General features: G+C 64.9%; 57 protein-coding genes, 1 tRNA gene and 3 pseudogenes (1 of these 61 cut by a window edge). 38 read left to right on the forward strand and 23 right to left on the reverse strand.

Features of this window, described 5'->3' with window-relative positions:
• Positions 1-258: pseudogene (locus ACGFK1_RS20455) on the forward strand (HNH endonuclease); the annotation flags it as partial.
• Between the two features lie 31 nt (positions 259-289).
• Here the strand turns inward: ACGFK1_RS20455 and ACGFK1_RS20460 are convergent.
• Positions 290-772, reverse strand: a complete 483-nt coding sequence (locus ACGFK1_RS20460) for a hypothetical protein (protein WP_393433225.1) — start codon at positions 770-772, stop codon at positions 290-292.
• Positions 773-834: 62 nt separating this feature from the next.
• Here ACGFK1_RS20460 and ACGFK1_RS20465 point away from each other — a divergent pair, with 62 nt between their 5' ends.
• Positions 835-1,506, forward strand: a complete 672-nt coding sequence (locus ACGFK1_RS20465; RefSeq protein ID WP_393433227.1) for a phosphatase PAP2 family protein — start codon at positions 835-837, stop codon at positions 1,504-1,506.
• Here ACGFK1_RS20465 and ACGFK1_RS20470 read toward each other — a convergent pair.
• Positions 1,460-2,953, reverse strand: coding sequence for a bifunctional phosphatase PAP2/diacylglycerol kinase family protein (locus ACGFK1_RS20470; RefSeq protein WP_393433230.1), 1,494 nt, complete (start codon positions 2,951-2,953; stop codon positions 1,460-1,462). The two genes, ACGFK1_RS20465 and ACGFK1_RS20470, sit on opposite strands and share 47 nt — an antisense overlap.
• Before the next feature lie 87 nt (positions 2,954-3,040).
• Here ACGFK1_RS20470 and ACGFK1_RS20475 point away from each other — a divergent pair, with 87 nt between their 5' ends.
• Positions 3,041-3,694 carry a L,D-transpeptidase gene (locus ACGFK1_RS20475; protein ID WP_393433233.1) on the forward strand — a complete coding sequence of 218 codons (654 nt, stop codon included), beginning with the start codon at positions 3,041-3,043 and terminating at the stop codon, positions 3,692-3,694.
• Positions 3,695-3,697: 3 nt separating this feature from the next.
• Here ACGFK1_RS20475 and ACGFK1_RS20480 read toward each other — a convergent pair whose 3' ends face one another.
• From ACGFK1_RS20480 to ACGFK1_RS20490, 3 genes are read right to left on the reverse strand one after another with little or no spacing between them, the layout of a single operon-like run.
• Positions 3,698-4,156, reverse strand: coding sequence for a nuclear transport factor 2 family protein (locus ACGFK1_RS20480; protein WP_393433236.1), 459 nt, complete (start codon positions 4,154-4,156; stop codon positions 3,698-3,700).
• A 9-nt stretch (positions 4,157-4,165) separates the two neighbouring features.
• Positions 4,166-5,680, reverse strand: coding sequence for an FAD-dependent oxidoreductase (locus tag ACGFK1_RS20485; protein ID WP_393433239.1), 1,515 nt, complete (start codon positions 5,678-5,680; stop codon positions 4,166-4,168).
• Between the two features lie 40 nt (positions 5,681-5,720).
• Positions 5,721-6,026, reverse strand: a complete 306-nt coding sequence (locus ACGFK1_RS20490; RefSeq protein WP_393433242.1) for a hypothetical protein — start codon at positions 6,024-6,026, stop codon at positions 5,721-5,723.
• 209 nt (positions 6,027-6,235) lie between these two features.
• Here ACGFK1_RS20490 and ACGFK1_RS20495 point away from each other — a divergent pair, with 209 nt between their 5' ends.
• A complete protein-coding gene (locus tag ACGFK1_RS20495; protein ID WP_393433245.1) occupies positions 6,236-8,029 on the forward strand; it encodes an Hsp70 family protein in 1,794 nt (597 codons plus the stop codon).
• Here ACGFK1_RS20495 and ACGFK1_RS20500 read toward each other — a convergent pair.
• The 5 genes from ACGFK1_RS20500 to ACGFK1_RS20520 are packed head-to-tail and all read right to left on the reverse strand — an operon-like array spanning position 8,026 to position 13,744.
• The gene (locus ACGFK1_RS20500; protein ID WP_393433248.1) at positions 8,026-9,030 is read right to left on the reverse strand and encodes an ABC transporter ATP-binding protein; all 1,005 of its coding nucleotides are present in this window, start codon (positions 9,028-9,030) and stop codon (positions 8,026-8,028) included. The genes ACGFK1_RS20495 and ACGFK1_RS20500 overlap by 4 nt on opposite strands.
• Positions 9,027-10,028, reverse strand: a complete 1,002-nt coding sequence (locus ACGFK1_RS20505; RefSeq protein WP_393433251.1) for an ABC transporter ATP-binding protein — start codon at positions 10,026-10,028, stop codon at positions 9,027-9,029. The genes ACGFK1_RS20500 and ACGFK1_RS20505 overlap by 4 nt, the downstream gene beginning before the upstream one ends.
• 31 nt (positions 10,029-10,059) lie before the next feature.
• Positions 10,060-11,022 (reverse strand): ABC transporter permease, encoded by a 963-nt coding sequence (locus ACGFK1_RS20510; protein ID WP_393433254.1) that lies wholly within the window; start codon positions 11,020-11,022, stop codon positions 10,060-10,062.
• A 24-nt stretch (positions 11,023-11,046) separates the two neighbouring features.
• Entirely contained in the window at positions 11,047-12,084 is a 1,038-nt protein-coding gene (locus ACGFK1_RS20515) for an ABC transporter permease (protein ID WP_393433256.1), read from the reverse strand.
• 7 nt (positions 12,085-12,091) lie between these two features.
• On the reverse strand, positions 12,092-13,744 hold the full coding sequence (locus ACGFK1_RS20520; RefSeq protein ID WP_393433259.1) for an ABC transporter substrate-binding protein: 1,653 nt from the start codon (positions 13,742-13,744) through the stop codon (positions 12,092-12,094).
• Between the two features lie 299 nt (positions 13,745-14,043).
• Here ACGFK1_RS20520 and ACGFK1_RS20525 point away from each other — a divergent pair, with 299 nt between their 5' ends.
• From ACGFK1_RS20525 to ACGFK1_RS20540, 4 genes are all read left to right on the forward strand, one after another.
• Positions 14,044-14,325, forward strand: a complete 282-nt coding sequence (locus tag ACGFK1_RS20525; RefSeq protein WP_393433262.1) for a hypothetical protein — start codon at positions 14,044-14,046, stop codon at positions 14,323-14,325.
• Between the two features lie 9 nt (positions 14,326-14,334).
• Positions 14,335-14,637: a hypothetical protein gene (locus ACGFK1_RS20530; RefSeq protein WP_393433265.1), complete on the forward strand. Its 303-nt coding sequence runs from the start codon at positions 14,335-14,337 to the stop codon at positions 14,635-14,637.
• Entirely contained in the window at positions 14,594-16,225 is a 1,632-nt protein-coding gene (locus tag ACGFK1_RS20535; protein ID WP_393433268.1) for a peptidase S53, read from the forward strand. The genes ACGFK1_RS20530 and ACGFK1_RS20535 overlap by 44 nt, the downstream gene beginning before the upstream one ends.
• Positions 16,226-16,362: 137 nt before the next feature.
• The gene (locus tag ACGFK1_RS20540) at positions 16,363-18,081 is read left to right on the forward strand and encodes a zinc ribbon domain-containing protein (RefSeq protein WP_393433271.1); all 1,719 of its coding nucleotides are present in this window, start codon (positions 16,363-16,365) and stop codon (positions 18,079-18,081) included.
• On the opposite strand, the gene ACGFK1_RS20545 is transcribed toward ACGFK1_RS20540, so the two are convergent.
• A complete protein-coding gene (locus ACGFK1_RS20545) occupies positions 18,078-19,088 on the reverse strand; it encodes a hypothetical protein (protein WP_393433274.1) in 1,011 nt (336 codons plus the stop codon). The genes ACGFK1_RS20540 and ACGFK1_RS20545 overlap by 4 nt on opposite strands.
• 224 nt (positions 19,089-19,312) lie before the next feature.
• Here ACGFK1_RS20545 and ACGFK1_RS20550 point away from each other — a divergent pair, with 224 nt between their 5' ends.
• The gene (locus ACGFK1_RS20550; protein ID WP_393434077.1) at positions 19,313-20,125 is read left to right on the forward strand and encodes a family 16 glycosylhydrolase; all 813 of its coding nucleotides are present in this window, start codon (positions 19,313-19,315) and stop codon (positions 20,123-20,125) included.
• Here ACGFK1_RS20550 and ACGFK1_RS20555 read toward each other — a convergent pair whose 3' ends face one another.
• On the reverse strand, positions 20,126-21,631 hold the full coding sequence (locus ACGFK1_RS20555; RefSeq protein WP_393433277.1) for a glycosyltransferase family 39 protein: 1,506 nt from the start codon (positions 21,629-21,631) through the stop codon (positions 20,126-20,128).
• Positions 21,632-21,673: 42 nt separating this feature from the next.
• Between ACGFK1_RS20555 and ACGFK1_RS20560 the strand changes: the two genes are divergently transcribed.
• Genes ACGFK1_RS20560 through ACGFK1_RS20575 form a run of 4 tightly spaced genes read left to right on the forward strand, consistent with a single transcriptional unit; the run spans position 21,674 to position 24,759 of the window.
• Positions 21,674-22,849, forward strand: coding sequence for an FAD-dependent oxidoreductase (locus tag ACGFK1_RS20560; protein ID WP_393433280.1), 1,176 nt, complete (start codon positions 21,674-21,676; stop codon positions 22,847-22,849).
• Between the two features lie 17 nt (positions 22,850-22,866).
• The gene (locus ACGFK1_RS20565; RefSeq protein WP_393434080.1) at positions 22,867-23,436 is read left to right on the forward strand and encodes a DUF4389 domain-containing protein; all 570 of its coding nucleotides are present in this window, start codon (positions 22,867-22,869) and stop codon (positions 23,434-23,436) included.
• Positions 23,433-24,062 (forward strand): class I SAM-dependent methyltransferase, encoded by a 630-nt coding sequence (locus tag ACGFK1_RS20570; RefSeq protein ID WP_393433282.1) that lies wholly within the window; start codon positions 23,433-23,435, stop codon positions 24,060-24,062. Before ACGFK1_RS20565 ends, ACGFK1_RS20570 begins: the two co-directional genes overlap by 4 nt.
• Positions 24,063-24,111: 49 nt before the next feature.
• Positions 24,112-24,759 carry a hypothetical protein gene (locus ACGFK1_RS20575; protein ID WP_393433285.1) on the forward strand — a complete coding sequence of 216 codons (648 nt, stop codon included), beginning with the start codon at positions 24,112-24,114 and terminating at the stop codon, positions 24,757-24,759.
• A gap of 1 nt (position 24,760) precedes the next feature.
• On the opposite strand, the gene ACGFK1_RS20580 is transcribed toward ACGFK1_RS20575, so the two are convergent.
• Both ACGFK1_RS20580 and ACGFK1_RS20585 read right to left on the reverse strand, forming a co-directional pair.
• Positions 24,761-27,250 (reverse strand): FtsX-like permease family protein, encoded by a 2,490-nt coding sequence (locus ACGFK1_RS20580; RefSeq protein ID WP_393433287.1) that lies wholly within the window; start codon positions 27,248-27,250, stop codon positions 24,761-24,763.
• On the reverse strand, positions 27,247-27,942 hold the full coding sequence (locus ACGFK1_RS20585; RefSeq protein ID WP_393434083.1) for an ABC transporter ATP-binding protein: 696 nt from the start codon (positions 27,940-27,942) through the stop codon (positions 27,247-27,249). Before ACGFK1_RS20585 ends, ACGFK1_RS20580 begins: the two co-directional genes overlap by 4 nt.
• Before the next feature lie 153 nt (positions 27,943-28,095).
• Here ACGFK1_RS20585 and ACGFK1_RS20590 point away from each other — a divergent pair, with 153 nt between their 5' ends.
• Together ACGFK1_RS20590 and ACGFK1_RS20595 are read left to right on the forward strand one after the other, a co-directional pair.
• Positions 28,096-28,407 (forward strand): intersectin-EH binding protein Ibp1, encoded by a 312-nt coding sequence (locus ACGFK1_RS20590; RefSeq protein ID WP_393433290.1) that lies wholly within the window; start codon positions 28,096-28,098, stop codon positions 28,405-28,407.
• Positions 28,408-28,581: 174 nt separating this feature from the next.
• Complete coding sequence (locus tag ACGFK1_RS20595; RefSeq protein WP_393433293.1) at positions 28,582-29,253, forward strand: hypothetical protein; 672 nt, start codon at positions 28,582-28,584, stop codon at positions 29,251-29,253.
• Positions 29,254-29,289: 36 nt separating this feature from the next.
• Here ACGFK1_RS20595 and ACGFK1_RS20600 read toward each other — a convergent pair.
• A pseudogene (locus ACGFK1_RS20600) lies at positions 29,290-30,054 on the reverse strand (SDR family NAD(P)-dependent oxidoreductase); the annotation flags it as partial.
• A 63-nt stretch (positions 30,055-30,117) separates the two neighbouring features.
• Between ACGFK1_RS20600 and ACGFK1_RS20605 the strand changes: the two are divergent.
• Positions 30,118-30,792 (forward strand): DUF899 domain-containing protein, encoded by a 675-nt coding sequence (locus ACGFK1_RS20605; RefSeq protein ID WP_393433296.1) that lies wholly within the window; start codon positions 30,118-30,120, stop codon positions 30,790-30,792.
• Here ACGFK1_RS20605 and ACGFK1_RS20610 read toward each other — a convergent pair.
• Complete coding sequence (locus ACGFK1_RS20610) at positions 30,777-31,148, reverse strand: RNA-binding S4 domain-containing protein (RefSeq protein ID WP_393433299.1); 372 nt, start codon at positions 31,146-31,148, stop codon at positions 30,777-30,779. The two genes, ACGFK1_RS20605 and ACGFK1_RS20610, sit on opposite strands and share 16 nt — an antisense overlap.
• Positions 31,149-31,504: 356 nt before the next feature.
• On the opposite strand from ACGFK1_RS20610, the gene ACGFK1_RS20615 reads away from it, so the two are divergent.
• The 5 genes and pseudogenes from ACGFK1_RS20615 to ACGFK1_RS20635 all read left to right on the forward strand — a co-directional run.
• Positions 31,505-32,686, forward strand: coding sequence for an acyltransferase family protein (locus ACGFK1_RS20615; protein WP_393433302.1), 1,182 nt, complete (start codon positions 31,505-31,507; stop codon positions 32,684-32,686).
• Positions 32,687-32,733: 47 nt separating this feature from the next.
• Positions 32,734-33,729: an SGNH hydrolase domain-containing protein gene (locus ACGFK1_RS20620; RefSeq protein ID WP_393433305.1), complete on the forward strand. Its 996-nt coding sequence runs from the start codon at positions 32,734-32,736 to the stop codon at positions 33,727-33,729.
• A 296-nt stretch (positions 33,730-34,025) separates the two neighbouring features.
• The gene (locus ACGFK1_RS20625) at positions 34,026-34,346 is read left to right on the forward strand and encodes a hypothetical protein (protein WP_393433308.1); all 321 of its coding nucleotides are present in this window, start codon (positions 34,026-34,028) and stop codon (positions 34,344-34,346) included.
• Positions 34,347-34,358: 12 nt separating this feature from the next.
• Entirely contained in the window at positions 34,359-35,174 is an 816-nt protein-coding gene (locus ACGFK1_RS20630; RefSeq protein ID WP_393433311.1) for a TIGR02391 family protein, read from the forward strand.
• A gap of 12 nt (positions 35,175-35,186) precedes the next feature.
• Positions 35,187-35,552 (forward strand): annotated as a pseudogene (locus ACGFK1_RS20635) (hypothetical protein); the annotation flags it as partial.
• A gap of 862 nt (positions 35,553-36,414) precedes the next feature.
• On the opposite strand, the gene ACGFK1_RS20640 reads toward ACGFK1_RS20635, so the two are convergent.
• The gene (locus tag ACGFK1_RS20640; RefSeq protein WP_393433314.1) at positions 36,415-37,557 is read right to left on the reverse strand and encodes a hypothetical protein; all 1,143 of its coding nucleotides are present in this window, start codon (positions 37,555-37,557) and stop codon (positions 36,415-36,417) included.
• A 159-nt stretch (positions 37,558-37,716) separates the two neighbouring features.
• On the opposite strand from ACGFK1_RS20640, the gene ACGFK1_RS20645 reads away from it, so the two are divergent.
• From ACGFK1_RS20645 to ACGFK1_RS20670, 6 genes are all read left to right on the forward strand, one after another.
• Positions 37,717-37,974, forward strand: coding sequence for a hypothetical protein (locus ACGFK1_RS20645; protein ID WP_393433317.1), 258 nt, complete (start codon positions 37,717-37,719; stop codon positions 37,972-37,974).
• A gap of 74 nt (positions 37,975-38,048) precedes the next feature.
• Positions 38,049-38,606 carry a hypothetical protein gene (locus ACGFK1_RS20650; protein ID WP_393433320.1) on the forward strand — a complete coding sequence of 186 codons (558 nt, stop codon included), beginning with the start codon at positions 38,049-38,051 and terminating at the stop codon, positions 38,604-38,606.
• 190 nt (positions 38,607-38,796) lie between these two features.
• On the forward strand, positions 38,797-39,072 hold the full coding sequence (locus tag ACGFK1_RS20655; RefSeq protein WP_393433323.1) for a hypothetical protein: 276 nt from the start codon (positions 38,797-38,799) through the stop codon (positions 39,070-39,072).
• Positions 39,073-39,317: 245 nt separating this feature from the next.
• Positions 39,318-39,605 carry a hypothetical protein gene (locus tag ACGFK1_RS20660; protein WP_393433326.1) on the forward strand — a complete coding sequence of 96 codons (288 nt, stop codon included), beginning with the start codon at positions 39,318-39,320 and terminating at the stop codon, positions 39,603-39,605.
• A 357-nt stretch (positions 39,606-39,962) separates the two neighbouring features.
• Positions 39,963-40,967 (forward strand): hypothetical protein, encoded by a 1,005-nt coding sequence (locus ACGFK1_RS20665; protein WP_393433329.1) that lies wholly within the window; start codon positions 39,963-39,965, stop codon positions 40,965-40,967.
• On the forward strand, positions 40,859-42,166 hold the full coding sequence (locus ACGFK1_RS20670; protein WP_393433332.1) for an AAA family ATPase: 1,308 nt from the start codon (positions 40,859-40,861) through the stop codon (positions 42,164-42,166). The genes ACGFK1_RS20665 and ACGFK1_RS20670 overlap by 109 nt, the downstream gene beginning before the upstream one ends.
• Positions 42,167-42,743: 577 nt before the next feature.
• Here ACGFK1_RS20670 and ACGFK1_RS20675 read toward each other — a convergent pair.
• The gene (locus ACGFK1_RS20675) at positions 42,744-43,061 is read right to left on the reverse strand and encodes a hypothetical protein (protein ID WP_393433335.1); all 318 of its coding nucleotides are present in this window, start codon (positions 43,059-43,061) and stop codon (positions 42,744-42,746) included.
• A 132-nt stretch (positions 43,062-43,193) separates the two neighbouring features.
• Between ACGFK1_RS20675 and ACGFK1_RS20680 the strand changes: the two genes are divergently transcribed.
• From ACGFK1_RS20680 to ACGFK1_RS20690, 3 genes are read left to right on the forward strand one after another with little or no spacing between them, the layout of a single operon-like run.
• Complete coding sequence (locus ACGFK1_RS20680; RefSeq protein ID WP_393433338.1) at positions 43,194-43,400, forward strand: hypothetical protein; 207 nt, start codon at positions 43,194-43,196, stop codon at positions 43,398-43,400.
• On the forward strand, positions 43,397-44,074 hold the full coding sequence (locus tag ACGFK1_RS20685; RefSeq protein ID WP_393433341.1) for a recombinase family protein: 678 nt from the start codon (positions 43,397-43,399) through the stop codon (positions 44,072-44,074). The genes ACGFK1_RS20680 and ACGFK1_RS20685 overlap by 4 nt, the downstream gene beginning before the upstream one ends.
• On the forward strand, positions 44,074-45,465 hold the full coding sequence (locus ACGFK1_RS20690; RefSeq protein WP_393433344.1) for a site-specific integrase: 1,392 nt from the start codon (positions 44,074-44,076) through the stop codon (positions 45,463-45,465). The genes ACGFK1_RS20685 and ACGFK1_RS20690 overlap by 1 nt, the downstream gene beginning before the upstream one ends.
• A gap of 6 nt (positions 45,466-45,471) precedes the next feature.
• Here the strand turns inward: ACGFK1_RS20690 and ACGFK1_RS20695 are convergent, their stop codons facing one another.
• From ACGFK1_RS20695 to ACGFK1_RS20710, 4 genes are all read right to left on the reverse strand, one after another.
• Entirely contained in the window at positions 45,472-45,756 is a 285-nt protein-coding gene (locus ACGFK1_RS20695) for a nucleotidyltransferase domain-containing protein (protein ID WP_393433347.1), read from the reverse strand.
• Positions 45,753-46,358, reverse strand: a complete 606-nt coding sequence (locus tag ACGFK1_RS20700; protein ID WP_393433350.1) for a hypothetical protein — start codon at positions 46,356-46,358, stop codon at positions 45,753-45,755. Before ACGFK1_RS20700 ends, ACGFK1_RS20695 begins: the two co-directional genes overlap by 4 nt.
• A gap of 25 nt (positions 46,359-46,383) precedes the next feature.
• Entirely contained in the window at positions 46,384-46,950 is a 567-nt protein-coding gene (locus tag ACGFK1_RS20705; RefSeq protein ID WP_393433352.1) for a hypothetical protein, read from the reverse strand.
• Positions 46,951-47,263: 313 nt separating this feature from the next.
• A tRNA-Gly gene (locus ACGFK1_RS20710) sits at positions 47,264-47,337 on the reverse strand.
• A gap of 59 nt (positions 47,338-47,396) precedes the next feature.
• On the opposite strand from ACGFK1_RS20710, the gene dcd reads away from it, so the two are divergent.
• The 4 genes from dcd (at position 47,397) to ACGFK1_RS20730 (ending at position 52,599) form a co-directional block, all read left to right on the forward strand.
• Positions 47,397-47,969, forward strand: a complete 573-nt coding sequence (gene dcd / locus ACGFK1_RS20715) for a dCTP deaminase (RefSeq protein ID WP_393433355.1) — start codon at positions 47,397-47,399, stop codon at positions 47,967-47,969.
• A gap of 120 nt (positions 47,970-48,089) precedes the next feature.
• The gene (locus ACGFK1_RS20720; protein ID WP_393433358.1) at positions 48,090-49,403 is read left to right on the forward strand and encodes an ammonium transporter; all 1,314 of its coding nucleotides are present in this window, start codon (positions 48,090-48,092) and stop codon (positions 49,401-49,403) included.
• A gap of 217 nt (positions 49,404-49,620) precedes the next feature.
• A complete protein-coding gene (locus ACGFK1_RS20725) occupies positions 49,621-51,171 on the forward strand; it encodes a hypothetical protein (RefSeq protein WP_393433361.1) in 1,551 nt (516 codons plus the stop codon).
• 87 nt (positions 51,172-51,258) lie between these two features.
• A complete protein-coding gene (locus ACGFK1_RS20730; RefSeq protein WP_393433363.1) occupies positions 51,259-52,599 on the forward strand; it encodes a UDP-glucose dehydrogenase family protein in 1,341 nt (446 codons plus the stop codon).
• On the opposite strand, the gene ACGFK1_RS20735 is transcribed toward ACGFK1_RS20730, so the two are convergent.
• On the reverse strand, positions 52,577-53,197 hold the full coding sequence (locus tag ACGFK1_RS20735; RefSeq protein WP_393433366.1) for a TetR/AcrR family transcriptional regulator: 621 nt from the start codon (positions 53,195-53,197) through the stop codon (positions 52,577-52,579). The genes ACGFK1_RS20730 and ACGFK1_RS20735 overlap by 23 nt on opposite strands.
• A gap of 63 nt (positions 53,198-53,260) precedes the next feature.
• On the opposite strand from ACGFK1_RS20735, the gene ACGFK1_RS20740 reads away from it, so the two are divergent.
• The 4 genes in view from ACGFK1_RS20740 to rfbA are tightly spaced (at most 19 nt apart) and all read left to right on the forward strand, a layout consistent with a single transcriptional unit that may run on beyond the window.
• Positions 53,261-54,586, forward strand: coding sequence for a cytochrome P450 (locus ACGFK1_RS20740; protein WP_393433369.1), 1,326 nt, complete (start codon positions 53,261-53,263; stop codon positions 54,584-54,586).
• 1 nt (position 54,587) lies between these two features.
• Complete coding sequence (locus tag ACGFK1_RS20745) at positions 54,588-55,340, forward strand: maleylpyruvate isomerase family mycothiol-dependent enzyme (protein WP_393433372.1); 753 nt, start codon at positions 54,588-54,590, stop codon at positions 55,338-55,340.
• A gap of 19 nt (positions 55,341-55,359) precedes the next feature.
• On the forward strand, positions 55,360-55,707 hold the full coding sequence (locus ACGFK1_RS20750; RefSeq protein WP_393433374.1) for a nuclear transport factor 2 family protein: 348 nt from the start codon (positions 55,360-55,362) through the stop codon (positions 55,705-55,707).
• Positions 55,707-56,077, forward strand: partial view of a glucose-1-phosphate thymidylyltransferase RfbA gene (gene rfbA / locus ACGFK1_RS20755; RefSeq protein ID WP_393433377.1) — the 5' portion only. The gene runs 493 nt beyond the window's last position; the window shows 371 of its 864 coding nt (coding positions 1-371); the start codon lies at positions 55,707-55,709; its stop codon lies beyond the right edge, outside the window. Before ACGFK1_RS20750 ends, rfbA begins: the two co-directional genes overlap by 1 nt.

Raw genomic sequence — 56,077 nt, forward strand, 5'->3', positions numbered from 1 at the left:
CCGGACGGCACCATCATCTGGACGGCGCCCAGCCGCCGGGTCCACACCACACATCCGGGCAGCCGGGTGCTTTTCCCGCAGCTGTGCACACCGACCACCCCTGTTGCCCAGCCCGACATCACGCCGCGGGCTTCTACCGGCCTGATGATGCCGCGTCGCAAGCACACTCGCGAATACCACCGCCAACGCAGCATCGAAGCCGAACGCCGCCTCAACGACGACCGCATCGCCGAACGCAACAAACCACCACCATTTTGAGCCCGAGCCTGACCAGCACGCGCTGTCCCCGCTACGGGTGGTACGGCACGCCGACCGCGCGGAAGACGTACTCGGGCGGCACGTCGAACGCCAGCAATCGGCGGGGTAGCCGCATCAGCACATCCTCAGACAGCGGCTCCTTGTAATGCAGCGACAGGTGACCGGAGCACCGGGCGTCGACGTCGGCGACGTTGACGTCGAGCACCAGACCGCTGTCGGACAGCTCGGCCTTCACCGTGCCCTGCTGTGGCGCGTCCCAGCGCTGATCTATGGTGCGGCCCGCCAACTTCGGCACCGACGACAGCGTGCCGAGCACCCGCTGATTGGTCAGCACCAGCGAGCCGACGTAGCTCGAGATGCTGCCCTTGGACCGCATGCCCGGCACCCGGCCGGTGAACCGTCGCGTGACGGGAACGAACTCGGCGATGTGAATGAGGCCCTCGGCCTCGACCTCGGCGCGGACATCGCCGGGCAGCTTGCCAATCCCCAGCAACCTCCGCAGAAAGACCGCCATGTTCAGCAACCCTACTGGCAGCTGGCAGCGACGCAGGTCATCCGCGTGGTAGAGCTGGTGAGATGACACCGAGCAAGACCTGGTTGATCGCCTCGGCGGCACTGGCCGTCGCGGTGTTCGCGCTGATGTGGATCGGCTTCGCGCTGAACTGGGCCTGGCTGGCAGCCATCGACTCGTCGACGCTGGACATGGGCTACGACTACGCGGTCGGACACCCCGGCTGGGTGACCGCATGGAACGTGTTCTGCACCGTGCTCGGTCCGACGGCGTTCCGGCTCGTCGCATTGGGCTGGATCGTCTTCGCGCTGATGCGCCGCAATGTCCGCGTCGCAATGTTTCTCGTGATCAGCGTCGAGCTGGCCGGAATCATCACCGAAATCGCGAAGTACGTGGCAAATCGGCCCCGGCCCGCCACCGCGTTGGTGCACGCGCTGTCGACCTCGTTCCCGTCGGGCCACGCGCTCGGCGTGATGGTCGGCGTGCTCGCTCTGCTGACCATCGTGCTCCCCGTCGTCGGCCGCCCAGCGCGGGTGTGTTTGATCACGCTCGGCGCCATCGTCGTCGTCGCGATCGGAATCGGCAGGGTGGTGCTCAATGTTCACCACCTGTCCGACGTGGTCGCCGGATGGGCACTCGGCTATGCCTATTTCGTCGCGTGCCTGCTTCTCGTCCCGCCGTCGCGACCGGTCACGGTAACGGACGAAACACCGGCAGCGATCGGTACTTCACGCTGAACGAAGCCTCGGTGACTTCCGTTCCGACTTCACCGTCGTGCGCCAGCACGGTCGGCCCGCCGACGGTCTTGAACGTGAACTCCGGCACCCGCAGTTCGTGGTAGAGCGGGCTACGTTCGAGCCGGCCCAGCGCGAGCGCGACGAGTATGCGGGTCCTGCTCAACCGTCGACCCGTCTCCAGAATCCGGATGTCCAACAATCCGTCGTCCATCCGGGTGCGCCGCGACGGCGCGAATCCGGATGGCAGATACGTCGAGTTGCCGAGAAAAAAGAGCGAAGTCTGCAATTCCTTGTTGTCATACGCGATGCGCACCGGCTGGTCGTGCCGCAGCGTGTGCAGCATCGCGTACAGCCCCGCCAGCGGCTTTCCGACCTTGTGCTCCAGCTTCTCGCGGGTCCGCACGAATGTCGGGTATGCGCCGATGCTGGCGGTGTTGATCACCATGTGTCCTTCGTTCAGGCACACCAAATCCACACACGCCACGCTGCCCTGCTGCACCGCGTCGACAGTCTTACCGACGGTGTCGCAGCCGATGTCCTTGGCGAAGTGGTTGAATGTGCCGCCGGGAAACACCGCCAGTGGGATACCCGCCTGCAACGCGACCGCTGCCGCGCACGACACCGTGCCGTCGCCGCCGGCGATCGCGAGCACTTCCGCGCGCCCGGCGGCCTTGCGCAGCGCTTCCTCGACATCGTCGTCCTCGCCGAGTTCGACGATCTCGGTGTGTGGCAACGATTCTCGGACCTCGTCGATGACGCGGGCGCCGGTGCCGCCGCCTGACGCCGGGTTCACCACCAACACCACGCCGGCGCCATCCGGTCGCTGCGGTGTGTCGACGCGCAGCGGATCGGCTGCCGGGATCTTGGTCACCACCACCGGCGGCACCACTCGGCCGCCAAGCACCGCGATGCCGGCACCGATGCCGAAACCCGCGAACACGTCGCCCGGGTAATGCGCACCGGTCGCCACCCGGGACAACCCCACCAGGCCGGCCAGCAGCGCCAGCCCGAGACCCAGCGGCGGGCTTTCCAAACCGACTCCCACCGCGAACGCCGCGGCGCTCGCCGAGTGCCCCGACGGCAGCGAGTTCGACGTCGGCGACCGGTGGCCACGGCGGGCCAGTGGCACCGTCAGCTTGTTCGGCCTTTGTCGCACCCACGCTCTCTTGGCGATCTGATTCGTCACCACGCTGGTTATCGCCAACGAGACCACGCCTCGAGTCGCCCCTCGACGCGCGGACGGGCCGCCGAGCGTGCCGAGCAGGGCCGCGATGACTAACCACAACTTCGAATGGTCGGCGGCCCGGGTCAGCCGGGGCATCGTGGCGTCCAGCAGTGGACTCGGTGACTCCGCGATGGCCTCGAAGACCTCGCGGTCCAAGGTGCCAAGACCCTGGCCGATCTGCCGGATGCCCTGTCGGCGCCCCCACAAAGGCAGCAATTGCATGCCTCCTAGTTATCCCCATCTGCAGGTTCTCAATCGTGTCTGAAGCTTGACTTGACCCTAGCGGTGGCACCGCTGACCATGAATGGCGTGCGCCTACTGTTGGCTCTGCTGTGCGCGGGAGTCGTTCATCTGACCATGGCGCCGGTGGCGCATGCGGAATACACACCGTGGTTCGCCCCGCAGGTCGGTTCCGCTACCCAGGTGATTTCCGTTGTGGGAGCGGGGGGTTCGTCGGCGAAGATGGACGTGTTTCAGCGTGGTGCAAGCGGGTGGGAGCCGTTGCGCGCAGGCATCCCCGCGCATGTCGGGGCCAACGGATTCGCGGCCCAGACCCATGACGGCAACATGAAAACCCCGCTCGGCATCTACACGCTCGACTTCGCGTTCGGTACCGCGCCCAATCCCGGCGGCGGTCTGCAATACGTCCAGGTCACGCCCGACCACTGGTGGGACGGCGACATGAAGAGCCCGACGTACAACACCATGCAGGTGTGCAAGAAGGACCAGTGCCCGTTCGACACGGCGCCGGCGAGTGGCACCGAAAACCTCGACATCCCGCAGTACGCGCACGCCGTCGTGATGGGCGTCAACAAGGCCAGGGTGCCCGGCAACGGCGGCGCGTTCTTTCTGCACAGCACCGACGGCGGTCCCACCGCGGGCTGCGTATCCATCGACGACGGCACGCTGGTGGAGATCATGCGGTGGCTGCAGCCCGGCGCACTGATCGCCATCACCGAATAGCTGTCAAATGTTAAGTGCGCGACCGGTTTTCAATGTGAAGTTGAGATTCTCGGTTGACATGGTGGCGTCGTAGGTGCGGTCGTAGCCCGTCTTGCTGATCTTCCAACCGTCCGCGGTCCTGCGATATTCGTCGTGGTAGAACGCAGCGCCGATCAACATGAAGTTGAAATCCGGCACGATCACCCGGTCCTGCAGGTACCACGTTCCCGACGCCAGGTCGCCTTTCACCTTGATCTCGGGATGGGTGACGCGGTGCTCGGTGATGATATTGGCAGGCATCGAGGTCCGCATGAACTCGACGAGCGAGTCCCTGTCCGTGAAGTGGTGTGACTCCCCGATCGACGCATCGTAGTCCCCGATGATGTCCTCGGTCAGCGTGGCGGCGAAGTCGTCCCAGTGCTTGGTGTCCAGCGCCCGAAGGTACCGGTATTTGACTTGCTGGATCTCATCGATGTCGCCCATGGCGACAGGCTACTGAGCAACGGTCAGATTCCGTGTCGCGGGGCCCTCCAGCAGCGTCCCGTCGGGCGCGAAGCGGGAACCGTGCAGCGGGCATTCCCACGACGCGTCGGCGTCGTTCCAGTTGACGATCCCGCCGAGGTGCGGACACACCGGCGACACCCGGTGCACGACGCCGTCGACGACGCTGCGTGCCTCCAGGTCCCACGGCGGGCCGCTGACGATGCCGCCGCTTTCCGGTGTGCGGTTGCCGATTCGGGTCACCGGCGTGATCCAGCCCCTGGCCAGATACAGTCCGACCTCCATGTTGAGTTGCATGGCCTTCGGAATGCCGGACAGTTCATGCGGGCTCCAACTGGCGAACGCTTCGGACCAGTCCATCCGACCGCCCAGGATCCGGCTTGACAATGCAAGCGCGGCGGCTGTGCCGTTGGTCATTCCCCATTTGTCGAAACCCGTTGCAACGAATATCTTTTCGTGCCCCGGCAGGATCGGCCCGACATAAGGAAGTTCGTCGATCGGGGTGTAGTCCTGCGCCGACCAGTAGTGGGTTTGCATGGCCCCCGGATACGTTTTCTTCGCCCATGCGTCCAGTTCCTGCACTGAACAGGCCGGACTCCTCTCGTGGCCGACGGGATGTCCCGCGCCACCGACGATCAACCGATCTCCGTCTGGGGTCGGCGCGTAACGCACCGACCTCGTCGGCGAGTCCGCCGAGATGTACATGCCGCGCGTGATGCTTCCCGGAACCTTGTACGCCATGCAATACGACCTGCTCGGCTTGAGCCGGGCGAAGAACCCGCCCCGATCCAGGATCGGGATCCCTGTCGCCAACACGCATTGGTCTGCGTGCACGTCGAATTCGTCGCCGTCAGTGGTGCGAACACTCAACGCCAGCGTGTCCGAGTTCTTGCTGTCACCCGAAACCTTCTGCACCCGAACGCCTTGCGCAAGTCTGCCGCCTCGCTCCTCGAGCTCGACGATGAGACTGTCCAGCAGCGGCATGGGATCGAATTGCGCTTGATGGGCCAGCCGAACGCCACCTGCAAACGCGAACGGGACGTCGGCATCATCCACCCACTCGGCGTCGAGGCCTGCGGCCTTGCATGCCTCCAACTCCTGGCGTACCGAGGGCAGACCTTTGTTCGACTGGGCATAGGTGTAGGCGTCTTCGCGCTGCAGCGAGATACCGTGCGCCTCGCAATGCGCGATCAGCCACTCCTGGCCCTCGCGGTTGCCCTGCACGTACTGCCCGGCTGTCTTTGGGCCGTGCTTGCCGACGATCTTCGACATCTTGCTGCCTTGAAGCAAGCTGATCTTGGCGGTCGTGTTTCCCGTCGCACCTGCACCCGCGGTGTGCGCCTCGAGTACGAGAACGTCCTTGCCTGCCCGAGCCAGCAGCACCGCGGTGATCAAGCCGGTGATCCCGGCGCCGACCACCGCGACGTCCACTTTCCGACTCTCTTCGACCAACGGATCGGGCGGTTGGGGCCGATCGATCCGGTCGGCAAGCCACAGTGAACTCATGGCAAAGCTGTACCCAGGCCGACAAGGACGAAACCCAGGGTCAGCCCCAGAAGTCGTTGTTGTGGTTATCTCCGTCGCCATCGCGATGGTGGTCGTCGTGGCAGGTGTTCCAGTCGAAATTGAACCCCCATTCCGGATGCCAGAATTCGCCAGGGCACCAGTGGTAGCGCGGTACGTAGAAGCGCACGGGAGCGCCGAAGTCGCGGTGGTGGTCGTTGCCGTCCACATCACGGTGACGGTCGTCGTGGCAGGTCCCCGCATCCCAGTTGTCACCCCATTCGGGATGCCAATCCTCGCCGGGGCACCAGTGGTAGCTCGGGACCTCGCCGATCTGAGCGGACGCCACAGTCGCCGCTCCTACACCGGTCAATCCCAGGCCGGCCGCCACGATGAATGTTGTTGCTGCACAGCGTGCCAATGTATTCACCCGGTATACGACAACATCGAAAACTGTGTCCCAGCTATACGGTTGAGTCCAAACCGCTGGCAAAGCGGCCCAAAATGCGGAGTGTCTAACGAAATTGGTGTTGTCGGCCCGCTATGGTGTGGTCCGTTATGAGCGACCCGTTGGGGTTGTCGATCGGGACGACCAACCTGGTCGCGACACGAGTCGGCAATGAACCAGTGATCCGGCGCTCGGTGCTGACCGTGTTCGGTCACGCCGCGCCGGAAGTCGGCGTGCCGTCAGCGCACACCGGCGGTGTCGTGCTGAGCGGATTCGTGGAACGGGTCGGCGACCCGGTGCCCCTGGTGGCGACGGACGGATCGTCGCATTCGGCCGATTCGCTACTGGTCGACGCACTGCAGGCGATGGTGGTGGCCATCGGCGGCCAACCGTCGCCGCAGACCGCGATCGCCGTTCCCGCGCACTGGGGCACCTCGACGCTGTGGGCGTTGCGCAACGCGTTGCGGGCCAATCCCAGCCTTTCGGTCAACGGTGTACCGCCCCGCTTGGTGTCCGATGCCGTCGCGTCGTTGACCGCGCTGCACACCAACCCGGGGCTGAGCCCGAACGGTGTGGTGGCACTGCTCGATTTCGGTGGCAGCGGTACCAGCATCACGCTGGCGGACGCCGCGGCAGGCTTCGCGCCGATCGAGGACACCACCCGCTATTCCGAGTTCTCCGGTGACCAGATCGATCAGGCGCTGCTGAACCACGTGCTGGTGGGCATCGCGGCGGCGGGCGGCATCGACCCCGCAGGCACCGCCGCGGTCGGTTCGCTCACCCGGTTGCGCGAAGAGTGCCGCAGCGCCAAGGAGCGGCTGTCCGCCGACACGGTGACCGAACTGATCGCCGAAATGCCGGGGTACCGGTCGGGCATCCGGGTGACGCGTTCGGAGCTGGAGAGCCTGATCGCCGAACCGCTGGCGGGTGCGCTCGCCGCATTGGACAATGCCTTGCTGCGCAACAGGATCAGTTGGCCCGAAGTGTCGGCCGTTGTCACCATCGGTGGCGGCGCCAGAATTCCACTGGTCACTCAGCAGCTGTCCGAGCACTCGCGCGCGCAGGTGGTCACGACACCGCAGCCGGCGCTCGACGCTGCGGTCGGTGCGGCGTTGATCGCCGCCTACAGCGCCGAGTCGGACCTGCAGACCGGCATGGCACCTGGCATTCCTGCGGAGGTCACCGCGGCGCTCGACGCGCCGGGTTCGTCGACATTCCGCGCGCTGGCCTGGTCACAGGACGACGACACCGCCGACGACGTCGTGCCGTACACCGGCGACATCTATGAGCCTTCGACCACCGGTGCGCGACCGCAGGTGCAATATGTGCCGGCGACCGAGCCCATCGAGGAGCAGCGCAATGGCTGGAGTCGTTTGCCCCAATTGATCTTCGGGCTTGCCGCGGTGGTCGCGGTGATCGCCGTCGGCGGGGTTGCGGTGGCACTCACCAGCGCCAGCGACAGCACCAAGGCCACCGATGCGCCGAACACCGCCACCTCGGCTCCACCGCCACCACCCACCAGCGCCGCACCGCCGCCACCGTCGACACCGCCGCCAGTCGAGACCGTCACGGTGACCAGCCAGGCGCCACCACCGCCACCGTCGACCACGACATATGTTCCGCCCGTGACGACGACGACGCACTTCACCACGACGACGACACCGCCGACGACCACGACCACGACGACTTCACCGACGACGACCACTACCACCACGACGACCACCACGACGACGACCACTACGACCACAACGACGACGTTGCCGATGACCACGACGTACATCAACGTGCCGTTCGTCCCGGTGCCGATCCCGATTCAGGTGCCGCAAACCCAAGCGCCGCAGTATCCACCGCAGTACCCGTATCCACAGGAACCGCAGTACCTGCAGCCTCAGCAACTGCCTTAGACGCCAGCCTTTTCGACGTTGCGCGGGTGGTGGCACGCGGCGACGTGTGCCGAGGCATGTTCGAGCAACGTCGGCTCGTCGGTCGTGCAGATCTCCGTGGCCCACGGGCAGCGGGTGTGAAAACTGCAACCTGGCGGAGGGTCGATCGGGCTGGGCACGTCGCCCTGCAGCACCAGTCGCTCGCGCGCGGCGTTGCGTTTCGGATCCGGTATCGGCACCGCGGACAGCAGTGCGTTCGTGTACGGGTGAATCGGCTTGCGGTACAGGTCCTCTGTCTCTGAGTTCTCGACGATCTTGCCCAAGTACATCACCGCGACTCGGTCCGATACGTGACGGACCACCCCGAGATCATGCGCGACGAACAGGTACGACAGGCCGTACTCATCCTGGAGTTCTTTGAGTAGGTTGATGATCTGTGCCTGCACCGACACATCGAGCGCCGACACCGGTTCGTCGGCGACGATGAACTTGGGTTGTAGCGCCAACGCGCGCGCGATACCGATGCGCTGCCGCTGGCCGCCGGAGAACTCGTGCGGGTAGCGGTTGTAGTGCTCAGGGCTGAGGCCAACGCGGTCGAGCAGATCCTGCACCCGCCGCTTCAACGCGGCGCCCGTCGCCATTCCGTGCAACTCCAGTGGATCGCCGACGATCTGGCCGACCCGCTTGCGCGGATTCAGCGATGCGAACGGGTCCTGGAAGATCATCTGCATCTGACGGCGCAGTGGGCGCAAGTCGCGCCGCGACCGGCCGACCAACTCCTCACCGAGGAACCGCACGGAACCCGATGTCGGCTGTGTCAGCTGCAAGACTGCCCGGCTCAGAGTCGACTTGCCGCAGCCTGATTCACCGACGAGGCCCAGCGTTTCGCCTTCGCGCAGCGAGAGGCTGACACCATCGACCGCGCGTACCCGTGCGACTTCGTGGTCGACCACCACACCGGCTTTGATCGGGAAGTGCTTGACGAGGTCGGTGACCTCGAGCAGCAGATCACCCTTGCTCATGGAATCACCTGCGTCCGAAGTGATTTCTTCTCTTGTGGGTCAAGCCAGCACCGGTCGAGATGGGTTCCGCCTGCGCGCGGCTCCAACGGCGGCAGCTGCCCACACTTGTCGAACTCGTGCGGGCAGCGCGGCGCGAACCGACAACCAGTCGGAGGGGTCAGCAACGACGGCGGCTGGCCGGGGATCTGGGCGAGTTTGTCGGTGCGGTTCTGGTCCAGCCTCATCAGCGAGCCGAGCAGGCCCCAGGTGTAGGGGTGTTGCGGATCGTAGAACGTCTCGTCAAGCGTTGCGTTCTCGACGATCTGGCCTGCGTACATCACCAACACCCGGTCGGCGATCTCGGCGACCACCCCGAGGTCGTGGGTGATCAGGATGACGGCGAGATCGCGCTCACGGTTGAGTTGGTCGAGCAGTCGCAGGATCTGCGCCTGTACCGTCACATCCAGCGCGGTGGTGGGTTCGTCGGCGATCAACACATCAGGTTCGAGCGCGAGCGCCATCGCGATCATCACGCGCTGGCGCATACCGCCAGAGAACTCGTGCGGGTAATGCCGAACGCGGCGTTCGGGATTGGGGATGCCCACCGACTTCAGCAGTTCCACTGCGCGCTCTGCCGCTTCGTGTTTCGACACGTTGCGGTGTGCCCGGATCATCTCGGCGATCTGGTCACCGACGCGATAGACCGGGTTCAGCGACGACATCGGGTCCTGGAACACCATCGCGATTTGCTCGCCGCGTACGTCCTGCAATTGGCGGTCGTCGAGCCCGTTGAGTTCGCGATCGCGGTAAGTGACCGATCCGGTGATCCGCGCATTGGGAGCGCGGGTCAAGCCGGTGATGGTCTGCGCCGTCACGCTTTTCCCTGAGCCGGATTCGCCGACGATGGCCAGCACCTCACCCGCCTGCAGCTCGAACGAGACCCCACCGACGGCCTGCACGACTCCGTCTTCGGTGGCGAAGCTGACCCGCAGGTCGTCGACCTTGAGGATGGCGCTCATGCGGCGCCGATGATTCGCTTGCAAGCTGCGCTCATGCGGGCGCCGCCTCTCCCAGTCGGATGCGGGGATCGAGAACCGCGTATGCGATGTCGACGATCGTGTTGAACAGCACGATGAAGAACGCGCCGAACAGGGTCACGCCGATCAGCGGCGGCAGGTCGAGGCTACGGATTGCCTCACCGGCATACAGTCCAACGCCGTTGAGGTTGTACACCGTTTCGGTGAGGATGGCGCCACCGCCGACCACCATTCCGAAGTCCAGCCCGAACAACGTGACGACCGGGATCATCGAGTTGCGAAGCACGTGGCGGATCCGCACCTGACGTTCGGACAGCCCCTTCGCGCGTGCGGTGCGCACATAGTCTTCGTTCATCGCGTCGAGCATGTTGGAGCGCAGCAGTCGGCTGTAGAACCCGACATAGAGCACGGCCAGCGTGAGCCACGGCAGGATCAGGTGATATGCCCACCCCGCAGGATCGTCGGACAAGGGCACATAACCACCGGTCGGGAACGCCTGGACCTTGAACGTGAAGAAGTACAGCAGGATCGCGGCCAACCAGAACACCGGCATCGAAATCCCGACCAGCGAAAGGATGGTAAGGGCGCGGTCGGTGAACTTGCCCGCGTGTACCGCGCTCATGTAGCCGAACAGCACCGCCAGCGCCATCCAGATCACCGCCGCGCCGATGCACAGCGAGAACGTCGCGGGCACGCCGTCCCAGATCTGCTGCACCACGTTGCGGTCCTTGGCATACGACATCAGTTGGCCGGTGAAGATCTGCCTCATCATGGTCAGGTACTGGATCGGCAGCGGCTGATCCAACCCGAGATCCGCACTGACCCTGGCGATCAACGCCGGATCGGCGTTCTTGCCTGCAATCCGTGCTGCTGGATCAGAGTTCGGGATCACGTTGAAGATCAAGAACACGATCACCGAGATCGCGAACAGCACGGCGACCATGCCCAACAGTCGCCGTGCGACGAAGCGGGCCATCAGAGTTCTCGTTTCGCCATCGGTTCAGTGCTCCAGTCTGATCTTCGCGCGCGGGTCCAGTGCGTCACGCAGCCCGTCGCCGAAAACGTTGAGCGACAGCACCGTCGCGATGATCATCAGTCCGGGAACGATCGTCAGATGCGGTGCCGTGTAGATCATTTCGTAGCCATCGGCGATCATTGTGCCCCACGACGCATTCGGTGGGCGCACGCCCGCGCCGAGGAAGGACAACGCCGACTCGAGCAGCATGTTGTTGGCGATGTTCAGTGTGAAGAACACGATGATCGTCGAGATGACGTTCGGCAGCAGTTCGTTGAACATGATCCGCAACGGTCCCTTGCCCTGGGCGACGGCGGCCTCGATGAACTCCTTCTCCCGCAGCGCAAGGATCTCGCCCCTGATGGGTCGTGCCATGTACGGCACGTACACCAGGCCGATGATCAGGATCGGGATCCAGATCGAATCTCCAGCGATCGCGAGGGGGCCGAGCTTCAGGCCGCCGATGGCGAGCGTGGTGCCCAGTGCGATGCCGAGGAGCAGCACCGGGAACGCCCAGATCACGTCCATCACCCGCGACAGAATCGAGTCGATCCAGCCGCGGTAGTAGCCGGCGAGCAGACCGACGATCACCGACAGCACCGTGGTGACGGCGGCGGCCGCGAGGCCGATGTAGATCGAGGTGCGCCCGCCGTACATCAACCGCACCATCACGTCGCGGCCGTTCTGGTCCGCCCCGAGCAGATACTGCCCGTGCAGACCCGGTCCGATCGGGGTGCCGTCGGTGCCGACCACATTCGTGGGCTGGCCGTCGATCAGCACCTTTTCGGTGATGTGGTTCTCGTTCGGCCCGGTGTGCGCGACATGCTGGGCCCATAGCGGCGCGGCGAGGCAGAACAGCACGATGAGCACGAAGACCGCGCCGCAGAACAACGCAACCTTGTTGCGGCGCAATCGAAGCCACGCGAGATACCACGGGCTGCGCCCCTGGATCAGCGATTTGGGCACACCAGTGGGAAGCGGCGGCTCTCCTGGGATCTCCAGTTCGCCTACGGTAGCGACCATCTCCCGGCTACTTGATCTTGAACGACGTGTAGTCCTGGTTGAACAGCAGATGGTGATAGGACGTATCGAAGTCCATGCGTTCGGACAGGAACGTGGAGAACTGCTCGTTGCCGTACGGCGCCCACACGGCCTGCTCCATGTACGCCTTGTCCAGGGCCGCGTACTGCTCCTCGACGCCGCCGTCTCCGATCAGCTTCGTCAGCAGCTCGTCCTGCTTGGCGTTGTTGGCAGGGATGTTGACGTGGGAAAAGTTGTTTCCGTTCGTGGGCAGGATGGAATCGCCGTGCAGCAGCGGCCGGAAGAAGTCGTCAGGATGCGGGAAGTCCTGGAACCAGTCGGCGAATCCGGTGTCCAGGTCGGGCGTCGACTGGTTGCCGATCGTCGTCCAGTAGACATCGCCCGCAATCACCTTCAGCGTTGCATTGAAGCCCAATTGGGTGAGCAGGTCGTGGTAGTACTCCCCGATCCGTTTGCGGTCGGGCTCGTCATCGGTCCACACCGTGATATCGCGGTCCGCCGGGTTCGCTTCTGCGATCAGTTGCTTGGCCTTGTTCATGTCGGGCCCCTGGAACAGCTTGTACTCCTGGTAACCCGGCATTCCCGGCGGCAGGATCTGTTGCGTCGGGTGCAGACGCCCACCGAAGATCCGGTTCAGCGCTTCCGGATCGACGGCGTAGTTGATCGCCTGACGCACCCTGATGTCGTTGAACGGGGCCTTCTGGGTGTTCATCCAGAAGTAGTAGGTGTTGATCGAGTCCTCGAGGCGGAATCGGTTGCCGTAGCGGGTCTTCACCTCTTGGAGCCGGTCCGACGCAGGCGGGTCGAGCATGAAATCGACCTTGTTCTGCTCGACATCGGTGACCTGTGCGCTGTTGTTCTTGTTCTCGGCGATGGTGATCTTGTCGACGTTGGCGTCGGCGACTTCGGTGGCTCCCGCGTCCTTGACGGTCTTGAAGTTCGGGTTGCGCTCCAGTGTCATGGTGCGCGGCGCTTCGACCTTGGTGATCATGAACGGACCGCTCGATGCCGGCGGCTTATTGGTTGCGTCCTTGTCCAGCGGAGTGGTCGGCGGCACCGGTGCGGCGAACATCAGCGCCAGCACGTTTTCGAACGTGCCGTTCGGCTTGGTCAAGTCGATCGTGATGTCACCGGTGTTGTCGTCGGTCTTGATGCCGCTGATCGTCTGCGCCTTGCCGTCGGCGTAGTCCTGAGCGCCGACTATGACCTTGAAGAACACCGAACCGCCGGAGTCGGCCTTGAACAGCCGCTGGATGCCGTAGGTGAAATCGGATGCCTTGATGGGCGTTCCGTCGGAGTACTTCATGTTCGACCGCAGCTTGAGCTTGTACGTCTTGCCGTCGGGCGAGATGTCGGGCATCTTCTCGGCCAGCGCGGGCACCACCTGGGTGCCGTCCTTGCCCTTGGCGTGCTTGTAGGTCAGCAGCGGGGTGTAGACGTTCCACAGCACTTCCCAGCCCTCGACCGTGTAGGACAGCTGCGGGTCGACATAGTCGGGGAACGAGGTCAGCGCGATGTTGATGTCGCCGCCGCCAGCGCCACCGCCGCCACCGCCGCCTTTGTCGCTGCCGCACGCCGCGACACCGAACGCTGCCAGCGGGGTGATGCAGGCGATCGCGACAACTTTGCGCAGTGTGTTCATCTCGCTCCTGTGACTCACGTATGGGGTGACTCCCCTAAAGCTGTACGCCAATTCATCGGCTGAGATGCCATCTTGGAGGAAAATTTCCTGACGGCAAGTCGATCGTTTTCGAACATTTGTTGTGTTCGTTTTGCCTGCTGGTGACGGCAGCAAAGAATGGCGACCCGCGTCAATTTCCCCGTATTTCAGCCGCGGCCGAGTTAACTGTGTCATGATCGCCGCAGGGCTACGCCGAGTTCCTCGGCGGCTACCGGTTGTCAAAAATCGGCCAGTTGCGAGGCCAATAGATAGGAATCAGCATGGAGTCACTCCGCTTGGCTCGTCGTGTAGCGGCTGTTGCCGGAGGGGTATCGATCGTCGTCATGGTCGGCTTGACGGCGTCGTGCGCCAAAGAAGAGGAAAAGGCGCCGGAGACCACGACCACCACGACCACGCCCACCACGACATCGCCTGCGCCGCCGCCGCCGCCGACGACCGGCGAGAAGAGCATCAACCCGACCGGGGGCAACCTGTTCACCCCGCCGGTGTACGCGCCGCCGGCCCCCACCCAGCCGCCCGGCGTGCACCGGAACAACGGATAGGACCGCACCATGAGCTCACGTCTTTCGGCCCGTCGACTCGGCGCGGTTGCCGGCCTGTCGGCAATCGTCGCCATGGGCGCGATGACCGCCGCATGTGCCAAAGAAGAACAGAAGACACCCGAGACCACGACGACGACCACGACGACTACGGCGACCACGACGACGGCCCCGGCGGGGACTGGCGCACCGTCGGTGCCGGGCGAGAAGAGCATCAACCCGACGGGCGGAAACCTGTTCACTCCACCCGTGCAGGCGACCCCGGCGCCGAATGTCCCACCTGGCCAGCACCCCGGTATCAACGGGGTTTCGTAGACCTGGGCGCCGGCTGCTGGCGATCGTCGCCGCGGGTGTGCTCGTGGTCGCCGCGGCCGCGCACGCGCGCGACACTGACGACGGGGCGAATATCAGCGGTCCGTTGGCGTTATTGCTTGCCAGCTCAACGGATCTCGGGCCGTCGACGCACGGTGACGTCCAGCTGACGGTCACCCTGCCCGACTCGGCGCGCCCGCACGCGTTGTTCGAATGGGCTGCGGCGCAACGCCTGTGGGTGCGGTGGCGGCCCGGCGACATGTGGGCCGTGGTCGAAGGTGCCGCACAAGATGTGACAGCGGCGTTCGGGGTGCCGGTACACGACTATCGCGGGCGCAAGGGACAGGTGTTCTACGCGTCGTCGCGGCAGCCTGCGGTTCCCGAACCGGTGCGCGGCGTTGTCGGCGATCTTGGCCGGATCCTCGGCTATACGCCGCATCGGGAGGCGTCGCCGGGCATTCTGCCGCTGGACGTGCCGAACGGCGGCCTTGGCCCGAACGGCTTGCTGGAGGCCTACAACGCTCACCCGCTGGTCGCCGCGGGTTTCACCGGTAAGGGCGCGACCATCGTGTTCTTCGAATTCAGCGGATACGACCAGAAGGACCTCGACGCGTTCGCGGATTCGTCGGGACTTCCGCGGTTCACCCCCGTGCTGGTCGGCGGCCAGCCCGGACCGTCGGGTGCCGAGACCGTGATGGATCTCGAAGTGGCACATGCCATTGCGCCCGACGCGCAAAAGGTGGTGGTCAACGCCAGGACCACCGTGGAAGGCGACGGAGCTTACGAGAAGATCGGGCAGTTGTTCGAGTCGGTGGATCGGCAGTTCCCCGGCGCGGTGTGGAGTCTGTCGATCGGCTGGGGATGTGATGCCCTGCTGAGGGCTGCGGACCTCGCTCCCGTCGAGACCGCACTGGCCACCGCGCAGAAGAATGGTACGTCGGCGTTCGACGCCAGCGGCGACACGGCCGGGTTGGAGTGCAAGGGCGGCGACGAGTGGTCATCGCCCCCCGGCTCGGATGACGTTGGGCTCGACGCGATTTCGTCGCTGCCCGCCATGACCTCCGTCGGCGGCACCACCCTGTCGACCGATGAGCGTGGTGGCTGGATGGGCGAGCGAGCCTGGGTCGATTCGCCGTTGTCGCAGGGGACCAGTGGCGGCGTGTCGGCACTGTTCAACCGTCCCGCGTGGCAGCGCGACTTATCGGTGGAGCGCGATATCAGACAGCGCAGGCTGGCGCCTGACGTCTCCGCCGTGGCCGACCCGTTCACCGGTGTGAGAATTGTCTACAACCAACAGGACGCGGTCGGTGCGGGCACGTCCCAGGCCGCGCCGATCTGGGCCGCGCTGACCGTGCTGATGAACCAGTACCTCGAGGCACACGGCGGCCGTCAGTTGGGCAATATCAACCCCTTGCTTTACCGCGTGGCGGCGGGCGCGAACCGGCCGGGGTTCCGCGACATCAGCTTCGGCGGCAACGCCGTCGACATCGCCCAACCCGGCTACGACGTGGTGACCGGCCTGGGGAGCCCGAATGTCGACTACCTGGTCCGCGATCTGCTGGATGTCCAAAGGGGCGTCGCGCCCCGATGATGCACTGCCCGGTCTGCGACACGGATGTGCCTGCGGCCGCGTTCTGCGGCACCTGCGGCACGCACCTGGCCGCGGATCGTGAGGGGCGAGGAAGCCGCCTGCGCACGGACGCATACGCAGCGGCACCGGGAGAGCACATGCTGCGGTTGGCGATCGCGAGCACCCTGTTTCCGCATCTGCCGCACCGCTCGCGGGCATCCTTTCGTGCCGCGCTGGCGCTGGTGTTCCTGGCGTTGGTGATCTTCGGAGTTCTGCGCTGGCAAGCGCCGTTGATCGCGCTGAGTGCTCTGGCGCTTCCGCTGCTGTTCGGGGTCTACCTACATCAGGCCGATGTCGACGACGACTTACCCCTGTTGTCGGTGACACTGACCGTCGCGCTCGCGGTCGGGCTGGGAGTGGGCTGGGGCCTGATCAGCGGCGGACTCATCGCGGCAACCTACGACGTCGCATTCGGAGAGACCGACGTCAACGCGGTCACCGTGCTCACCGGACTGGTCGTCGGGGTGGTGACCGCTGTCCTTTCGCTGATTCCCGCGGCGGCCGTGCGGTTGACGCGCCCGCCGACGCGAGAATCGTTGGACGGGTTCGTCATCGGCGCTCTTGGCGCCATTGTGTTCACCGCGGCCGGTACGCTCACCCGGTTCGCACCCCAGTTCGCAACCGGCGCAAGGGCCGAAGCCGCCCGGCCGATCAACGAGCTCTTGGTCCAGGCCGCGATTCTCGGCGTCGCGCTGCCGCTGACCGCCGCGGCTCTCGGTGGCCTGGTCGGCGCGGCGCTGTGGTTCACGCCGTCCGCACGCAGCCCCCGACGCCGGGCGGTGCGGCTGCTCACCGCGACTGCTGCGGTGGCGCTGCTGCTGTACGGCGCCCTCGGGGCGATGGAATCACTGCCGTTCTTTCGAGGCCTTCATCTTGGGCTGCACCTGCTGATCGCGGCGATCTCCTTGTTGGCGTTGCGAGTTGGGCTTCAGGTTATGCTGCTGTCCGAGGTCCGCGACGAACCGGCCCCCGATGAGCACGTGTTGTGTCCGCACTGCGAGCATGTCGTGCCTGACATGACCTTCTGTCTGAACTGTGGGGTCGCGGCCCGTGCTGCATCGCGGACGTCACGGAGCGAGCGGCGCGCACCTGCGGGCGCACCGGTGGTCCGGCCGGGATACGCGATGCCGGCAGGCTGGTACGAGACGGCGCCCGTTCATCACACCGATCCCGTCAGACTGTTGACGGGATTGGGAGTGGCCACGGTCGTAGTGGCCGCCGGGGCGGTCGCGGTGGCGGTGCTGGCGACGCCTGAGGCGCCGAAGTTCGTCTGCCCGCCCGATTGTGGGCAGCCGCCGATCGGCAAACCCGTCGAGACGAATCCGTGGTTCATGTCGAGCGACGGCAGATTCTCCGTTCAATACCCCCGCGCCGGTACGGCGTATGACGTGACGTTCGACTCCGACGGGGTGAACGTGGACTTCACCGCTGGCGACACCGGCAGGATGCAGTTCTTCGGCCTTCCTGCCGACGGACGCACTTCCAAGCAGATCGCCGAACAGTTGATTGAAGCGAAATACCCCGATGCCACAACGGATTACGAGATTCCCAATGCCATGGTCGGCTACCAGCCGGGGTACGGGGTGGTCAAGGACGCCTACCCGCAGGATGCCGCGGGGACTTTCACCCGGCTGAGGCTACTGGTGATGGTCGCGATCAAGAAGAACTACGCGTTGGTGGCCGCCGCGATCGGGCCCTATCACGAATTCAGTCCGGACTTCGGCAGCGGCCATCCGTCCGGGGTCAACATGCAGCTGGCGTTGGACATGGGCAAGTACGTCAACAGCTTCATCTGGCGCGACAACTCGCACCGTTAATTGCCGTATCCGTATTGCGGTTCGTGAAAGCGGTTGATGATCGGGATGCGTTCGATGATCCTGTCGCGCAGCCGGGGCTGCGGCGGCGGCGCGGGCGGAACGTAGACCGGTGCGGGCGCGGGCGGGACGTAGCCCGGCGCCGGCGGCACGGCCGCGGGCTGCGGGGCGGGCGCGGCGGGCGGCTCGACCATCGGGATCGCATCCGGCACGTCCGGCAGGGGTGCGGCGGCCTCGACGATGGGATGGGTCTCTGCCTGCGGCGGTGGTGGCGCCGCCGGAAGTCGCTGCGGCGCAGCCTGTACGGGCGAAGGCGCAACGGGCCCTCGGGTCGGTTGTTCAAAGGCGGCGGCGTTGTCACGTTGCCCCACGGTCGTTTCTCGGTCTGGTGTCAGGCCGATGCCGAGCACAGCGGACAGCGAGACAACGAAGGCGACCACCGCGGCCGCCACCACCGACGTCAACGCGGCGATCCTCGACGGCATCCGCCACCGCGCAGGCCGCGCGTTCAGCGCGTTGACTGCCCCGGCCGACGCCAGCGCCGCGCCCCTGGCCAGCGCCAGGTCGGCCTCGGCCGCGGTGATGACCGGCACGCCTGCACCGCCGAAGGAAGCCGCGACCGAATCGAGGTCGGCCGCCGAACCGAGGACGAAGATCGACTCAGGTCTGGACACACCGTGGTCCAGCGCGGCGAACACGTCGTCGGCCGTGGGTCGGACCCGGTCCGTGGTCGCACCGTCCGCACCGACCACGGCGAGCAGGGCACCGTCCGGTTCGATGAGGCAAACGGCGACCTCGGCGAAACCGCCTCGATCCGCGATGCCCGCCGCAAGTGCCTCGGCGGCTTCCTCTTCTGACACGGTGATGACGTTGTAGAGGCCACGGTCGGCCAGGGCGTCGAGAAGGCTGGACGCGGCGGCCTCCGCCGGGGTTGCCCAGGTGACCCCCACCGCGTGCAGTCGGTTGTCCCCGACCGCGGCCAGGATGTCGGCGAGGGTGTCGGAATCCACTGCATCGCGACAGATTGTGGCGCCCTCGGCCGTCGTGCCTTCTACCAGCACCCATCGGACATCCGCCGAACTAATCGACAGACCGAGTACGAGGTCCAACTTGGTTTGCTCCCCGCTCCGGACAAATCGGGGTCGAGCCTACCGCTCTAATCAAATTCTCAAAAACCGTAGGTAAATCGCGCACTGTTCGAGGTTGTACCTCTAGGGTGGCGCTCGTGCCTCAGATGGATCGTCGCAATTTGATGTTGATGGCCGGGCTCGGTGCGCTGGCCGCCGCTATCCCCCTACCCGAGGCCGGGGCTGCGCCGCCGAGCGGCGATCCCGGCAGGTACATCTTCTCGGACGAGTTCGACGGGCCTGCCGGTGCGCCGCCCAATCCGGCGAACTGGACGGTGCAGAACTGGCAGGACGACGTGTTCCCTCCGGTGGAGGGGATTTACCGCGACGATCGCCGAAACGTGTTCCTCGACGGCAACTCCAACCTCGTCCTGCTCGCCACCCAGGAAATGGGCGACTACTTCAGCGGCAAGGTGCGCGGTAATTGGCGAGTGCCGATCAACACCACCTGGGAGGCGCGGATCAAGCTTGACTGCTTGTTCCCGGGACTATGGCCTGCGTTCTGGGCGGTGAACGAGGATCCGCTCCCCGACGGCGAGGTCGACGTCTTTGAGTGGTACGGCAACGGCAACTGGGCACCGGGAACCACCGTGCACGCCGCTTCCAATGGCAAGACCTGGGAAGGCAAGTCGATCCCGGGGATGGTCGACGGCGCGTGGCACACCTGGCGGATGCATTGGGGCGAGGACGGTTTCAAGTTCTGGCGGGACTATGTCGACGGGGCGAAGCCGTATTTCAGCGTGCCGAACAAGCCGATCCCGGTGCACGGCAACGTGACTGACTTGCGGTGGCCGTTCAACAACCCCGGCTACTGGTTGTCACCGATGTTCACCCTCGCGGTCGGCGGGGTCGGCGCCGGCGCCGCCAATCAGGGGACCTATCCGTCGGCGTTCCTGGTGGACTACATCCGGGTCTGGTAGCTACCTGGTCGCCTTGATGACCTGAACCAGGTTGAACTGCCAGCGTTCGGTGAGCCGGAAACCGAGGTCGCGCGGCACCGTGAAGGCTGGAGTCGCGCCGTACAGCGGGCCTGGGGGCATCAGCGGATTCTGCTCGTGAGCCGGCTGTGCGGGATCGGCCTGGGTGATGATCCACACGACGCGGCAGTCGCTGAGCGGCCCCGCGGTGGCTTCAGGGATCAGGTTGGTGTCGAAGACGTCGTTGCGGTCCGTCGCTCGCTGCCAAAGGCTCAGGTCGACCAACTTCCGGTAGGCGTCTGGGCGCGCCGCCAACAAGGGCCGCATCGGGGCGGGCATGAAGGTGACGGTGTCGTTGACCAGCAGACAGTCGCCTGGCGCAGCCTTCGCGGTGATCAGGTCGGCCACTTGGCTGTAGTCCATGCCGTACTTCGCGTACGGGGCGCGTTGCACCAGAAGGTAATTCGGCGCGGCGACGAGTGCCAAGATGCCGACGACGGCGACCGCCATCCACGGTTTGACGGCCAGCGCACCGATACACACGCCCAACACGAGTGCGATCGCCGGTGCGGTGAAACACAAATAGCGGGGATGGTAGATCGGGTTGACCAACGCCGACCAGACGAGAATCACGGCGGTCGGTGCCGCAAACCAGGCGCATGCCAAGGTCAGCAACTGCCGGTCCGGGCCTGCCGGTGTCGCGGATGTGAAGAGCCACAGCGCGATAGCCGTCGCCACCACAAGAGCTGACCCGATCGTGAACGGGGGGCTTCTCTCGAAATACTGCTGGATCACCACGTCGGCAACCGTGCCCCGGCCGATTGGTGAGATCCAGACGATCTGGTGCACTTGGCCGAACGCCTCGACGACGAACGGGGCCACCGCCAGACACGCCAGCCCGGCCGCAATGCAGAACCGGGTGAGGGTCTGTCGGACAGGCCGGTAGAAGCAGAGAAATACGATGTGCACCAACAACATCAGGGCGAGGTAGATGTCGAGCAGAGTCGACACCGCGAACGCGACACCGTACGCAAGCCAGACCCGCGCGTCGTCGCGGCGACGGGCGTGGACGAACAGCACGGTCAGCCAGACCGCGGCCACCATCGTCAGCGCGTACGGTCTGGCTTCGACGCCTGCCCACGTCGATCTGGGCAAGATCGCGCAGACCACCCCGGCGCTGACCGCTGCGGTGCGCGACGAGAACTGCTTGGCCAGCACCACAACGCCTGCCGCCGCGACCCCGACAGCCAATCCGCTGGGCGCGCGGGACCAGAACTCCGTCGGCGGAAAGACCGCGAGCCAGCCGTGCATCAGCAGGTAGTACAGGCCGTGGACGGCATCCACATTGCCCAGCATCTGCCACAGCGCCGGCAGCGACCGACTGTACGAGGCCGAGATCGTCGCCGCCTCGTCGTACCAGAACGACGGTCGGCCCGCGCCCGCCAGGCTCACCGCGGCGGCCACGACACCGACTATCAGCGGGTCGAGCACAGCCGGCCTCAGTCTCATCAGACGGCTATGTTGCCAGAGCCTCCGTCGTAGCCTGATTGCGTGGGGAGGAGGCTGCGAATCCTCGTCGTCGGCGCGGGCGTCGGCGGCATCTCCGTAGCCAGGGGACTGCTGCGCCACGGACACGACGTCACCGTCGTCGAGCAGCGGCCTGCCACCCAGCCCGGCGGTGGAGCCGTCACCATCTGGCCCAACGGCGCGACAGTGCTGCAGCAACTCGGTGTCGACATGACCGGCGCCGGTCAGCGGTTGTCCCGCGTAGAGGTGGTGACGTCGACGGGTCGCGCGCTGGTCACCTTGGACCTGACCGCGCTGGTGCATCGGCTCGGTGCCTCGGTTCGGATGGTGCCGCGGCGGGAGCTGGTGAACCGGCTGCTCGACGGCTTTCCTTCCGACCGGATCCAATTCAACCGACGCGCCGCAGAAGTGGCCGCGACGCGTGACGGGGTGTGGGTGGAGTTCGACGACGGCTCGGAAGCCGATGGCGATCTGCTGATCGGCGCCGATGGGCTGCATTCAAGGATACGAGGCGTCATCGGGGCGCGCGACGCACGGCCCACAGGATGGTGCAGTTGGCAGGGTTTGGCCACACTGCCGTCTCTCGCCGACAAACACGTCGCGCTCCTCGTCATCGGCGAACGCGGGAATCTCGGGCTGTGGCCCGCGGGCGGTTCGGAGGCGCAGTGGTGGTTCGACCTGCCGTGGTCGACCGGCTTCGTGAGGCCCCAGGCCCCGATCGACTTGCTGCGCGAACATTTCACCGGATGGGCTGACACGGTCGACGGCCTGCTGGCCACGTTGACCGACGAGGATCTTGCGGATTCTCCGTATCCCCACTTCCGGCATCCGGTTCCTGGTCCCGGCCACGGCCCCATGACGCTGCTCGGCGACGCCGCGCACACCATGCCGCCCACCCTCGCGCAGGGGACCAACCAGGCGCTGCTCGACACGATGGTGTTGTGCAAGGCGCTCGCGGATCTGCCAGGCGATGTCCCGAAAGCGTTGCGGTGGTATGAGAAGACGCGACGGCGCAGCGTGTCGGCGGTGTCGCGAGTGACCTCGCTACAGGTGTCGCACGGCGAAGCCGTGTTGAGACCGGCCGCGCTGATTCCGGATCGGTACATGACATGGGCGCTGACGGCGTTCCTGGGTGCAGTGAGTCATCGTCGGATATCAGCGGAGGTCGACAGGGACCTCGCGGGGATGTCGAGCCCATGACCGACGATCCGGTGACGGTGCGCGGCGCGATCGACGCGCCGTCGCGCTGGCTGTGGCTGGTGAAATGGTGCGTGCTGGCCGCGCCGCACTATCCCATCCTGATCGGGCTGTACCTGGTCTATCCGTTCGCGACATTCGTTGCGGGCGTTGCGATCTTGTGCACCGGCCGCTATCCGCGCCCGATTTTCGACTTCAACGTCGGGGTGCTGCGTTGGTCGTGGCGGGTGATGAACTACCGATTTCCGATGAACACCACCGACAGGTACCCGCCGTTCACTCTGGCCGCCAGGCCCGACTATCCGGGCGATCTGAACGTCGACTATCCCGAGCGGCTGAACAGGTGGCCGGTGCTGGTCAAATGGTGGCTGCTGGGCCTGCCGCAGATCGTGCTGTGCTGGGCGATGGAGGCGTTTCTGCAGGCGTTGTGCGTGATCAACGCGTGCTGGCTGCTGGTCAAGGGGTCCACTCATCGGGGCATGTTCGACCTGCTGATGGGGATGGTCCGGTACCGCTACCGGGTAGCGGTCTACGTCTCGCTGATGCGAGACGAATATCCGCCATTTCGGATGGATCTGGGCGCAATGTGACCCGCCGCCGCAACCCGTTGTTCCCCTACGTGTATCGGCTCGGCACGCCGGTCTTCGGGAAGCTGTTCTATGACCGGTACCGCCGAGAGGCGATGAAACTCGCGACCGGTCGGCTGCTGATGGTCGGCGTCGGTCCCGGAACCGACCTGGCGTTCGTTCCGCCAACGGTGACGTCCGTCGCCGCCGTGGAACCGGAGGCGGCGTTTCGTCGGATGGCCTTGGCCGCGGCGCGCCGCCGCGGGGTGGCGGTCGACGTCGTTGCCGGTGTCGCCGAGTCGATTCCCTTCCCCGACAGAAGCTTTGAATCAGTACACGTCGGACTTGTGCTGTGTTCGGTCGACGATGTCGGCGCGGCCCTTGCCGAGATCAGAAGGGTGCTGGCCCCGGGCGGGCGGCTGGTCGTTCTCGAGCATGTCCGCGGTGAAGGGCTGACGGGCCGGTTTCAGGACTTGATCGCGGGGCCGTGGTCGTTCATGGCCTGCGGTTGCCGTCCCAACCGCAGGACCGTCGACGCCATTGCTGCGGCCGGCTTCGACACCGCCGGGCTGCGCCGCATCCGGCGCACGCCCGTGCCGCCTCCATGCACGCCGCACCTGCTCGGATTCGCGACGCTGGTCAACCGATGAACTCCGGGCGGGGGTCGTACGTGACCTCTGTAGGGAAGGGAATCAAGCCATGACAAAGGCAAAGCAAATCGGATGCATGTGGGCCCTGGCCGTCGCGCTGGGGGTGGGGATGGCGATCGCCAGTACGCCGGCAGTTGCAGGGGCCGATCCGGGGAAGGGGGCCTCGTCGCATTCGTCGCATTCGCCGTCGGGCAAGAAGGCAGCGTCGACGGCATCGAACGAGGCCCCCAAACCGCCACGGCACGGCCCGAAAAAGCACGCAGACGCGAACTCCGGCGAACCGAAGCAGGCTCCGGTCACCAAGGTGTCAGCGGTGCAGGTGCGCTCGCCGGCCGCCCCCACGCCGGTCAAGACCGTGACGTCGCCCACCCGCGGTGCCATCGAGCCAGCGGCCGCAGCGGACCCTGACTTCATCACCTCGACGCACAGCTTGTTCGGCCTGTTCTCGGTGACCTCGGCCGCCGACCCGGACGACAACAACTACGTTGCGATCGTGCTCCGCACACCGCTTTTCACCGATGTTCTGACGTCGGGCACCGACCCCCAGGACAACTTGGGATTCGGGCCTGCGAGCGTCGGCGTGGCGGGCCATACCGTGAACACGTTCATCGGTCCGTTCCTGACCTTTTCCATCGGCATTCCGATCACGGATCCGTTGGCGCCGCTGTTCACCGAGCTAGTGCGCGCGGGTTTCTAGCTCACTCGACGCTGACGGCCTCGATGATGTTGAGCCGCGCGGCCCGTCGTGCCGGAGGCACCGAACCGAGCAGACTGATCGCGATCGCCCCCGCGGTGAAGACGAGGGCCATTGGGCTGGGCCGGAACTCGACGGTGAAGTTCATGATGTCGCCGCTGACAACGCTGTAGAGCCACTGGTCTGCGAGGCCGAACACGAGCCCCAGCACGCCGCCGACGACACCGATGGCGGCGGCTTCGGCAAGCACCATGCCAACGGTGAGCCTGCGACTGGATCCCATCGCACGCAACACGCCGATCTCCCGACGCCGCTCGAGCACCGACAGGGTCAGTGTGTTCAGCAGCGCGACGCCGGCCACGAACGCGACGATGACCCACACCGCGTTCGCGATGAACATGCTCTGCCGCATCGGCGCTTCCATGCCTGCCAGCGCCGTGTCGCCGTCGTAGACGTAGTCCGCGGCGGGCACGACTTTCCGCACGTGCTGCAGAACGCCCGGGGCCGCGGCGATCTGGAGGGTGGTGGCGGCGGGACGATCGAACCACGCACGCATCTGGCCCAGTTCCATTCCGACGCTGCCGATGACGGTCGAGAAGTAGGGCACCAGGGCCAACACTGTCACCTGCTTCGTGCCGTGCGGGGTCTGCATCCGCAGCGTGCCGCCCGCTTTGACATCAAGCGACCGACCCAGGTTCTGGGTCAGCACCACACCGCGGCCTGCGAGCACGTCGTCGCGTGTCCGGGTGTCGAGTGCCCGGTACAGCGGATCGGCCGTGCCGGGGGAGAAGCCGTCGAGCATGACTCGGGTACCTCCGACGTCGGCGTAGGCGAACGCGCCCTCGACGACACGGTGGACGCCGGGCACGGCGCGTATTTTCGTCGAAAGACCTTGCGGCAGAGGGGTAGTGGCGTACCGATCGGGCGAATCCGCACTCACCCAGACATCGACATTCGCCATGGGCGCGAAGATGGCGCGGGCCGAGCGGATCATGTCGGTGTTCGTGCCCGTGATGAGGACCGTGGTGACCACCGCGATGAGCACGGTCATGACGGTGGCCCACACCCGGCGCGGCGACCGCTCGATGGTCGCGGCGGCGAGCGCTCCCGCCGAACCGAACCCGCTCGCGGCCGCGGCGGTGGTTTTGACAAGCGGTGCGGCGAGCGCGAAGCCGAGGGCGATCTCCGCGCAGAACAGCGCGGACATGGCGGCGACGGCGGTGGTGCCGCTGCGGCCGAAGACGATCAGGATCGACAGCCCGAACACCGTCACAGCGCCGACACCGGTCGTGATCCGCAGCCAGCGCGGCACCCGGTCCGCCGTGGACACCCCGACGGGTGCGAGGGCTTCGATCGGCGACACCTTGTACACCTGTCGGGCCGCGGTGGCCGAGGCGACGACGCTGGCGAGCACCGTCGCGCCGAGCGCAATCGGTATCGCGTAACCCGGCAGCCAGTACTCGACCGTCGCTTCGAGGCCCTGCGTCAGCGCGGGTGGTAGCCGCCCAATCGCTATGCGACCCAGCACTTTTCCGGCGGCCGACCCGACGATGCCGCCGACGACCCCGAGAATCGCCGCCTCTGCCAACATGTCGCGCACGATGACCGCACGCCTGCCGCCGATGGCGCGAAGCATTGAGATCACTGGCCGGCGCTGCGTGATCGCCATGGTCATGGTGGTGTAAACCAGGAACGCGCCGACGATCAGCGCGACCACGGCACCCATCAGCGCCATGTAATTCATCATCTTGACGCCGTCGCCTGCGCGGGCCGCCCGCATGCTCGGTGGCGCGACGATTGCCCGGCCGTCGACGACTTGGATGACCGCGTCTCGAACCGCCGCGAGTTCGGCGCCCGGTTGGACGGTGATCAATATCGAGTCGAGTTGGCCGGGCCTGCCCGTCACGTTCTGCGCCAGCGCCAGCGGCGCAAGGACGTAATGTCCGCCGTTGAGATCCTTCAGTTGGCTGCTCTGCAGGACGTCGGTGACGGTCACCTCTCCCGAACCCAGTTGGAACCTGTCGTTCTTGGCGCGGCCGACGGCAGGGCCGACCTGGACACCGTCCGGTGTCTGCGAAAGCTGCTCGACAGGTTGGGCGACAGCGTCTTTGAGCGCCCCGTCCAGTTCGGCGCTGCTCTTGTCGGCGCCGAACAACAGCACCGGCCCCGATTGCGTCTGCGCGGACATCCGGATCATCGGCGCCGCGGTGGCCACGCCGGGAACCGCGGCGACCTCGGCGGCGATCGCGTCGGGAAAGCCGGCGTCGGTGATACCCGACACCTCGAGTGCCGCGATGCCTGCAACACCGTCGGCGAGCCTGCTGACCGATCCGGTCATCGACCCGAAGATCCCGAAGACCGCGACGAGATACATCGCAGACACTGCCATCACCGCGATCGAGGCGATTGTGCGCCTGCGATGCACGATGAGCTCGCGCAGGCTGAACACCCGTAGTCGGCTCGCCGCAGCGGTGATTGTCGCGCCGGCTCTCACGGCAGCACCGACATCTCGTCGGAGCCGACCCGACCGTCCTGCAACGTGATCACCCGGTCGGTCGCGGCGGCCGCGGCGGGGTCGTGGGTCACCATCACGACCAGCCGGACGCGACCCTGTTCGTGTGCGACCTCGGCGAGAAGCCCCAGTATCGAAGCGCCCGTCGTGGTGTCGAGGTTTCCTGTCGGTTCGTCGGCCAGGATCAGCGGCGGATCCATCATCAGCGCGCGAGCCACCGCAACCCGTTGCATCTGGCCGCCGGAGAGTTCCGATGGGCGGTGTTCGGTTCGGTCACCGAGCCCGACGCGATCCAGAAGCCGGATCGCGTCGGCCTTGACCTTGCCAAGCCGGACGCCGTCGAGGAGCTTGGGCACCGCCACGTTCTCCCACGCCGACAGCGTGGGCAACAGGTTAAAGAACTGGAAGATGAACCCGACGCGGTGGTGCCGGAATGCGGACTGCTGTTCGTCGGTGAGCCCGCCGATCTCCTCCCCGTCGAATGTGATGGATCCGGAGTCGGGGGCGTCCAGTGCGCCGACCAGGTGAAGTAACGTGCTTTTGCCCGCGCCGGACGGGCCGACGACGGAGACGAACTGGCCGCCGATCAGGTCCAGGCTGATTCCGTCGAGCGCTCGGACGGCTTGACCGCCGATTGTGTACTCGCGGACCACGTCGCGTAGTTCGATGGTCAGCGCGTGAGTGTCGCTCATGGCGCGTCACCCCCGTTCGGCGAGCTTACTCGGGAGCCAACAGGTCGACAGTTTATTTCTGCCCCGTGCGCAGCGGAGATGTCTACCGTTGATGACCTCTCCGTGAATAAGCGGAGACTTCAGAAAGGAGCGACGATGACATTGCAGCTTTCGTCGCGGCGGTCCATCCTTTTCGGCGCATTCGCCCTTGCCGTTGCCGCGGCACCGGCGGTCGCCGTCGTACCGGTTTCGGGGACGTTGACTCAGGTCGCTGAGTGCCCGCCCGGTTATGTCACCGAGGAGACCAGCGGGGCCTGCGTGATGAGCGCGCCCCCGGCCCAGGAATCGGCCATTCCGGGCAACCCGGCCCTGCCCGAGGTCGATGGTGTCCCGTGTACCGGGGCCAACACCGGCGAATGCATCGGGCTGCAGGAATCCCAGGGCGGAGGTGCCGCCCCGATTCCGTGATTGTTCACACGTCGACCCGAACCGCGTAACGGTCGGCGGCGACCGAGATGAGGCAGCTGAGCTGCGAAAACAGCGAGGAACCACGTTCGGGGTCCGTTAGCTATGAACCCCGTTCCGTGACCCCGTCGTGACAACTTCGTGACATTTGGCCCATGTATTTCGTATCGTGCTTGCGTGGGTCGGCACTCATTAGCCAAGGAGCGGCGGAGGCCGCCGGTTGCGCTGGCTGCGCTCATCGCCCCGGCAGCGATGTTCTTCGCCGCAGGCGCGGACGTCCATCCGTTGGCCGCCGAGCACGACATCAAGCCCGTCGCCCCCAACCCTGCGCCCGCCCCGCAACCGCCCTCGCCGTGCTGCTTCGAGATCGTCGCCGCGGCACCTGCTGTGCCATCGGTGACTCCGCCCGATACGAATCCTGCTCCCGCACAACTGGTTTCGGCCTCCCGGTATCGGGTGGTCGATCGTGCGCTACCCGCCGGGGTGGCACCGGAGAAGGGTCTTCAGGTCAGGACGATCCTCGCCGCGCGGCACATCAGCGCTGATTTCCCCGAGATCCACGAGATCGGCGGCGTCCGACCGGACGCGCTGAGGTGGCATCCCAACGGGTTGGCCCTCGACGTGATGATCCCCAACCCGAGTAGCGCCGCAGGTATCGCGCTTGGCAACCAGATCGTGGCGTACGTGCTGCAGAACGCGTCGGTCTTCGGGATTCAGGACGCGATCTGGCGGGGCGTCTACTACACACCAGGCGGCGCCAAGAGCGGCGGCTACGGCCACTACGACCATGTCCACGTCACGACCACCGGCGGCGGCTACCCGACAGGCGACGAAACGTACTACCGCTGAGACGCGGGTCCGTCGGGGGCGGAAGGTCACTCCGCCGTCGACGCTGATGCTCTGGGCGGTGATGAAGCCGCCGTCGTCGGACAACAGCAGCGCGCCGAGAGCGGCGACGTCATCGGGATTTCCGAAGCGGGACTTGATCATCTGCCGTGCGCGCGTCTGCTCGACTATGCCTTCCGGCATCGGTTGCTCGTCGAACTTGTAGTGCCAAATCAAGCCTGGCGCAATGGCATTCGCGCGGATGGCCTGGGGGCCGTAGCGGCGCGCGATGTGTCGCATCAGCGCCAGCTCAGCGGCCTTGCTCATCGCGTACGACACGCGCGTGCCTGCGCCGTTGTAGGCGTCGATGGAGGCGGTGAACACGATCGAACCGCCGCCTGCCTCGATCATCGGAGGAATCGCGTGCTTGGCGCAGATGACGAAGCCGCGGGTGTTGACGCGCATGACTTCGTCGAACGCTTCGAGCGGCAGGTCGACGACATCACCGGGTTGGTAGGCGTCGGCGGCGTTGGTGAAGTTGAGGTGGATGCCGTCGAGCCGCCCGAATGTGTCGACGGCGAGGTTGACGATGGCTCGGACTGAGTGTTCGTCGGCGCCGTCGAGCCGCACACCTTTGACGCGCTCACCGGCGGGATCAACCGCGGCGGCCACTCGCTCGGTGAGCTCGGCGTCGAGGTCGCCGATCACGAGCAGCGCACCCTCGTCGGCGTAGCGGCGGGCCAGGCCGTTGCCGATGCCGCCGAGGCCCGCGACGATGACAACCTTGTTGTCGAGTAGTCCCGTCACCGTGCCGATCCTTTCCATCCGATGAGTTTCGTGTGCGCATCATGTCTATATGGACGACAGCTTTCGAAGGGAGAGGGGCTGATGGCGAAGCCACCGATTGTCGACCACGAGACCTGGCGTAAGGAACTCGACGAGCTGAGGCGCCGAGAGAAGGCGGCGACGCGGGAATTGGACGCCATCGCCGCGCAGCGGCGCCGAATGCCCATGGTCGAGATGGGCGAGTACACGCTGATCGGCGAGGACGGCCCGGTCCGTCTGGTCGATGTGTTCAAGGGCCGCTCGCAGCTGATCGTCTACCACCACATGTGGGAGGACGGCGCGCAGTGGCAATGCGGCGGCTGCACCGGATTCACATCGCAGTTCACCCGGCTGGAATTCCTGGACAACTATGACGCGCGTTTCGTGATCGTCACCAACGGGCCGATCGCCGAGGCGTTGGCCTACCGGGACAGGGTCGGCAACAAGATGGAGTGGTATTCGTCGTCTGAGAGTTCGTTTTCCGCCGATGTGGACGCGCCGCCGGGCGGCGGGTTCGGTGTCAACGTGTTCCTGCGGGACGGCGACACGGTCTGCCGGACATGGCACACCAACGGCAGAGGTACCGAACAACTGAGCCATTCGTTCGGGCTGATCGACATCCTGCCGTTCGGCCGCCAGGAGGAATGGCAGGATTCGCCGGAGGGTTGGCCTTCGCGACCTACGTACTCCGGATGGCTCGACTCGCCGGACATCGCCAAGGCCTACGGCCGCCCGTAGCTGGCCCGCCACTTGTCGAGCATCCGGCGATCACGCTTCGTCGGCCGCCCGGCACCGCGATCGCGAACGGCCACCGGCACATAGGGTGTCGACGGCTCGCGCGGCGAGCGGTCGAGGTAGCACGTCACCGCGTCGGCGGCGCCGACGCGCTTCTGGATCACACGCGTCACCTCCACGATCCGGGTCCTGTCGCCGATTTTGGCGTGCACGGTGTCGCCGGGCGACACGGTGGTGGCCGGCTTGGCGGGACGATCGTTGACGCGGACGTGTCCACCGCGGCAGGCAGCAGCGGCGTCGGGACGGGTCTTGGTCAACCGGACCGCCCACAACCACTTGTCCACGCGGGTCGACTCCACGACATCCATTGTGGAGGACGGAATTCCCGTGGGGCCGGAGGCGGGTGTTGGCGAAAGTCGTGAACTCTGTCGCCATGCGGATGCTGCTGGGCTGGTAGGTGGTGTAATTGGCCTGACCAGCGTGGTTGCTGATCACCACCCCCAATCGACGACCTTTGGGCGATGCGCTGACGGCTTTCGTGGGACTTCGCCGATATCCCGGTCCGGTGTAGAGGGGCGTCTTATGCTGGCTTTGCTGTGCCGGGGGAGGGTGGCCGCATGGGGGGCAAGACTGCATGACAGATATCCGAAAGTCTGCGGCATACTCCGCGGGAACCTCATCGCCGTTACTTCAGCGCGAGATCAACTTTGAACCAGTGAACGGCATCCGCCCGCGCCCGCAGTTCCGGCCCGACATCGAGGGCATGCGGGCGATTGCCGTGGCCCTGGTGATCTTGTTCCACGCCTATCATCAGCCATTCACCGGCGGTTTCGTGGGTGTCGATGTTTTCTTCGTCATCTCCGGCTTTCTGATTACCAGCCTCCTGCTGAAAGAGCGGGGTAGAACAGGCCGCATCTCGATACGTGGCTTTTACGCGCGCCGGGTCCGTCGCATCCTGCCCGCGTCAACGCTGGTGGTGCTGGTCACGGTGTTCGCCACGTATGGGTGGCTCGGGTTCATTGCAGGAAACAACACCGCAACCGATGCCGAGTGGACGGCGATTTTTGCCGCCAACATTCATTTCGGCCTGGTTCAGACCGACTACTTCGGAGCGCTGTTACCGCCGTCCCCGCTGCAGCACATGTGGTCATTGGGTGTCGAGGAACAGTTCTACCTGGTGTGGCCTGCCGCGTTCCTGGTCCTGGTTCTCCTCGCGCGGACACATCATCGGAAAGCGCTCTGCGGAGCACTGTCTTTCATCGTCGCGGCCTCCTTGATCTGGTCCATGAGCCAGACCGCCCTCAATCAAACGTGGGCATACTTCTCGCCACTGACACGAGCATGGGAGTTGGGACTCGGAGCGCTCGTAGCGGTTTTGGCACCCGTCATCGCGGGGCTCAGGCCAGCGTGGCTGCCACAGGCTCTGGCTTTCGCAGGGTTGACCGGAATCATCCTCGCCGCAGTACTTTTCACGTCGGACACCCGCTATCCGGGGTCCGCGGCCATATTGCCTGTGGTCGGCAGCGCGGTACTGATCGCCGCGGGCTGCGCCAACGAACGATCGATCGTCGGGCGGGCCCTGTCGGTGCGCCCGATGCAGTGGGTCGGCGCCAGGTCCTACTCGATGTATCTATGGCATTGGCCGCTGCTCGTCATTCCCGCCCTGTACGCCACCAAGGACCTGAGCGCGCTTCGGAACACGGGTCTGGTTCTGCTCACCGTGCTGGCGTCTGCGATCACCTATCAATTTGTCGAGAATCCAATCCGGCGCTCGAAACTATTGGCGCCGCGCACCGGTTTGAGTTTGGCGATCGGAGTCTTCTTGGTCGGGTTGACGATCTTCGTCGCCCAGTGGCAGATCGCAGCCCATTACGGAACGTGGAATCTCTTCTCGTAACGACATCTACGTTTTTGCAAATAATTGGAGGGCCGATGCACCGATATATGACCGCACTTATTGCGGTGATGGCGATCGCCTCAGCGGGGTGTACGCCGTCTCCCGGCACTGAGACGCAGACATATAGGACCGACTGGAGTGCGCCCTTCGACCCCAACGGAGGGAAGACGTCTGACTTGGGCGGCCGGCAATACGCCACCACCAGTCAAGTGCTCGCCGCCGTCGGGGCTGCGCAGGGCACCGAGGTGTTGTCCGACGCCGCTGCGGCGCACCTGGTGGAACTGAGCAAGCCTCACAAAGACGGCCCCGAAATATGTTTCGACGAGCATCAGGTGGACATCAAAACGACCGACACCATGTTGGGCCAATGCGCTTACGGCGACCCGAAGGGCACGAAAGTCATGGCGCTCCTTGGTGATTCGCGTGGACCGATGTGGGCGGCCACGCTCGAGCGCGTCGCGGCAATCACCGGCTGGCAGTTGAGGGTATTCGCCAGGGGCGGCTGCCCGCCTGCCGATCTGCAGTATCAGAGCAACACCACGCATGCGCCGGACCCGCAATGCGACACGTTCCACGCCGCGGCGGTCGAGGAGATCCGCAAGCTCCATCCGCAGCTCGACGTCACCGCGAGCAATCAACACACACTGGCTAGCGGCGAGATGCCGACGACCGACCAATGGCGGGATGGCCTCGTCTCGACATTCCAGCAGTTGGCTCAACCCGGCACTCGCGTCGCCGTGCTCGGGCCCATCCCCAGCTGGGAGAACGATGACGCGCTGTGCCTCGCCGCCCACACGCGCGACGTCCAGGCGTGCAGCACCGAGGTGGCGAACGCGGTGACACCGTTCGCCGACGCCGAGAGGGCCGCGGCCGCCGCGGTCGGTGGCCACTACGTGGACACCGTGCCATGGGTGTGCGCCGAGAAGTGCGAGCCGGTGATCTCCGACATCGTCGTCTATTACGACCCGTATCACTTCACCAAGAAATACGCGAACTATCTGTCCGGTGCGGTGGCCGACGCTTTGAAGCCCGCAATGACATAGACCGACATAGACCGTCGCGACGTCACGTGGAGCCGATGACGGGAATCGAACCCGCGTATTCAGCTTGGGAAGCCTTTTCTACACCCGAACGGGTGAGCGATAGCCGCTGGTCGCGACGTTGCAACGAGAGGTGAAATCCGGCTTCTACCTGCGATTGCAGTACGACTAGGGGCGCTATCGGTCCGAGTCCGGTCCTACCGCAGTACGGGCACGGTCGGGGGTACGGACGGGGTACCAAGGACACACACGCGCCGACACGCCGAGAACTGTCGGAGTCTGCCAATACGCTGGACTTCATGAGTAAAGAGCCTGACGTTTATGCCAGCGAGGTCTTCGACGGGCGATCGCGTAGCAAGGCCGTCGTAGCGACGACGCCGATCAAGGCGGGCGACTTGAGCGACGAATACGTCGGCAGGCAGTTGGGCTTCCACGACGCGCGCATAGAGGCCAACATCCCCGGCGAGATCACCCGCATTGAGCACCACGACGGACCCCCGCCAAGCGTCTCGGTGTGGTTCCGGTATCTGGCTCCGATTTTGGGCCGGTCGACACGCGACGACTACATGCGCGTCGCGCCGTGGTTTGAATTACAGCTAGTCGAGACGCTGAAGTCTTAGGGGAGAGACAAGATGCTGCCGCACGGCATAACGGGCAAGACGATGAAGCTCCGCCGCGTCGCGGATGACGGCACCGTGACCGAGTTCGACATCCAGGCCCAAGACCTTGGCCATGAGCACGGCATTACGTTCAGTGTTGACGCTGATGTTGAGGACGGCGACGAGGTGACCGACACGCTCCCGAACGGCAAGATCAAGACGATGCGGCTACGGGAAGTGCAGGTGCGTGAGATGCCATTTCCCGGTGCAACCAAAGACTTGGACCACACGGGTGCGAAGTATGACGTGGTGTCCGGTCGGACTGCGCTTCGACAGCCGACGCCGGTCAGCCTTCCTGGACTGCATCCGCTGATCTCGGCGGCGAGTGGTTCGCAGATCGCGAGCCGGCACTACGATGACGCAGTGTTCAACGCCTGCAAGGCTGTTGAGGACAGGGTGCAGGCGTTGACCGGATACCCGAAGAACGCCAAAGGCGTTGCGCTCAGTGGCAAGGGACTGATGGGAAAGGTCTTTGACGAGCAAGCGCCGTTGCTCGACATTACCTCCGACGGTGCAAACGAAGCCCAAAAGACTGACGAGCGTGAGGGTTTCAAGTACCTGTTCATGGGTGTCGCGCAAGGGCTGCGTAACCCGCGTGGGCATGGCCCGAATTTGCAGACCGCCGAGCACGTCGCGATGGAGATGCTGGCGATGACAAGTACGTTGATGCGCTCGTTGGATCGCGCCGAATTGCGGAAAGCTGGACAGGAACAGCGACGCATGCGCGGCGATCTGAAGTCACCGATACCTCCCGGTTTGACGAGTTACGGGCGACCGAGGTTGAAGTAGCTGTCCATGAATATGCCACTCGGCGATTACGAGGCTTTCCGTAGATGGTCGGGGAACCCGCGCAACTGGGGTCCGGCGGAAAGCGGGTGGCGCGCCTGGTTCGGCGGTCAGGTAGTCGATGGTCTTTGCGACGTTCTTGATGAACATCTCTCCGCCCCACGATCTGGCCGGGAAATGTACCCCGCCGCCATTGGCTGCGTTCCCTGGTTGACGAGTCGCGCTGTCGCTGCACGCCTGCTGAGACTCGACACCTTCTGCATCGTCGTGGACAAGCTGCCAGTTGGGCACCGCGCGATGGCGCGGCCAGAGCTGATCAACAGTGGGAAGGGACTCCCCAATGGGGCCATCCTTCGTCTGGAGGATGTTGTTCCTGCCGACAGCCCGGACCACCCAAAGATCATCGGCCCGTATACATCTCGTGAGGACCTTGCCTACGTCATCGACCCGATTCGAGTACTCGGATGGCGGAAGGATGCCGGGCGCACAAGTCAGCTCCCGCTACCCCACGCCAAGTTACTTGTGCTTGGCGAAATTGGTTGGCGGCAGTACGACACCCCGTACGGCACTGAAGAGACTTTTCGCTTCGAGCCGCAGCGGGTTTGGTTCGGTTCGGCCAACTGGACCGAGGCATCGAGCTACCATCTTGAGACAGGATTTGTCTGCGACGACGAACGCCTGGTGCGAGCGGCGGAATCATTTGTCGCAGATATGATTGCGTTCTCCGAGCCCGTCGCTTCTCAATTTGCCGCCCCCGAACCTGAGCTAGTAGACCTGCCTTGGGACAACGAGGCGATGGCGCAGGCGGCAGCGGAGATGGAAGAGGCGTACGAGGACTACGACGAGCACGAACCATAGCAGGGCCCAAACCCCCAACGGGCGGCCAGGGCGGGAGCGCCGGGTGCTGGTAACCCCCGCCTGACCACGTCTCAGGTAGCAACTTGGTCACCGGGGTAGCCCTTGGCTTCGTCGCGTGGCCTACGGTGCTGCCGCGGTCGGCCCACGCCGTATTCATTGCGCGGCGGGTCAACGCGTGGCGCGCGAGGCATGTACTTGCCGCCGTCGGACGGTGGCCGGCCATTGAGGTGTGGCGCGACCGGACCAGGCCCCCATGAGAACTCGGTGCTCTGGTCACCCACCTGTTCGCAATGGAGCCGAAGCGGGTCCATGCCCCCGCGCTGCTGCGGCTGGGGCGGTGGCGGGTCGCGGTATGGCTCTGGCGACCGCGTGTAGCGAGCCATGGTTACGTCTCGATTGTCGGCGGGGTGTAGTTGAGGTCTGTCGTGATCTGGACGACGACCGCCGCGCCCCGGTGCCGGGTGCCGGTGCCGAACCCGCGAGCAAAGAAGCTCTCCTGGATCGGGTACGGCCCGCGCCCGGGGATATGGCGCAGGTTCCGGTAGGCCGGGTTGATGTGTTCGCGGAAGCCGACCGGGTTGCTGTCGCTGTTCGGCCCACCAGTCGCGATCACCGCCGCGTAGTAGCGCGGCATGTCGTTGGACTTGATGATGAGGGCGTTGTTGTAGGAGCCCCACACTTGGAGCCCGTTGTACTCCGCATTCGGGATTGGGCCGTGGATCTCTTCGTTGGAGATCCACGCGGGCATGAGCGCGGAGGGGATGAAGTCGTACTTGGGCACCGTTGCACCGCCGTAGTCCACGCCCGCCTTCCAGGCCGCAATGCTTGAGGCCTCAAAATCGATGGGGTTGACGATCAACACGAGTTGCGAGCCGGCCAGCAATCCGTACCCGTGCTCGGTCACGTGCTTGATCATGTTCTCGACATCGAGCGCATCGAGAACTGTTGAGCCGGTGGTGAGGTAGTGCTTGTGCGTTCCGTCGAATGTCGTTCCGAGATACGGCGGAGGCACCATGCCATCGCCGTTCCAAAGCCCGTAGCAAGTGTGACCCCACTCGTTGACCTGAGTCGCCGGGTCAAGCAATCGGCGCAGGACCGAACCGGTTGTGAGCTTGTTGTCGGCTTCGAACACGCGCGTGACTTGCGCGGTGATCTGCTCTGCTGTCGCTTCGCGCAGGAACTTCCATGTTGCGCGCAAGGCGATGTCGTAGTCCTTGAACGAATAGCCAAGGCGTAGTACGTCGCTCGGTGGGCGGATCGCGCGCGGAACACCAAACTCGGTGGCTTCCTCAAAGCTGTCCGATGAGATGCTCTGAGCGACTGCGTCGGCGACGTTCACCGTCTTGTAGCTGAGAATGTCAGTGACGCTCTTGCGCTCTTTGTTCCAGAGCTCAAGAACCTCTTGAATTTCGGCCCAAATGGCGTTGAGGGCAACGCCATCCGCGGTCTGATTGACCAGGACATCGCCATGGGTGCTCACACCGCCCTTGCCGCCAGAGCTACCCCAAATACGGAATTTCGTTGTCATGGTCGCCTACCTAGTCTGTGCGCTTGCAAGCGACCCTACCCCTGAATTGCGCTGGCGGACTTAGTGTTAATGAGAGATGTGTGTCTACCGGCAATACGGCGGGGTAGTAGCGAGTAGGCTCAGGGTAAGTACGAATATCGTTGCGCGAAAGGATGATAGATGGCGCGCGCAATGGCGGTGACTCCGGTTGCTGCCGCAACTACCAAGCTGGAACTGTCGAACGATCCGACCATCAAAGGGAAGGCCGGTGCGGTCGCGTGGTACCGGGAAGTGATGGGCCTGTCGAGCGTCGGCATGGGCCTCGTGACCAGGGCGACGAACGACCGCACTTTGCCGAGCTACAAGATCAGCGGGGCCATTTGGTACTCGACTGTGGACCTCTACAACTTCATTCAGCGGATGAGAAGGACAGCATGATGGATCACCAACGCCAACAGGCACTTACCGCCAAGTACCGCATGGACCAGCCGCCTGACCCGGACCATCCGATTGTGCGCGGCGTCAAGAAGGCCGAGCGCATCGTGCCCAAGACCAACGACAACCTACTCATCCAGGTGCTGTTCGACCCGATAGCCAACCCGACCATGCACGAAAAGCTCATGGCCGAACTGGAAGCGCTGCACGCGTTGGAGTCCGAGGGTGGCGGCGCGGTGTATGTGACATATCGCTGCGACAGGTTCGACCCGCGCGGGGTAGAAGACACTGACGGTGCTGCGTTGTTGAAGTGGCCGGGCGACAGGCGCATCTTCATCTGCCGAAGCAACGCCGACCGGCTCGCGGCCTGGATGGAGCACCAAGACCCAGATGCCCATTGTTGTGTTTGCATCGCCGAGGATTGCCAGGCCAAGACCTTCTATGACCATTCATCCCGACCGCTACCAATCTCATGCGGGCGTGTGGTGTTGATGTTCGAGATTTGCATGGCCTGTGAGTTCGCCGTGACTGATACTGCCTATTTCAACATTCGCGCGAGCGTGTTGGACAAGCAGGCAGACCTGCCACCCGGCGCAGTGATCGACCCCGGCTCTCCGATACCGCCGCAGCCGTAGACATTCGCCTAACCTGCAACAATGCTGACGCGAATGGCCGTGCACCGCGCCGACGACGGGGTTTATCAGGGCGAATGACTCGTTTGACAACCAACACACATTTGTAAAGCGCGCGCGTTTCGGCGCTTCCTGTCAACATGGCGTACACGACCGCAGGGTGAACCTGGCACGACGCCAAGGAGGCAACAACATGACGATGAAGAACCGGACGGACCCGATGGTTTTGGAAGCGATGCACAAGGAGTTCCAGGACAGCAACGGGATGGTGTACGAAGTCGCTGAGCATTGGCGCAGGGAAGAAGACCCGTTTCGCACGCGGTTCACGACAGGATTGAGCAATAACTGCGGCCTCATCACGCGTGAGGAGTTGTATGACGAGCTGCGCCGGATCATGGTGCAGGAGATGAAGTATGTGCGAGACGAGCACGCGGTGAGCTTGGTGGTGGAGGTGCAATTGACCACCTAACCCGCTGCGGGGCCGACACTTTCGGTGGCGGGAACACACACGTAGCGGCGGAGCGCTGACACAGCGCGTTCGCAGTATAATCGAACTACCGGCTCGGTCGCGGGCCGTTGAACGGTGCCGACCTTGGCGGGCAGAAGCGCCGTTCGTACCCAACAAACCGTGGGGATGCGGCCGTACCAAACCTGGTGCGGGCGTTGGCTAGTCCTGCGCGAGCGCAGGCCGCACAAAAGGTTTGTTGTTCTTTCATGGATCCCAACGATGTACCGAAGTACAAGGGCGACAGGGGCATTGTCGAGTGCACCATCGAAATGGGTGTACCGGCTGGCGCCGTAACCGAGCGCTTGGCACATGTTGCGGTGATGCGCCGCGAAATCATCCCCACCCGAATCGGCAACGCTAACTGGTTTTCTCGCCGTGACGTTGAGGAGTGGCTGCGCTCGCGTAAGCAACATGGGCGCTATCACGCAGGGGAGAACCGCGTGCCGGAAAGTGCGGCCTTGCAGCCTGTTCCGGGCACCAAGGTTGCCCAATAGAAACAGTTCCACCCCCGGCAGACTGGGCGGGCGCGCACGGGGGTGGAACGAAAACCCTGTACAGAAGGACAAGTTCATGAAAGGGCGCTACCTATGATAGCCCAAGGCCCGCCCGAGGACGACACACAGCGACCAACGCTGTATGACGTGCTAATTGCCCTCGGATTCGCTGCACAAGAACGTATTCCGATATGCACCCAAGTGCCAGGGCGCAAGAACACGTTTAAGCCTGAGTTGTTCCGCATTGACTACTTGGCCGGCTGGACCCCGCCTCAAGACAAAGAGGTGTGGTGGGGCGCGAACCCCATTGCGCGACACGTCCGAAGAGGGAAGGGCGGCGAAGCTGACATTGCGCGGATGCGTACATTGTTCGCCGACCTCGACATCAAGCCCGGCAAGTGTCTCGACACCCTGGACCAGTGCTACGCCACAGCCTGGGAGTTGTCGGACTACCTAGACGCCAAGCCGGTCGCGATGGTCGAAAGCGGCCACGGATTACAGCCGTTGTGGCGGGTGGGATCGCCGCCCGGCGACAGTAACGTGATCGACCGCGATTGGACGCGCGACGAGTTCCGCGAGACGTGGTGGCGGTTCGGTTCCATAGCCCAAGATGCCGCGCGGAACGCGATGTGGCTGCCGGACCAATCGCATACGACTCGCGCCATCGACGGCATTTACAACATTGACCGGCTACTGCGGTGCCCCGGTTCGATTAACTGGAAGTACCCAGACGCGCCAGTGCCAGTGCAGACCCAGATGTACGCCGCCGCGCGGGTTAGCCTGCGCGACTTGGTGGGCCGTTTGGACCGCGACAACGTACAACCGCTAAAGCGGACGAAGGCCATAGTCATGGGTGTGCCGACTGACTTTGGCGAAGCCGAGACCTGGATACACGAGCAGCCTGGCGCAACATTGGACCAGGCTGAGCTACAGCAGATGCCGCGGAGCAAGGTGCTGCATGAGTACCTGGACCCGGTAGCCCTGGTGCGCGTGCTCGATAGCGGCGACGGTGCGCACAGGACCATGATCGCCAAGGTGCTTCACGCGGTGTACGCCGCACAAGAGGGCCGCGCTGGGCTCGTGGTGGCGCTACACAACATCGGTGAGGCCTACCTGAGCACCATGGAAGCCCGCGCGGCTGGCGAGATGGTCGGTGACGTGCGCGACCCAGCTACGGCGACGACCGAATGGGCAAACGCCGTACGCAGCGCGGTCTCGAAGGCACGTGGGCGGGTGGTGCCGAACCTGGACGCGTGGGCGAAGCGGGCATTCGCGTCGGCACCAGCAGTCGCAAACTCAGGGCGACCGTATCGGCCGCGCCGACCGGCTGCCCCGCGCCGTCCGATGGCGAGGCGGCTTTGATGGCTGTCGAATGGGACCCACGCAAAGATGATGAGTATGACGACTTCCTGCGCGGCGAACGCCTAGTCCAAGCGGCACGCGTAGACGCGAAGCGACTGGAAGCTGCTCAAGCATGGACGCCACCCGCATACCCGGTGTCCGCCTACGAACAGCTAGCAGAGCAACCGCCCGAGGTTGGTTGGATCTTCCGTGACCTCTGGTCTGGTATCGCGCAGGTGAACGCCCAAAAGAAATCCGGCAAGACCACATTGCTGCTGAACGCTGCGGCGTCACTGGTGACCGGCGAGCCGTTCCTTAGGCGATTTGAAGTCAATGTCGATACGGACTGCCGCGTCGGCTATCTGAACATGGAGCTAACCAAAGGGCAGTTCAACCGATGGCTAGCCGACATGGCGTTGCCGGATGATGCGCTGAAGCGGTTGCACCTGTACCACGGGCGCGAGTACGGCAGGCTGGACCTCACGAACGATGCTGCCGCCGAGTGGATTATCCAATGGCTGCGAGATGCCGGGATCACCGTGTTGCTCATGGACCCGTTGGGGTCGTTCTATGACCAGCCGAGTGGAGGCGACCCGAATGCGGCTTACCTACGGTGGTGGGCACGGTTGGAACACGTTGTCTTGCAGGCGGAACTATGCGGCGTGCTAATCGCGCACCACGCTGGTTATTCCGAGGACGGCGGAAACCGGGCCCGTGGGGCCAGCGCGATGATGGACAAGCCCGACGTAAACATGACTTATCGCTATGAGATCGGAGTGGGCAACCACACCGACGCACCAAGTGATAACAAGCGATACCTAAGTGCGTTTGGCCGCGACGTGGACGTGTCCGAGTTTGAGATTGGATACAACCTGCGGACGCGAACGCTGCGCGCGACGGGTGGTGGTAGTCGTGCGGCGAGCGCGATAGACCGATACGCGCTAAAGGCATACGACACGGTGGTGTCATACACCAACCAGCAGAAGCAACACGGATCGGACGGCCCAATAGAGCTAAACGCTGGTGAATTGTCGGAGAAGGCCGGCATAGCCCAAACCAGCAAACTGAGCGGAAAGTTCAGACAGGGCAGGGATTTAGCGGTGCAAAAGGGATGGCTGGAAGTGAGAAAGCAAGGCAACAGCACCCTCTACTCGCTAGGCGAAGCGGTGCCGCTGGACCGACAGAAACGGAAGGCGGGCAGCGTTGTTAACCCTTCTTAACCCTTGTTATTCGATAACAAGGTTAGTTATTAACCCTCCCCTATAGGGGGTTAAGAACTAACGAACAAGGACCAGCGCGGTTCGTGGACTAGAGAACTTAACCCCGCCAGCGGCGAAAACCCCACTACTGATTGGAGATTGCAGTGATCACCTACGACCGATTGTCGCCACCGTATTGGTGGGAGCCACAGAAGCCAACGCGGCGAGGGATACCAACCCGCCCAAGACGTAATCCGCGCCGAGCACCTTGGCCAGAGGACCGAACTCGACCGGGGGAGCCACGATGAGCGGGCAACCAGGCAGCGAACGACATAAGAATGCGAATAGGGAGAATGCCCTCAACTATGAGCAGCGCCTCCTGCACCCACGCCGCTGCGCCGCCCGAAGGCAGCGCGATGGTAAACCCTGCGGCCGCTTCGCGATTCGTGGCGGGACCGTATGCATGATCCATGGTGGTGCGACACGACAGGTGCAACGGAAAGCCAAGGAGCGCATGGACTTCGCGAAGGCGATCATGCTCGAGCGCGCGGTGCGTGGTATGCAGCCCGACCCGCGCGTGTCGCCCGCCGACAAGCGGTTAGCCAAGGCCGTGGCCAAGCAGGCGGGGAAGCCAATCCGCCGCGCCGCCAAGCGCCCAGCCGGGCCACCAAAGCCCGCCGAACCCCCGGCGCAGACTGCCCCGCCCGAGCAGGTCGCCAGCCCCGCCCCCGAGCGACCCGCCGAGCCTGCCGTAGCGCAGGCCGAGCGCCCCGTAGAGCGTGCGCGACGTGTCGGCGCACCGCCCTGGGCTGAACCGCCCCCGGCAGCACCTAGCCACTCGCTCGTGTCCGCCGAGGAGGCCGTAGCCGACATAGCTGCCGCGAACCGGCGCGCGCGGATTAGCCAAAATCCGCATAGGCGCAGCTAGGCGTGTAGCCACGAGTGTGCTAGCTGGCGTAAGAACGGGGCGTAAGGCGGTGACGGTCGTTTCCGCCCCGACGAGAGGAACCAGATGAGCAAGTTCAGACCCGGTGACCGGGTACGCGTGGTGAGCGTAACCACGCACGAAGGCCGGGAACCGATCACCAACCCGAACCACCCCGGCGCGATCGACTGGACAGGCACCGCGCTGATTGGCAAGACAGGCACCGTGATGGACCTGTTTCCAAAAGAGTTTGCGGACACCAATATTCGCTTCGACCACCTAGAGCAGCTGTTGGCCTTCAACGACGGCGACCTGGAGCTAGCCCGATGAGCGGCACAGGAAAGCCACAGGGCGCGTTTATGTTCGGCTATACGCGCGTCAGCACCGAGGAACAAGCGCTCAGCGGCAATGGCCTGGAAGCCCAACGCGCGACCATCGACGCCGAGGCGCGGCGACGGGCCTGGGATGTCGAGTACCACACGGACGCAGGTGTAAGCGGCAAGGTGATTGGCCCGCAGTTGCGAGAAGTGCTGCAGCTCCTGGCTTCCGGGCAGGGCGATGGCTTGGTCGTGGCCAAGCTGGACCGGCTATCGCGGTCGATCATCAACGCCGCCAACATAATCGAAGCCGCCCAGGCGCAAGGCTGGTCGCTGGTAGTGCTTGACTTAGGTGTCGACCTCACGACGGCGGCAGGCCGCATGGTGGCGATGAACCTGGTCAACTTCGCCCAATACGAGCGCGAGCTGATCTCCGAGCGCACCAAGGCCGGTCTCGCGGCGAAGCGCGCACGCGGCGAGCGGCTGGGCCGGAAGCGGCTCGCAAAGCCGGGTGTCGTGCGACGAATCGTCATGGACCGCAACAGCGGTCTCAGCTTCGCCAAGATCGCCACCGCCCTGGAAGCCGAGGGAATCCTGTCGCCCGCTGGCCTGTCCACCTGGCAGACCTCCACTGTGCGGCGCATTTACGCCAGCGCCACCGCCGCAACAGAACTGGAGGCGTGCTGATGGCACGGATTCAGAAGCGCGTAACACACAGCGGTACAACAAAATACGTGGCGAAGTGGCGCGATCCAGACGGTACCGACCATAGCAAGGGCGGGTTCACGAACAAGAAGGCTGCAGCGGACTACGCGCGTAACGCCGAGAGCGCGGCGACGCAGGGGATCGTGTTCGACCCTGCCAAGGGCAAGATGCTGTTTCGTGACGCAGCGGCGATTTGGTTGGAGTCGCGCAAGGCCGACACCCGCAACAACGCCGAGAACCACCGCTACGCGCTCGCCCCGGCAGCAGCCCGGCGCGGCGACGGCAAGACGCTCGGAATTGACGCGGTGTTCGGCGGTTACCCGCTCAACAAGATCACCCGCGAGTACATCCAGGCGTGGGTCAACCGGCTGACGGACGCGGGCAAGAAGCCGTCCACCATCCGACATGCCTTTTGGACCGTCCGCATGGTCTTGGAGCAGGCCGTGGCGGATGGGCGGTTGGCGAAGAACCCCGCCGAGCACGTGAAGCTCCCCAAGGAACGCGGCGCAAAAGGCGCGAAGGTGGGCGTTGTGGATCGCGCGCAGTTCCTCACCGCCGCACAGGTTTCTGCGCTCGTTGAGGCGACGCCTTGGCCGTACAGCGTGCTGGTGAACCTGGCGGCGTGGTCGGGACTGCGCGCGGCGGAACTCGGTGGGCTACAAATCCAAGACATTGAGGTATCACCCAACGGAAGCATGAAGATCCGCGTTGAGCGGACTGCTGCGGCCCATGGCCTGACCAAGACGGACGGCTCAATGCGAACTGTGCCGGTGCCGGGACCGACAGCGAGCCTGCTCCGTGACTACCTCGCCGAGCACCCGCGCGCCGACGAGCCGACCGCACCCCTGTTCCCCGGTACTACGTTGACGCGGCCCCGGCCTACCGGAGTGCGGGCGACCCCTGCCGCACCAGGAGCGGCCACTACGGCTGTGGAAGGGACAGCACCGAGTCCGACCGCGAAGGCCCGCGCGCGGCGACAAGCCGACGCCCTGGCTGAACTCACCGTGGAGGACGCCGAGAAGCGGTTGGTGCTCGACTGGACGACGCCGCTACGCCACGCGAGCTTCTACAAAGCGGTGTTCCGGCCCGCTGTGCTCCGGGCCAACCGGACGGCGGGCAACGCGGTGCTCCCGGCGGGGTTGCGGTTCCACTCGCTCCGCCATACCTACGCGAGCCTGTGCGCCGCAGTCCCCACAATTTCGGTGCGGCAGGTGGCCGAGTGGATGGGGCACGCGAACCCCACGACGACCGAACTCGTCTACACCCACCTGTACGCGAAGGCCGACCACGACGACGAGATGGCCGCGCTCGGTGCGCTAGCCGCGACACCGAAATACCACGGCGACAACGTGATACCGCTACACGGTTGGTAAGAACGCTCACATCGGCCTGAGTTCGCGAATATTGACCGCGTTCGAACGGACGAGAAAGCCAGAGCTTGCCAGCTCACCGGAAGTCATGGCCGTAACGTCGATCGGAAGTGCACCAGACTGGCAATCGACGTGGTCCAAAAATTGTCGAAGTCCTTCTCGGTCCTGGTAAATCACAAGGATGTCGAGGTCTGCGGGATCTTCGTGCGTCAACGCAGAGCCGAACACGTACACCTCAATCCCTTGGTGCTGATCGAGGATCGAATTGATTCGTGAAAGAAGCTTCGGGATCATGCGTACAGCGCAGCCAGAGTCTCACTCCACTTCAACATCCGTATCCCCGCGTCGGCCGCGACTTGAATCGCCTCAGCAGTCGGATCACTGTTGGGGTTCGTCGCCGCAAACAGGTCGAACTCGCCGTAGCGGTCAATCGCGTCGCGGACAGCGTCGGCCGTCGGTTGGTACATCGATCCGATGAAGACGATGAGGTCAGGCAGGCCGCTGCGGACAACTAAGATCCGATGATCGTCAAGAAGGTTCAGCTCGGTAACTCGCTTGTGTTGACGCAAGCCGCGCATGACGAACGTCAGTTCGCGCTCTTGGTAGTCACCCAAGACGTCGCAGTCGCGGAGCGCGCGGATCGCATCACTCAGCCGACCCCATCCGACGTTTTGCAGCCCCAACTGCTCGATCGCGTCACCCATAAACCGGCCATTTTTCGGGACGTTGAGCACGAAGTCGACACGCTGAACTCCCTCGACAAGCGGGAAAACGTCGGCGGCCGTTACGTTAGGCAACGAGAGCACTCCAACAGACGCCGCTGGGTGCGATTCACGAACAATGCTTAGTCGGTTGCCATCCACCTCGACCGAGGTGACGAAGGTGCATTCGTTCAACCTGTCGGCGACCCATCGTGCTGTGCTAGGCAAAGAGGTTGTCCATTTCCGTCGGGTAGCGGCGCCTGACGAGGCCGTCTCGATTGTGCACATGTCGTGCTTCTAGATCGTCGACGTGCGAGCGGTACCGCTCGATCGTCTGAACCTCGAGTTCAGAAAGCAGATCTCGGTTTCCGTCGGCGACGCGCAGGATGCGTCGATGGTTTGGAATCACCGTCTCAACGACTGCTCGCCTCCAGGCGGCTGCTTGTTCGGCCTCTGGATTCATCGAATAGTCGTTGTCGGGCCCGAGGTCTTCATGGATTACGCGGTTCTGCACCTGTAACGCTTCTATTGATGACCGTGCGTCATCACGAGAAGCGAAGGACGATATACCGAGGGCTTGCTCCGTCCGCTCGATACGGGAGTGCTTCCAGCCAAGCAGGAGACCAGCCGGGTAGGCCGCTGCCGACTTATCTACAACCGTATGACAATTGGCGCAGAGCAACAGCAGGTTGCTCCATGCGCCGCGTTCCTCAACTGAAGCAGTGCTGGCACCCCGTGGACCGCTCTCCTTCGCCGCGATGATGTGAGCTGCCTCCGCGAAATCCACGTCGCGGCCGTCAGGATCTTCAACGAACAGTCGAGTAAGACACTCAGGGTTTCCGCAGTACCCCGCAGAATCCGCCCACAGCCGCCGCCGAGTGGGCTCGGAGGGATTCGCTGCACCACGTGAGCAAGGCATACCGCCATTCTCCATTATGTGGGGCGCATCAAGTCGCTATGGCGCGGACGTAACGCCTGGTGGGCGCGGCGATACTCATGTTGGCCCCGACGGAGGGGCCGTGACGTCACAAGTACGGGGTACGGGCGGGGTATCGGCTCCATCGTAAGGAAGCTGTCTGGCCGATATGCCCTGATCAACGTGGAGCCGATGACGGGAATCGAACCCGCGTATTCAGCTTGGGAAGCTGATGTTCTGCCATTGAACTACATCGGCATTTCCGGACTGGCCGGTTTGATCACGAAGGCTAACACTTCAGCGGCTACGCTCGCGTCGTGCTTCTCTCCGACCGCGACATCCGTGCCGAAATCGCCGCAGGACGGCTGGGCATCGACCCGTTCGAGGAAGGCCTCGTCCAGCCCTCGAGCGTCGACGTTCGGCTGGACAACCTGTTCCGCGTCTTCAACAACACGCGCTACACGCACATCGACCCGTCGACCCGCCAGGACGACCTCACCTCACTGGTCGAGCCCAAGGAAGGCGAGCCGTTCGTGTTGCATCCCGGCGAGTTCGTCCTCGGCTCGACGCTGGAACGCTGCAGTCTGCCCATCGACCTGGCGGGCAGGCTCGAAGGCAAGTCGTCGCTGGGCCGCCTCGGCCTGCTGACCCACTCCACCGCGGGCTTCATCGACCCCGGCTTCTCCGGCCACATCACGCTGGAGTTGTCCAACGTCGCGAACCTGCCGATCACGCTGTGGCCCGGCATGAAGATCGGCCAACTGTGCCTGCTGCGGCTGACCAGCCCCGCCGAGCACCCCTACGGCAGCGCGCAGGCCGGCTCGAAGTACCAGGGCCAGCGCGGCCCCACGCCGTCGCGGTCGTACGTGAACTTCATCAAGTCCAGCTGACGCGAACGCGGCGTGAGCGTTCGGTAACCCCGGCGAAACACGAAACATGGCGGTAACAGGTTTGCCGCGTGGTTGAAACGCGGGACCGACATTCTCGGGCGAACGTGCAAAGGAGCCCGAATGGACGCGATCGATCCTGCCGCCACCGCGTGGCTGCTCGCCAGCACCGCACTCGTCCTTCTGATGACGCCAGGTCTGGCCATCTTCTACGGCGGCATGGTCCGCACCACCGGCGTGCTCAACATGATCATGATGAGCTTCATCTCGATACCGCTGGTGACCGTGGCGTGGCTGCTGGTCGGCTACAGCCTCGCGTTCTCCGACGACAGCACGGGTGGCTTCGTCGGCGGGCTCAAACACATCGGAATGCTCGGCATCAACCCTGACACGCTGCGCGGTCACGTCCCCGAATTGTTGTTCGCCACTTTCCAATTGGGCTTCGCGATCGTCACCGCCGCGCTGGTCAGCGGCGCGATCGCCGACCGCGCCAAGTTCGCCGCCTGGATGGTTTTCGTCCCGCTGTGGACCGTCGCCGTGTACGCAGTCGTCGCGCACTGGGTGTGGGCGCCAGGCGGTTGGCTGTTCGAGTTCGGCGCCCTTGACTACGCGGGCGGCCTCGTCGTCGAAATCGTCTCGGGCATGTCGGCACTGGCGCTGGCCCTCGTCCTCGGCCCCCGCATCGGCTTCAAGAAGGACGCCATGCGCCCGCACAACCTGCCCTTCGTGCTGCTCGGCTGCGGCCTGCTGTGGTTCGGCTGGTTCGGGTTCAACGCGGGATCGGCGCTGGCCGCCAACGGCATGGCGGCCGCTGTCTTCCTCAACACCCTGCTCGCAGGGTGTCTCGGCATGCTCGGCTGGATCACCGTCGAGCAGATCCGTGACGGCAAGCCCACGACCTTCGGCGCCGCCTCCGGCGTGATCGCAGGCCTGGTCGCCATCACCCCGTCCTGCGGGACGGTGAACACCCTCGGTGCGGCGGTGGTCGGCGTCGCGGCGGGCGTCGTGTGCTCGTTCGCGGTCGGCGCGAAGTTCCGTTTCAACTACGACGATTCGCTCGACGTGGTCGGTGTGCACTTCGTCGGCGGCGTGGTCGGGGTGCTGCTGATCGGGCTGCTGGCCACTCCGGTGATGACCGGCGGCGCGCACGGCCTGTTCTACGGCGGCGGCCTCGGGCAATTGGGTAAGCAGGCGATCGGTGCGGTAGTCGTCGGCGGGTACGCGTTCGTGGTGTCGTATCTGCTCGGCAAGATCATCGACCGTGTGATGGGCTTCCGGATCAGCGCGGAGGACGAGACCACCGGCGTCGACTTCACCCAACACGCCGAGACGGCCTACGCCGAAGCGGTGCACGGCTACCAGCCTTCCCGTCGGCCCACGACGTTCGGCGACTTCGAGCTGCCCTCGCCGCGGCCCCAGACGGCTGAAGAAGGCTGAATTTTTCGCTTCGATAGAGGAATTTGAACGGCCGGGGGACCGTTGTCGTTGACCCGGGTAGGGTTTTGGTTACCGGCGCGGGCGACCGCTTCTCAGCTAACGCCGCGGAATGTAACGGCCAGGCTGGTTGCCACGATGAACTATCGGGTCGTCGGCTCGTAATAAGTGAGACCTGAACGGATATCTAGATAGCGTAGCAAACACTTTTGGAGGGTCAGTGGACATCGTATTAGGTGTGTCTATGACACCTACGACGGTCCGCATGGTGCTGGTCGAGGGCGAGAAGGCCGACGGTTCGATCGTCGACCATGATGCTTTCGAAGTCGCCGCCGCCGACGGCTCAGCAACGCCGGCCAGCGCGGCCGAACAGGTCGTCGACGCCATCCTTGGCACCAAGGAAAGCGCCGCCGCAGGCGGCCATCATCTGAAGTCGATCGGCGTCACGTGGAGCGACCACGCCGAGGCGTCCACGTTGCGCGACACGCTGGCCGCCCGCGGCATCGACGACGTGATGCTGGTGTCCGACGGCCACGCCGCCGGCGCCCTTGCACAGGCCGTGGGACGGGCGGTCGGATACGCCACCACCGCGCTGCTTTTCATCGATCGCGACACCGCCACGTTGTCGGTGGTGCAGACCGACGACGGCTCCATCGTCAAGGTGCTGAGCCGTTCGCTGCACGGCGGTGACGCGATGGCTGTCCTTGCGGACATGGCCGCTGCCGTCGACGCGCAGGACGCGCCGCCGGAGGGCATGTTCGTCGTCGGGTCAGGCGTCGACGTCACCGCGGTGAAGGCGCACCTGGAGAACCTCGTGAGCGTGCCTGTCAGCGCGCCCGACCAGGCCGAAATCGCGTTGGCCCGCGGCGCGGCACTGGCCTCGGCCCATGCCCCGGCGCTCGAAGCCTCCACTGTCGGCCTTGCCTACTCGCAGGATCCCGACGGCACAACGGCCGGTAATGCATACCGCGCACTCGCGGCCGCCGAGACCCAGATGGCGCCCGTCGGCGCCGACGGTCTCGACGCGCGCACCGATATGGAAGAGATAGCCCCTGACGAGGGCCGCAAACCGTTCCTGCTCGTCGGCAGCGCGTTGACCTCGATCTTCGTGGTTGGCGTTGTCGCTCTTGTCATTTCGCTGGCCGTGAGCATCCGGCCGACGGTGGATCAGCGGCCCGACCCCGGGACGAACGCGATCGCGCCTACGAAGGTGGCCCCCGCGCCGGCTCCGGTGCAGGAAGCGCAGCAGCCCATCGCGCCGCCTGCACCCCCGCCGCCGCCACCGGCGGAGACCATCAAGCCGCCGGTGCCGGTCGCCGTGCAGGAGGCGCCTGCACCCAAGCAGGCGCCGCGTCAGGTGTTCGTCGAACAGGCACCGGCCCCCCAGGCGCCAGCGCCGGCACCGGCCGCACCGCCGCCCGCTCCTGAGGCGCCGCCTGCGCCGCCGCCCGTCGCGCCAGCGCCGATCCCGTACATTCCGCCGCCGGTCTACAACCCGCCGGTCTACAACCCGCCGGTGTACAACCCCTATCTGCCCCCGCCTGCGTACTACCCGCGGCCCAAGCCGCCGTGGTCGCCGCCGTGGCAGCACCAGGAGCCACAGGATCCGCCGGACTATCCGCAGTCGCCGGGTCATGGTGGCGGCGACTATCCCGGCTCTGGTGGCGGCAACTACCCGGGCGGCGGTTACCCCGGCTCCGGCGGATACCCGGGCTCGGGCGGTCATGGCGGCCGTGGACCCAGCTGCTTCCTGATCTTCTGCCGCGGCTAGGGGTCGAACACCACTCGTAACCCGCCGTTGGTTTGACGCTCAGTGTCACGTAGCAGTTAGCTCATCGCGGCTGCATATAGAAGCAGTATGCGATGCACCGTATTCGGCACGGGCTATCTCGGCGCGACACACGCGGCCGGAATGGCCGAACTCGGCCACGAAGTGATCGGCGTCGACATCGATGCGGGTAAGGTCGCCAAGCTCTCCTCCGGGGACGTTCCGTTCTACGAGCCCGGTCTGCGGAAGATGTTGAGCGACAACATCGCTGCGGGCAGACTGCGGTTCACCACCGACTACGACGAGGCGGCAGAATTCGCCGACGTGCATTTCCTCGGCGTCGGAACACCGCAGAAGAAGGGTGAATACGGCGCGGACCTGCGCCATGTGCACGCCGTCATCGACTCGCTGGTGCCGCGACTGCGCAGATCCGCGGTGATCGTCGGCAAGTCGACGGTGCCCGTCGGCACCGCCGCCGAGGTGTCCGATCGCGCGCGCGGCCTGGCCGCGGTGGGCGTCGACGTTCAGATCGCCTGGAACCCCGAATTCCTGCGTGAGGGCTTCGCCGTCTTCGACACCCTGCATCCAGACCGCATTGTCCTTGGTGTGCAACAAGATTCGACGTATGCCGAGGAAGCGATCCGGGAGCTGTATGCGCCGCTGCTGGCCGAGGGCACGCCGTTCCTGGTCACCGACCTACAGACCGCCGAGTTGGTCAAGGTGTCCGCCAATGCGTTTCTCGCGACGAAGATCTCGTTCATCAACGCGATCTCCGAAGTGTGTGAAGCCGTCGACGCCGACGTCACCCTGCTGGCCGACGCGCTGGGATACGACCCGCGGATCGGACGCCGATTCCTCAATGCTGGGCTGGGTTTCGGCGGTGGCTGCCTGCCAAAGGACATCCGCGCGTTCATGGCCCGCGCCGGTGAGCTTGGCGCCAACCATGCGCTGACCTTCCTGCGCGAAGTCGACAGCATCAACATGCGCCGCCGCACCCGGATGGTCGAGTTGGCCACCCAGGCGTGCGGCGGGTCCCTGCTCGGCGCCAACATCGCCGTGCTCGGCGCCGCGTTCAAGCCGGAATCCGACGACGTGCGCGATTCACCCGCGCTCAACGTCGCGGGCATGCTGCAACTCAACGGCGCCACGGTCAACGTCTACGACCCCAAGGCGATCGAGAACTCACAACGACTGTTCCCGACGCTGAACTACTCGACGTCGGTGATCGAGGCCTGCGAGCGTGCCGAGGCCGTGCTGGTGCTCACCGAGTGGCGAGAGTTCGTCGAACTCGACCCCACCGAACTGGCCGACACCGTGCGCGCGAAAGTGGTTGTGGACGGCCGCAATTGCCTCGACGCCGAGCAATGGGCGAGCGCGGGGTGGCGGGTCTACTGCCTGGGAAGGACCGTCAGCCTGCCGACGCCTGTCTGAGCATCCCGTCGAAGCCCTGCCACAGCAGCATGTAGACGAGTTCGACGACCCGTTCACGAGGCACATCGCGGTTCTCGTACCACCATGCGGCTACCCCGCCGCATGCCGACTGAGTTGCGCGGGCCAGGATCAACGCCGCTTCGTCGACGGTGATGCCCTTCACCGACTTGGCGTCGGCCGCACCGAATCGGATCAGATCGGCGATGGCTGCCGTGCCGCGGTCGGCGATCTCCTGGCAGACCGCGGCCACCTCCGGGTCGGCGGGCGGGTCGCGGTGCAGGAACCGCCACATGAACGGGTCCTGTTCCACCGATTCGAAGTAGCTTTCGATGCTCGCCCTGACCAACTCCTCGGCTGATGCCCCCTCGACATGCCTCAGCGAGCGGTTCCTGATCTGCTCGGCGTGTTGCTCGAGCAGGGTGATGTGCAGTTCACGTTTGGAGCCGAAGTGGTCATAGAGCACCGAAGGCACCACACCCGCCCGGGCGGCGATGTCCTGCATCTTTGCCTCGGCGAAGCCGTGCTCGGCGAAGGTTTCGACCGCCGCGTCGAGGATCCGCGCCCGCCGCTGCGCTGCGGGGATCCGTGTCCTTGCCATACCGAATTGTAATTCGGTAAGGTCGCTGAGATAACCGAACCGCAATTCGGTTGGAGGAGTCGCATGGGCGTCACGAAGCACCGCATCCGCTGGCTGGCCATGCACGGCGTCGTCCGTGCCACTTCGAGACAACTCGCCCGCCGCGGCGATCCGCAGGGCCGGTTCATCGCCGATCCGGAGCTGCGCAGGAACCCGGTCCCGTTCATCGATGAACTGCGCACGATGGGGCCGATCGTCAGGTGCCGGCTGATGTACATGACCGTCGACCACAAGATCGCCAACGACCTGCTGCGCTCCGATGACTTCCGCGTCATCGCGATGGGATCGAACCTGCCCAAGTGGCTGCAATGGGTGATCCGTCGCACCGACCCAGGGCTGCTGCATCCGGTGGAGCCGCCGTCGATGCTGTCGGTCGAGCCGCCGGACCACACCCGCTACCGCAAACTGGTTTCGTCGGTGTTCACCACGAGAGCGGTTGCGGCGCTGCGGGATCGGGTGCAAGCCACCGCCGACAGGCTGCTCGACGAGTTGGTCGACGATGCGGGCACCGTCGATATCGTGGACCGGTACTGCTCACGCCTTCCGGTCACCGTGATCGGCGACATCCTCGGGGTGCCCGACGAGGCGCGCCCGCGCATCCTCGAATTCGGTGAGCTTGGGGCACCGAGCCTCGACATGGGGCTGAGCTGGCCGCAGTACCGGCAGGTGTACCGCGGTATCGAGGGTTTCAACGACTGGCTGACGAACCATCTGGATCACTTGCGGCGCAACCCCGGCGACGACCTGATGAGCCAGTTGATCCAGGCGTCCAACAACAGCGCCGAAGGCGCGCGGTTGAGCAACGAGGAGCTGTTGGCCACGGCTGGTCTGGTCCTGGCCGCCGGCTTCGAGACCACGGTGAACCTGCTGGGCAACGGAATCCGGATGCTGCTCGATGCGCCCGAACAACTGGACAAGCTCAAGGCGCGGCCGGAGTTGTGGCCGACCGCGGTCGAGGAGATTCTTCGGCTGGAGTCGCCGGTCCAGATGACGGCCAGGGTGGCGGCCGCCGACACCGATCTCGCGGGCACGCTGGTGCGTTCGGGTGAGGGTGTGATCGTCTACTTGGCGGGGGCCAACCGCGATCCCAAGGTGTTCGCCGATCCTCATCGGTTCGACATCGAACGCGAGAATGCGGGCAAGCATCTGTCGTTCTCTGGTGGCAGGCACTTCTGCCTCGGCGCCGCATTGGCGCGCCAGGAAGGCGAGGTCGGCTTGCGCACGTTCTTCGAGCGCTTCCCCGACGCGCGGCTGGCGGGCGCAGGCAGCCGTCGCGACACTCGCGTGCTGCGGGGATGGGCGTCCCTGCCGATCGCGCTTGGAAGGGCCCGCGCCGCTGTAGGTTCGTAGCGTGGATTTCCGAGCCGCGCTGCTTGACCAGACCAGGGAGTTCGGGCAGCTGATCCGTGGTGCAGATCCGTCAACGCCGGTGCCGACCTGTCCCGACTGGACGCTCAAGCAACTGTTCCGTCATGTCGGGCGTGGAAACCGCTGGGCCGCACAGATCATCGCCGACCGCAGACTCGATCCCCTGGACCCGCGAGACGTCCGCGACGGCAAACCGCCCGACGACCTCGACGGCGCGATCGACTGGTTGAACAAGAGCGCGGAGCTGATCATCGACGCCGTCGATCGCGTCGGACCCGAGACCCGGGTATGGACGTTCCTCGGTCCGCGGCCATGCGGGTGGTGGATCCGCAGGCGCCTGCACGAGGCCACGGTGCACCGCGCCGACACCGCCATCGCGTTGGGTGTCGGTTACGAACTGTCCCCTGAGATCGCCGCGGACGCGATCAGTGAATGGATCGAGCGTGTCAGCGTCGAGGCCAGACCGCGGGCGTTGCCATTGGCGGTGGGGCGAACGCTGCACCTGCACGCGACCGACGACGGGCTGGGCCCGACGGGGGAGTGGACCATCACCAGCGACACCGAGGACGGCATCACCTGGTCGCACTCCCACGGCAAGGGCGACGTGGCGCTGCGCGGCCAGGCCACGGATCTGTTACTCGCCGTCGTGCGCAGGCGCACCGCCGCCGACGTTGGCATCGAGGTGTTCGGCGACGCCACCGTCTGGGAGGGCTGGCTGGAGCACACACCGTTCTAGGAAGGCGTACTTTCTCGACATGACCACATCGGAGATTGCGACCGTCCTCGCCTGGCATGACGCGCTGAACGAGCAGGATTTCGATACGTTGACGCAGGTGTCGAGTGACGACATCGAGTTCGGGGATGCCAATGGCGCGGGCCAGGGCCATGAAGCACTGGTGCAATGGGCGCGTTCGCTGGCCGTCACAGCCGCCGACCCCGGCCGGATGTACGTCCGCGACGGGGTGGTGGTCGCCGAGGAGCAGGACGGGGCAGGTGTCGCGTTCCGTGTGGTGCGTGACCACGTCACGTCGGTCTTCCGGCATCCCGACCTGGCTTCCGCACTCGCTGCGACCGAGATGACCGAGAAGGATCTCGCAGGCTGATGCGCGGCATCATCCTGGCCGGTGGATCCGGCACCAGGCTGTATCCGATCACCAGAGGTGCCTCGAAACAGTTGATGCCGGTGTACGACAAGCCGATGATCTACTACCCACTGTCGACGCTGATGATGGCGGGCATCCGCGACATCCTGATCATCACCACGCCCGACGACGCCGGTGCGTTCCACCGATTGCTCGGCGACGGTTCGGATTTCGGGATCGACATCAGCTACGCCGTGCAGCACGAACCCAACGGCCTCGCGCAGGCCTTCGTGATCGGTGCCGACCACATCGGCACCGGGCCGGTGGGATTGGTGTTGGGCGACAACATCTTCTATGGTCCCGGCTTGGGAACCAGCCTCAGCCGCTTCCG

Source organism: Mycobacterium sp. NPDC048908 (assembly GCF_043197955.1).
GTDB lineage: Bacteria > Actinomycetota > Actinomycetes > Mycobacteriales > Mycobacteriaceae > Mycobacterium.

Excerpts from the sequence above, each read along its gene's own strand:
- ACGFK1_RS20640 (WP_393433314.1), bottom strand. The coding sequence starts at position 37,557 with ATGACAACGAAATTCCGTATTTGGGGTAGCTCTGGCGGCAAGGGCGGT.
- ACGFK1_RS20620 (WP_393433305.1), top strand. The coding sequence starts at position 32,734 with ATGACCGCACTTATTGCGGTGATGGCGATCGCCTCAGCGGGGTGTACG.
- ACGFK1_RS20500 (WP_393433248.1), bottom strand. The coding sequence starts at position 9,030 with ATGAGCAAGGGTGATCTGCTGCTCGAGGTCACCGACCTCGTCAAGCAC.
- ACGFK1_RS20730 (WP_393433363.1), top strand. The coding sequence starts at position 51,259 with ATGCGATGCACCGTATTCGGCACGGGCTATCTCGGCGCGACACACGCG.
- ACGFK1_RS20550 (WP_393434077.1), top strand. The coding sequence starts at position 19,313 with ATGGATCGTCGCAATTTGATGTTGATGGCCGGGCTCGGTGCGCTGGCC.
- ACGFK1_RS20515 (WP_393433256.1), bottom strand. The coding sequence starts at position 12,084 with ATGGTCGCTACCGTAGGCGAACTGGAGATCCCAGGAGAGCCGCCGCTT.
- ACGFK1_RS20675 (WP_393433335.1), bottom strand. The coding sequence starts at position 43,061 with ATGCGGATTTTGGCTAATCCGCGCGCGCCGGTTCGCGGCAGCTATGTC.
- ACGFK1_RS20540 (WP_393433271.1), top strand. The coding sequence starts at position 16,363 with ATGCTGCGGTTGGCGATCGCGAGCACCCTGTTTCCGCATCTGCCGCAC.
- ACGFK1_RS20625 (WP_393433308.1), top strand. The coding sequence starts at position 34,026 with ATGAGTAAAGAGCCTGACGTTTATGCCAGCGAGGTCTTCGACGGGCGA.
- ACGFK1_RS20530 (WP_393433265.1), top strand. The coding sequence starts at position 14,335 with ATGAGCTCACGTCTTTCGGCCCGTCGACTCGGCGCGGTTGCCGGCCTG.
- ACGFK1_RS20740 (WP_393433369.1), top strand. The coding sequence starts at position 53,261 with ATGGGCGTCACGAAGCACCGCATCCGCTGGCTGGCCATGCACGGCGTC.
- ACGFK1_RS20630 (WP_393433311.1), top strand. The coding sequence starts at position 34,359 with ATGCTGCCGCACGGCATAACGGGCAAGACGATGAAGCTCCGCCGCGTC.
- ACGFK1_RS20525 (WP_393433262.1), top strand. The coding sequence starts at position 14,044 with ATGGAGTCACTCCGCTTGGCTCGTCGTGTAGCGGCTGTTGCCGGAGGG.
- ACGFK1_RS20465 (WP_393433227.1), top strand. The coding sequence starts at position 835 with ATGACACCGAGCAAGACCTGGTTGATCGCCTCGGCGGCACTGGCCGTC.
- ACGFK1_RS20485 (WP_393433239.1), bottom strand. The coding sequence starts at position 5,680 with ATGAGTTCACTGTGGCTTGCCGACCGGATCGATCGGCCCCAACCGCCC.
- ACGFK1_RS20480 (WP_393433236.1), bottom strand. The coding sequence starts at position 4,156 with ATGGGCGACATCGATGAGATCCAGCAAGTCAAATACCGGTACCTTCGG.
- ACGFK1_RS20495 (WP_393433245.1), top strand. The coding sequence starts at position 6,236 with ATGAGCGACCCGTTGGGGTTGTCGATCGGGACGACCAACCTGGTCGCG.
- ACGFK1_RS20655 (WP_393433323.1), top strand. The coding sequence starts at position 38,797 with ATGACGATGAAGAACCGGACGGACCCGATGGTTTTGGAAGCGATGCAC.
- ACGFK1_RS20575 (WP_393433285.1), top strand. The coding sequence starts at position 24,112 with ATGACAAAGGCAAAGCAAATCGGATGCATGTGGGCCCTGGCCGTCGCG.
- ACGFK1_RS20535 (WP_393433268.1), top strand. The coding sequence starts at position 14,594 with ATGTCCCACCTGGCCAGCACCCCGGTATCAACGGGGTTTCGTAGACCT.
- ACGFK1_RS20460 (WP_393433225.1), bottom strand. The coding sequence starts at position 772 with ATGGCGGTCTTTCTGCGGAGGTTGCTGGGGATTGGCAAGCTGCCCGGC.
- ACGFK1_RS20520 (WP_393433259.1), bottom strand. The coding sequence starts at position 13,744 with ATGAACACACTGCGCAAAGTTGTCGCGATCGCCTGCATCACCCCGCTG.
- ACGFK1_RS20555 (WP_393433277.1), bottom strand. The coding sequence starts at position 21,631 with ATGAGACTGAGGCCGGCTGTGCTCGACCCGCTGATAGTCGGTGTCGTG.
- ACGFK1_RS20665 (WP_393433329.1), top strand. The coding sequence starts at position 39,963 with ATGCGTACATTGTTCGCCGACCTCGACATCAAGCCCGGCAAGTGTCTC.
- ACGFK1_RS20645 (WP_393433317.1), top strand. The coding sequence starts at position 37,717 with ATGGCGCGCGCAATGGCGGTGACTCCGGTTGCTGCCGCAACTACCAAG.
- ACGFK1_RS20605 (WP_393433296.1), top strand. The coding sequence starts at position 30,118 with ATGGCGAAGCCACCGATTGTCGACCACGAGACCTGGCGTAAGGAACTC.
- ACGFK1_RS20750 (WP_393433374.1), top strand. The coding sequence starts at position 55,360 with ATGACCACATCGGAGATTGCGACCGTCCTCGCCTGGCATGACGCGCTG.
- ACGFK1_RS20505 (WP_393433251.1), bottom strand. The coding sequence starts at position 10,028 with ATGAGCGCCATCCTCAAGGTCGACGACCTGCGGGTCAGCTTCGCCACC.
- ACGFK1_RS20695 (WP_393433347.1), bottom strand. The coding sequence starts at position 45,756 with ATGATCCCGAAGCTTCTTTCACGAATCAATTCGATCCTCGATCAGCAC.
- ACGFK1_RS20510 (WP_393433254.1), bottom strand. The coding sequence starts at position 11,022 with ATGGCCCGCTTCGTCGCACGGCGACTGTTGGGCATGGTCGCCGTGCTG.
- ACGFK1_RS20685 (WP_393433341.1), top strand. The coding sequence starts at position 43,397 with ATGAGCGGCACAGGAAAGCCACAGGGCGCGTTTATGTTCGGCTATACG.
- ACGFK1_RS20470 (WP_393433230.1), bottom strand. The coding sequence starts at position 2,953 with ATGCAATTGCTGCCTTTGTGGGGGCGCCGACAGGGCATCCGGCAGATC.
- ACGFK1_RS20690 (WP_393433344.1), top strand. The coding sequence starts at position 44,074 with ATGGCACGGATTCAGAAGCGCGTAACACACAGCGGTACAACAAAATAC.
- ACGFK1_RS20590 (WP_393433290.1), top strand. The coding sequence starts at position 28,096 with ATGACATTGCAGCTTTCGTCGCGGCGGTCCATCCTTTTCGGCGCATTC.
- ACGFK1_RS20720 (WP_393433358.1), top strand. The coding sequence starts at position 48,090 with ATGGACGCGATCGATCCTGCCGCCACCGCGTGGCTGCTCGCCAGCACC.
- ACGFK1_RS20735 (WP_393433366.1), bottom strand. The coding sequence starts at position 53,197 with ATGGCAAGGACACGGATCCCCGCAGCGCAGCGGCGGGCGCGGATCCTC.
- ACGFK1_RS20660 (WP_393433326.1), top strand. The coding sequence starts at position 39,318 with ATGGATCCCAACGATGTACCGAAGTACAAGGGCGACAGGGGCATTGTC.